The organism is Streptomyces sp. NPDC044061, from assembly GCF_056434305.1.
The window spans coordinates 1-52,722 of the sequence record NZ_JBWKFL010000049.1; the positions used below are offsets into that span (position 1 = coordinate 1).

The 52,722-nt window shown below is 71.4% G+C and carries 49 protein-coding genes and 1 riboswitch; of the genes, 25 read left to right on the top strand and 24 right to left on the bottom strand.

Going from position 1 to position 52,722, the window contains the following annotated elements:
- Positions 1-391: 391 nt before the first annotated feature.
- The 5 genes from AC07CM_RS42430 to AC07CM_RS42450 all read right to left on the bottom strand — a co-directional run bounded on the left by AC07CM_RS42430 (position 392) and on the right by AC07CM_RS42450 (position 4,609).
- A complete protein-coding gene (locus AC07CM_RS42430; RefSeq protein ID WP_478881893.1) occupies positions 392-949 on the bottom strand; it encodes a hypothetical protein in 558 nt (185 codons plus the stop codon).
- A 13-nt stretch (positions 950-962) separates the two neighbouring features.
- Positions 963-1,847, bottom strand: coding sequence for an amidase domain-containing protein (locus AC07CM_RS42435; RefSeq protein WP_478881894.1), 885 nt, complete (start codon positions 1,845-1,847; stop codon positions 963-965).
- Between the two features lie 305 nt (positions 1,848-2,152).
- Positions 2,153-3,781 (bottom strand): alpha/beta hydrolase, encoded by a 1,629-nt coding sequence (locus AC07CM_RS42440; RefSeq protein WP_478881895.1) that lies wholly within the window; start codon positions 3,779-3,781, stop codon positions 2,153-2,155.
- 219 nt (positions 3,782-4,000) lie between these two features.
- Positions 4,001-4,240, bottom strand: a complete 240-nt coding sequence (locus AC07CM_RS42445; RefSeq protein ID WP_478881896.1) for a hypothetical protein — start codon at positions 4,238-4,240, stop codon at positions 4,001-4,003.
- Positions 4,241-4,252: 12 nt separating this feature from the next.
- Positions 4,253-4,609 (bottom strand): ArsR/SmtB family transcription factor, encoded by a 357-nt coding sequence (locus tag AC07CM_RS42450; RefSeq protein WP_478881897.1) that lies wholly within the window; start codon positions 4,607-4,609, stop codon positions 4,253-4,255.
- Between the two features lie 80 nt (positions 4,610-4,689).
- A riboswitch (cobalamin riboswitch) is annotated at positions 4,690-4,877 on the top strand.
- 27 nt (positions 4,878-4,904) lie between these two features.
- On the opposite strand from AC07CM_RS42450, the gene nicT reads away from it, so the two are divergent.
- The 3 genes from nicT (at position 4,905) to AC07CM_RS42465 (ending at position 11,282) form a co-directional block, all read left to right on the top strand.
- Positions 4,905-6,014, top strand: a complete 1,110-nt coding sequence (gene nicT, locus AC07CM_RS42455; protein WP_478881898.1) for a Nickel transporter NicT — start codon at positions 4,905-4,907, stop codon at positions 6,012-6,014.
- 493 nt (positions 6,015-6,507) lie between these two features.
- Positions 6,508-7,401, top strand: coding sequence for a glycosyltransferase family 2 protein (locus AC07CM_RS42460; RefSeq protein WP_478881937.1), 894 nt, complete (start codon positions 6,508-6,510; stop codon positions 7,399-7,401).
- Between the two features lie 404 nt (positions 7,402-7,805).
- Positions 7,806-11,282 carry an AfsR/SARP family transcriptional regulator gene (locus tag AC07CM_RS42465; protein WP_478881899.1) on the top strand — a complete coding sequence of 1,159 codons (3,477 nt, stop codon included), beginning with the start codon at positions 7,806-7,808 and terminating at the stop codon, positions 11,280-11,282.
- Between the two features lie 7 nt (positions 11,283-11,289).
- Here AC07CM_RS42465 and AC07CM_RS42470 read toward each other — a convergent pair whose 3' ends face one another.
- Both AC07CM_RS42470 and AC07CM_RS42475 read right to left on the bottom strand, forming a co-directional pair.
- Positions 11,290-12,972, bottom strand: a complete 1,683-nt coding sequence (locus AC07CM_RS42470) for a bifunctional 3'-5' exonuclease/DNA polymerase (RefSeq protein ID WP_478881900.1) — start codon at positions 12,970-12,972, stop codon at positions 11,290-11,292.
- A gap of 111 nt (positions 12,973-13,083) precedes the next feature.
- Positions 13,084-13,854 (bottom strand): Clp protease N-terminal domain-containing protein, encoded by a 771-nt coding sequence (locus tag AC07CM_RS42475; RefSeq protein WP_478881901.1) that lies wholly within the window; start codon positions 13,852-13,854, stop codon positions 13,084-13,086.
- A gap of 147 nt (positions 13,855-14,001) precedes the next feature.
- On the opposite strand from AC07CM_RS42475, the gene AC07CM_RS42480 reads away from it, so the two are divergent.
- Entirely contained in the window at positions 14,002-15,108 is a 1,107-nt protein-coding gene (locus AC07CM_RS42480; protein WP_478881902.1) for a DUF2786 domain-containing protein, read from the top strand.
- Positions 15,109-15,115: 7 nt separating this feature from the next.
- Here AC07CM_RS42480 and AC07CM_RS42485 read toward each other — a convergent pair whose 3' ends face one another.
- Positions 15,116-15,637, bottom strand: coding sequence for a DUF4232 domain-containing protein (locus AC07CM_RS42485; protein WP_478881903.1), 522 nt, complete (start codon positions 15,635-15,637; stop codon positions 15,116-15,118).
- A gap of 90 nt (positions 15,638-15,727) precedes the next feature.
- Entirely contained in the window at positions 15,728-16,213 is a 486-nt protein-coding gene (locus tag AC07CM_RS42490; protein WP_478881904.1) for a hypothetical protein, read from the bottom strand.
- A 236-nt stretch (positions 16,214-16,449) separates the two neighbouring features.
- On the opposite strand from AC07CM_RS42490, the gene AC07CM_RS42495 reads away from it, so the two are divergent.
- From AC07CM_RS42495 to AC07CM_RS42510, 4 genes are all read left to right on the top strand, one after another.
- Positions 16,450-16,824: a VOC family protein gene (locus AC07CM_RS42495; RefSeq protein ID WP_478881905.1), complete on the top strand. Its 375-nt coding sequence runs from the start codon at positions 16,450-16,452 to the stop codon at positions 16,822-16,824.
- A 7-nt stretch (positions 16,825-16,831) separates the two neighbouring features.
- On the top strand, positions 16,832-17,179 hold the full coding sequence (locus AC07CM_RS42500; RefSeq protein WP_478881906.1) for an ArsR/SmtB family transcription factor: 348 nt from the start codon (positions 16,832-16,834) through the stop codon (positions 17,177-17,179).
- Positions 17,176-17,649, top strand: a complete 474-nt coding sequence (locus tag AC07CM_RS42505) for an SRPBCC family protein (RefSeq protein ID WP_478881907.1) — start codon at positions 17,176-17,178, stop codon at positions 17,647-17,649. The genes AC07CM_RS42500 and AC07CM_RS42505 overlap by 4 nt, the downstream gene beginning before the upstream one ends.
- Before the next feature lie 146 nt (positions 17,650-17,795).
- A complete protein-coding gene (locus tag AC07CM_RS42510) occupies positions 17,796-18,065 on the top strand; it encodes a DUF397 domain-containing protein (protein ID WP_067006203.1) in 270 nt (89 codons plus the stop codon).
- Between the two features lie 93 nt (positions 18,066-18,158).
- Here AC07CM_RS42510 and AC07CM_RS42515 read toward each other — a convergent pair whose 3' ends face one another.
- The gene (locus AC07CM_RS42515; RefSeq protein ID WP_478881908.1) at positions 18,159-18,629 is read right to left on the bottom strand and encodes an ATP-binding protein; all 471 of its coding nucleotides are present in this window, start codon (positions 18,627-18,629) and stop codon (positions 18,159-18,161) included.
- Positions 18,630-18,983: 354 nt separating this feature from the next.
- On the opposite strand from AC07CM_RS42515, the gene AC07CM_RS42520 reads away from it, so the two are divergent.
- The 4 genes from AC07CM_RS42520 to AC07CM_RS42535 all read left to right on the top strand — a co-directional run bounded on the left by AC07CM_RS42520 (position 18,984) and on the right by AC07CM_RS42535 (position 22,681).
- Positions 18,984-19,808 carry a helix-turn-helix domain-containing protein gene (locus tag AC07CM_RS42520; RefSeq protein WP_478881938.1) on the top strand — a complete coding sequence of 275 codons (825 nt, stop codon included), beginning with the start codon at positions 18,984-18,986 and terminating at the stop codon, positions 19,806-19,808.
- Between the two features lie 93 nt (positions 19,809-19,901).
- A complete protein-coding gene (locus tag AC07CM_RS42525) occupies positions 19,902-21,362 on the top strand; it encodes an aldehyde dehydrogenase family protein (RefSeq protein ID WP_478881909.1) in 1,461 nt (486 codons plus the stop codon).
- A gap of 114 nt (positions 21,363-21,476) precedes the next feature.
- On the top strand, positions 21,477-22,016 hold the full coding sequence (locus AC07CM_RS42530) for a DinB family protein (protein ID WP_478881910.1): 540 nt from the start codon (positions 21,477-21,479) through the stop codon (positions 22,014-22,016).
- Positions 22,017-22,039: 23 nt separating this feature from the next.
- Positions 22,040-22,681 (top strand): PadR family transcriptional regulator, encoded by a 642-nt coding sequence (locus AC07CM_RS42535; RefSeq protein ID WP_478881911.1) that lies wholly within the window; start codon positions 22,040-22,042, stop codon positions 22,679-22,681.
- A gap of 59 nt (positions 22,682-22,740) precedes the next feature.
- Here the strand turns inward: AC07CM_RS42535 and gad are convergent, their stop codons facing one another.
- Together gad and AC07CM_RS42545 are read right to left on the bottom strand one after the other, a co-directional pair.
- Positions 22,741-24,147, bottom strand: coding sequence for a glutamate decarboxylase (gad, locus tag AC07CM_RS42540; protein WP_478881912.1), 1,407 nt, complete (start codon positions 24,145-24,147; stop codon positions 22,741-22,743).
- Positions 24,148-24,175: 28 nt separating this feature from the next.
- Positions 24,176-25,462 carry an ion channel protein gene (locus AC07CM_RS42545; RefSeq protein ID WP_478881913.1) on the bottom strand — a complete coding sequence of 429 codons (1,287 nt, stop codon included), beginning with the start codon at positions 25,460-25,462 and terminating at the stop codon, positions 24,176-24,178.
- Between the two features lie 120 nt (positions 25,463-25,582).
- Here AC07CM_RS42545 and AC07CM_RS42550 point away from each other — a divergent pair, with 120 nt between their 5' ends.
- Positions 25,583-26,344, top strand: a complete 762-nt coding sequence (locus AC07CM_RS42550; RefSeq protein ID WP_478881914.1) for a MerR family transcriptional regulator — start codon at positions 25,583-25,585, stop codon at positions 26,342-26,344.
- Between the two features lie 19 nt (positions 26,345-26,363).
- Here the strand turns inward: AC07CM_RS42550 and AC07CM_RS42555 are convergent, their stop codons facing one another.
- Positions 26,364-26,729, bottom strand: a complete 366-nt coding sequence (locus AC07CM_RS42555) for a YbjQ family protein (protein WP_478881915.1) — start codon at positions 26,727-26,729, stop codon at positions 26,364-26,366.
- Positions 26,730-26,870: 141 nt separating this feature from the next.
- Here AC07CM_RS42555 and AC07CM_RS42560 point away from each other — a divergent pair, with 141 nt between their 5' ends.
- Entirely contained in the window at positions 26,871-27,818 is a 948-nt protein-coding gene (locus AC07CM_RS42560) for a DedA family protein (protein WP_478881916.1), read from the top strand.
- 11 nt (positions 27,819-27,829) lie between these two features.
- On the opposite strand, the gene AC07CM_RS42565 is transcribed toward AC07CM_RS42560, so the two are convergent.
- Positions 27,830-29,491, bottom strand: a complete 1,662-nt coding sequence (locus AC07CM_RS42565; RefSeq protein ID WP_478881939.1) for a threonine/serine exporter family protein — start codon at positions 29,489-29,491, stop codon at positions 27,830-27,832.
- 115 nt (positions 29,492-29,606) lie between these two features.
- Positions 29,607-30,098, bottom strand: coding sequence for an inorganic diphosphatase (locus AC07CM_RS42570; protein WP_073901115.1), 492 nt, complete (start codon positions 30,096-30,098; stop codon positions 29,607-29,609).
- A 94-nt stretch (positions 30,099-30,192) separates the two neighbouring features.
- Between AC07CM_RS42570 and dacB the strand changes: the two genes are divergently transcribed.
- The 6 genes from dacB to folE all read left to right on the top strand — a co-directional run bounded on the left by dacB (position 30,193) and on the right by folE (position 38,197).
- The gene (gene dacB, locus AC07CM_RS42575; protein WP_478881917.1) at positions 30,193-31,779 is read left to right on the top strand and encodes a D-alanyl-D-alanine carboxypeptidase/D-alanyl-D-alanine endopeptidase; all 1,587 of its coding nucleotides are present in this window, start codon (positions 30,193-30,195) and stop codon (positions 31,777-31,779) included.
- Positions 31,780-32,171: 392 nt separating this feature from the next.
- Positions 32,172-33,305 (top strand): zinc-dependent metalloprotease, encoded by a 1,134-nt coding sequence (locus AC07CM_RS42580; RefSeq protein ID WP_478881918.1) that lies wholly within the window; start codon positions 32,172-32,174, stop codon positions 33,303-33,305.
- Between the two features lie 191 nt (positions 33,306-33,496).
- The gene (tilS, locus tag AC07CM_RS42585; protein ID WP_478881919.1) at positions 33,497-34,564 is read left to right on the top strand and encodes a tRNA lysidine(34) synthetase TilS; all 1,068 of its coding nucleotides are present in this window, start codon (positions 33,497-33,499) and stop codon (positions 34,562-34,564) included.
- Positions 34,565-34,652: 88 nt separating this feature from the next.
- A complete protein-coding gene (gene hpt / locus AC07CM_RS42590) occupies positions 34,653-35,213 on the top strand; it encodes a hypoxanthine phosphoribosyltransferase (protein WP_478881920.1) in 561 nt (186 codons plus the stop codon).
- A gap of 206 nt (positions 35,214-35,419) precedes the next feature.
- Complete coding sequence (gene ftsH / locus AC07CM_RS42595) at positions 35,420-37,459, top strand: ATP-dependent zinc metalloprotease FtsH (protein WP_478881921.1); 2,040 nt, start codon at positions 35,420-35,422, stop codon at positions 37,457-37,459.
- Positions 37,460-37,591: 132 nt separating this feature from the next.
- A complete protein-coding gene (gene folE, locus AC07CM_RS42600) occupies positions 37,592-38,197 on the top strand; it encodes a GTP cyclohydrolase I FolE (protein WP_478881922.1) in 606 nt (201 codons plus the stop codon).
- 24 nt (positions 38,198-38,221) lie between these two features.
- Here folE and AC07CM_RS42605 read toward each other — a convergent pair whose 3' ends face one another.
- The 6 genes from AC07CM_RS42605 to AC07CM_RS42630 form a co-directional block, all read right to left on the bottom strand.
- Positions 38,222-38,710, bottom strand: coding sequence for a DUF3180 domain-containing protein (locus tag AC07CM_RS42605; RefSeq protein WP_478881923.1), 489 nt, complete (start codon positions 38,708-38,710; stop codon positions 38,222-38,224).
- Between the two features lie 58 nt (positions 38,711-38,768).
- Positions 38,769-39,380: a 2-amino-4-hydroxy-6-hydroxymethyldihydropteridine diphosphokinase gene (folK, locus tag AC07CM_RS42610; protein WP_478881924.1), complete on the bottom strand. Its 612-nt coding sequence runs from the start codon at positions 39,378-39,380 to the stop codon at positions 38,769-38,771.
- Positions 39,377-39,736, bottom strand: coding sequence for a dihydroneopterin aldolase (folB, locus tag AC07CM_RS42615; RefSeq protein ID WP_478881925.1), 360 nt, complete (start codon positions 39,734-39,736; stop codon positions 39,377-39,379). Before folB ends, folK begins: the two co-directional genes overlap by 4 nt.
- A gap of 248 nt (positions 39,737-39,984) precedes the next feature.
- The gene (locus tag AC07CM_RS42620) at positions 39,985-40,524 is read right to left on the bottom strand and encodes a nuclear transport factor 2 family protein (protein ID WP_478881926.1); all 540 of its coding nucleotides are present in this window, start codon (positions 40,522-40,524) and stop codon (positions 39,985-39,987) included.
- Positions 40,521-41,435: a dihydropteroate synthase gene (gene folP / locus AC07CM_RS42625; RefSeq protein WP_478881927.1), complete on the bottom strand. Its 915-nt coding sequence runs from the start codon at positions 41,433-41,435 to the stop codon at positions 40,521-40,523. Before folP ends, AC07CM_RS42620 begins: the two co-directional genes overlap by 4 nt.
- Before the next feature lie 148 nt (positions 41,436-41,583).
- Positions 41,584-43,398: a phosphatidylglycerol lysyltransferase domain-containing protein gene (locus AC07CM_RS42630; RefSeq protein WP_478881928.1), complete on the bottom strand. Its 1,815-nt coding sequence runs from the start codon at positions 43,396-43,398 to the stop codon at positions 41,584-41,586.
- A gap of 227 nt (positions 43,399-43,625) precedes the next feature.
- Between AC07CM_RS42630 and AC07CM_RS42635 the strand changes: the two genes are divergently transcribed.
- Positions 43,626-44,753 carry an alpha/beta hydrolase gene (locus tag AC07CM_RS42635; RefSeq protein ID WP_478881929.1) on the top strand — a complete coding sequence of 376 codons (1,128 nt, stop codon included), beginning with the start codon at positions 43,626-43,628 and terminating at the stop codon, positions 44,751-44,753.
- 97 nt (positions 44,754-44,850) lie between these two features.
- Positions 44,851-46,134, top strand: coding sequence for a hypothetical protein (locus AC07CM_RS42640; protein WP_478881930.1), 1,284 nt, complete (start codon positions 44,851-44,853; stop codon positions 46,132-46,134).
- A gap of 48 nt (positions 46,135-46,182) precedes the next feature.
- Here the strand turns inward: AC07CM_RS42640 and AC07CM_RS42645 are convergent, their stop codons facing one another.
- Positions 46,183-47,508, bottom strand: a complete 1,326-nt coding sequence (locus tag AC07CM_RS42645) for a PH domain-containing protein (protein WP_478881931.1) — start codon at positions 47,506-47,508, stop codon at positions 46,183-46,185.
- On the bottom strand, positions 47,505-48,008 hold the full coding sequence (locus AC07CM_RS42650) for a PH domain-containing protein (protein ID WP_478881932.1): 504 nt from the start codon (positions 48,006-48,008) through the stop codon (positions 47,505-47,507). Before AC07CM_RS42650 ends, AC07CM_RS42645 begins: the two co-directional genes overlap by 4 nt.
- 31 nt (positions 48,009-48,039) lie before the next feature.
- Here AC07CM_RS42650 and AC07CM_RS42655 point away from each other — a divergent pair, with 31 nt between their 5' ends.
- Positions 48,040-49,188, top strand: a complete 1,149-nt coding sequence (locus tag AC07CM_RS42655) for an NADH-quinone oxidoreductase subunit D (RefSeq protein ID WP_478881933.1) — start codon at positions 48,040-48,042, stop codon at positions 49,186-49,188.
- 47 nt (positions 49,189-49,235) lie between these two features.
- On the opposite strand, the gene AC07CM_RS42660 is transcribed toward AC07CM_RS42655, so the two are convergent.
- A complete protein-coding gene (locus tag AC07CM_RS42660; protein ID WP_478881934.1) occupies positions 49,236-50,360 on the bottom strand; it encodes an SAM-dependent methyltransferase in 1,125 nt (374 codons plus the stop codon).
- 118 nt (positions 50,361-50,478) lie between these two features.
- Here AC07CM_RS42660 and AC07CM_RS42665 point away from each other — a divergent pair, with 118 nt between their 5' ends.
- Positions 50,479-51,684 (top strand): sensor histidine kinase, encoded by a 1,206-nt coding sequence (locus AC07CM_RS42665; protein WP_478881935.1) that lies wholly within the window; start codon positions 50,479-50,481, stop codon positions 51,682-51,684.
- Positions 51,685-51,769: 85 nt separating this feature from the next.
- Positions 51,770-52,441: a response regulator gene (locus AC07CM_RS42670; RefSeq protein WP_478881936.1), complete on the top strand. Its 672-nt coding sequence runs from the start codon at positions 51,770-51,772 to the stop codon at positions 52,439-52,441.
- Positions 52,442-52,722 lie beyond the last annotated feature (281 nt).

Genomic DNA, 52,722 nt, shown 5'->3' on the forward strand with positions numbered 1-52,722 from the left:
CCCGTAGACTACCCCCGTGCTCCCGCCCCTCTCAAGCTAACGCCTGCGGGACGGGGGGTGGGACCCTGGCGGCCCCTGGGGCCCCCCCCCCGCCAGTGCGGTCAGGCCGAGTCGGCGCCGACGTACGAGTCCCAGTCGTGTTCCCCGTACGCACCGTAGTGGCGGGTGAAGGACAGCTTGCCGAGCAGCTTGGCGATCATGATGTTCACTCCTCTCGCCTGTCTGAGCTCTCCCCGCTGAGGGTTCGCTGAAGAAGCCCCCATCGGCATCAAGTGCCACGTAGGCCATATTGCCACATATGTCAATTTGGCCTACGTGGACTTTCAGTCGCGCGCATGGATATGACGCGCCTGCTTCCGGGCCGAACCCACAGCCCCGGGTGCTCCTGTGATCAGGTGTTCTTCCTCCTGGAGCCGGTTCCCCCCGGCTCCTTCGGCGCCCAGCCGGGAGCGTGGGTGGCGTCCTTGAAATCGGTCGACTTCATCAGGATCCGCCAGTCCTCCTTGCCCGCGTCGCCATCGAGCCGAACGGTGAACTCTTTGACCTGGTGGGTGTCATGGAAGTACAGGACCACGACTTGGCGCTCCGAGCCGTCGTCATAGAAATCGCCTGTCACTTTGCCGCGGGCGCCGGCACCGAAGCCCTTGATCCAGTTGGCGGCCGTCTTCCGGGCATCCGTCTCGCTGCCGTCGCTGGTCGCCAGCTTGCGGAGTTCGTCCGTCCTGCCGTCGGCGATGTCCCACACGAGCTTCTGCACCACCAGCAGAGAGCCGGTGGACGGGTAGCCGACCACGTGCAGCGCTTCGTGGTCGGCGTACGCCTGCTCGTAGGACGCGCCGGGTCCTCTGGCATCAGCAGAGCTGCTGTCCAGGACGGAGCATCCAGCCGTCAGGACCATTGCTGCTGCCAGCCATCCGGCCGCTGTGTGACTCCGCTTCAACCTCGGCATCTCAACGTCCCTGCTACCCACGGTCCTTGGGCCTGACGATCGTGACCTTCTCGATCGGGTTCGAGGTGTGACTGTACCGTTCGAGCACCTCGTGCAGGGTTGTCTCATTCTTCAGGCCGTGCTGCACGATCCTGGCGTGCCCCTGCACCATGGCCGACACGATCGCCACGTGGTTGTAGACCCGCTCCCTCTTCCACTTGAAGAAGACGAGATCCCCCACCTTGGCGTTGTACTCGTGCGGAATCATCGCGGAGTGCCGCCACCTGGTCACGTGCCGCCGGAGGTAGTCCGCACTCGTCCAGCTCCAGCTCTTGCCGAACCCGTACCTGCCCTGCCACCACGCGTTGTCCGCCTTGCGGCCGCCGGGGCGCATCTGCATCCCGCCCCCGTGGTACAGGGCCTTCGAGACGAAGTTCGCGCAGTCGGTCCTGTACTCCCACCTGGTGTCCAGGTTGTTGTATGCCCAGTTGGCCGTTCCGTTGCCGGAGATCGCCGCAGCTGCCGAGGCCGACTCCGCCGACGTGGGCACCGGATCGGCGGCAGGGCCGTAGATGCCTTCGTCGATGAGCGGCTGCGGTGCCTGCTCCTGGTCGGCGGGGATGTTGCCGTTTGCGTCGGGCAGGTGCGGATCGGCTGAAGGCGCGGGCCAACCATTTGTGGTCCACACCGCGTCGGGAACATCTGCGGAGGCGGTGTCGGAGACCTCTGTGGCGGCGTCGCCGGAAACGTCTGTGGCGGCGTTGTCGGCAGCCTCCGTGGTGGCGTTCGCTGTTCCCGTGATGGTGCCGGTGGCGTCGGGAACGTCCGTGGCGGCGTTCGCTGTTCCCGTGACGGCGCCGGTGGCGGTGAGGGCGAGCACTGCTGCGCACGTGATCGTGCGGCCGAGCTTGTTACGCAAGAGTCGGGTTCCTTCCCCCTGTGAACGGTTCCCGGCCGCCAGTGTTTCGGTCGAGGCGGCTTCGGGATCCATTGAGGTTACCCATGAGTAGCCATGATGGGGGAGCGAATTTTGGACCTTTGGCCGAATCTGTACGGATTGGCCAGTAATGTCTGCAATGGTGGCCGGCAGACGTGGCACACCCTGTGGGAGGACGGAGGAGCGGACGCGCGGGTTCCTGGTTGGCCGGTTTCAAGCGGCCTCCGAGCAAAGCGGCTCGTCCCGGAACCCCGGCTCGGATCTCCTCCGTCCTGGGGTGCTCTCGTTCAGGCGCGTCTCTCGTGGGCCGTCCCGCCACCTCCGGTGGCGATGCCGCCGCTCGGCTTCGGCGGGGCGAAGGGGGGCGTGTCCGGACGGCATGTCGTTCCGGTCGGGGGGAGGGTGCCGTCGATGAGGTAGCGGCTTTCGTGGCCCTTGACGCAGTTGCTGGGGTTTATCAGGGCCGTGTGCCCGTATCCGTCGTTGGTGAGCAGGCGGGCGTCTGCCAGTTCCTGGACCATGGCCCGGGAGCCCGAGTAGGGAGTGGCGGGGTCGTAGACGGTGCCGACCACCAGGACGGGGTGCGCCGTGGGTTTGTTCCACGGGCCGCGGTAACGGTTCGCGGCGACCGCCGGCCAGGTGGCACATCCCTCGGCGTTCCATGTCCAGTAGCGTCCGGCGTCACCCGCACGGCGGGCGCCGGCCTCCTCCAGAGCGTGGTAGGCGCCGGGGTCGCGTGGATTGGGGCTGTCGCCGCAGAACACCGCGGCGGCCTGTTCCTCGCCCAGGTACGGATCCGGATTCGGGACTGGTGGGGCGGGCGGGGGTGGGGACGGCTTCGGGGTGCGGCCCTGCCACAGGTCCTGCAGCCTGCCGGCCAGGTCCGTCCAGCCGGGGTGAACGACGTAGAGGCTGTTCACCACGTCGGCGACCGTGCCGGCATAGGTCGACGTGCCCACGGGACGTTTCCGGAGCCGCCGCATCAGCTGGTCGAACTTGTCCCGGGTCGCTTTCGGGCTGCCGGCGGAGAAGGCGCAGCGGGCGGTGGTGGTGGACCCGCACAGGGCGAGGAACCTGTCCAGGGTCGCTGCCGCGGAGCGGTCCGAGCCCAAGCGCAGCAATGCCGTGAGCCGGGCGTCGTCGGAGGCGTGATTCGTCCAGGCCTGCGGGTCCCAGTTGCTGTCGAGGACCATGGCGCGCACCTTGCCCGGGAAGAGGTTGGCGTAGGTGGCGCCCAGGAACGTGCCGTAGGAGATCCCGAGATAGGTGAGTTGGGACTCGCCCGCCGCCCGGCGGAGCTGGTCGAGGTCGCGAGCGGTGTCGGCGGTCGAGACATGACGCAGGAGCTCGGGGTCTCGCCGCTCACAGCGCCGGGACAGGTCCTTGTACGCGGCGGTCCAGGCCGTCCGCTCCTTTTCGCCCACCGGGAAGCCCGCCGGTTTGCTCGCGCTCCAGGCGGCGGCTGCTTCGCGGCTCGCGAAGCAGTTCACCGCAGTGCTGCTGCCGATGCCGCGGGGGTCCCAACTGACGATGTCGAACCGCTCCCGCACCTCGCGCGGGAAGGACGCGTAGTTCTGCGGCATCTGGACCGTTCCCGGCCCGCCGGGTCCGCCGGGGTTGAAGAACAGGGTGCCGATGCGGCGGCCGGGGTCGGTCGCCCTCCGTTTGACCACGGCCAGGTCGATGGTGCGGCCACCCGGGTTGCCGTAGTCCAGCGGCACCTTCGCGGTCGCGCAGTCGAACGGGCTGCCTTGAACGCACTGTCTCCAGTCCAGCTTCGGGGCCGGCACCGAAGGTGTGGGCGCGCCGCCGACCGCGGCGAGGTCCTGCCCGCTCAGAACGGTCGAGCAGGTCACCAACACGGCGACGAGCGCGGCACGACCCCGACGGCCCGCTGTCGGTCCGGATATGCCCATGCCTTGTCCCTCCACGGCTGAGCGCCGGACGCCCCGCTGTGTCGGGCGTCGGCACGCATTCCGCGTCAACGGCACCGCGGCCCGGCAGCGCACGCGAACCGACGGCGGCCAAATGGCCGAACCACCGTCACCGTGTCGCCTGCGGCGAAACCCGTAGCCCCCGGCCCGCTCCCGGCCTCGGTGACCCGAACACCCCGGACACCTCCGGACCAGGAGGGATCAGCCCGCGGTCATGCCCCGCTCCGGCCACCGGGACCGCTCGTCGTAGACGGCATTGATCTTCCGGGATGCCTTGAGGAAGGTGTGGTCGACGGCGCCGTCGTCCGGCCGGGCCGTGCGCGTGTGCGTGTGCGTGTTCATGGTCAGGAGCCGGGGCATCTCCGCCGGGTCCTCACCGAAGGAGTGGCGGACGACCGACCCGTCCTCGGACTCCTTCTTGAAGTGGACGAGGGAGGCCATCGTGCCGAGCCTTCAGCCGCCGGACACGCAGTGCCGCAGCAGCCCGGAGATCGATGTGTCGACCAGGCGGTAGCGCACGACCCGGCCGTCCTTCTCGCCCTCGACCACGCCCGCGGTCCGCAGCAGGCGCAGCGCCTGCGAGACGGCGGTGTCCCTCATCCCGGTGGCGACGGCGAGGTCGGAGACCGCGATGGGGCCGGCCTCGTGGAGGGCGAGCAGCAGGGACAGCCGTCCGGGATCGGAGAGCAGCGAGAAGCGGTCCGCCCAGGCCCGTACGCGCTCGGGCTCGCCGACCGCGGCGATGGCGTCGCACACCCGATGGCCGTCGATGGTGCGCTGCCCGGCACGTTCCGCGGGGACGAGATGCATGGAGCCATCATCGCAGGGCACCGCCGCAGGCCTCCATACCTGTTCAGATGTGCAGCCTTGCAGCCACGGCCCACGCCCTTCTAGGGTGAACGGGCCGTGGTGTTCGGGAAGACCGGTGACAGCCCTCAGGGGCTCAGTCCGGAGCGGCCCTCGCCACTGTGATCGGGAAGTTCCCGCCCCCTACACGCCACTGGCCGCACGGCCGGGAAGGCAGGGGCGGGCGCGTCGACCCGTCAGCCAGGAGACCGGCCACGGCATCACGAAGCTGATCCACGAGGTGCTGGAGCGTGACCGTATGACCGTGTCCGAAGGCGTGCCCGAAACCACCGCCGCCCCGTCCTTCCGCTGGCGACGCGAGGACACCGTCCGGACCGCCGGCCTCCTGGCCGTGATCGTCGCCCTGCACGTGGTCGCGTTCGGCATCCTGTTCCTGCTCGTGATACCGCGTCACTACGAGGTCGGCACCAAGGCGTTCGGCATCGGCCTGGGCGTCACGGCGTACACGCTCGGCATGCGGCACGCCTTCGACGCGGACCACATCGCGGCGATCGACAACACCACCCGCAAGCTGATGGCCGACGGCAAGCGGCCGGTGTCGGTGGGCTTCTGGTTCGCGCTCGGCCACTCCAGCGTGGTGGTCGTCATGGCCGTGCTGGTCGCCGGCGGCGCGAAGCTCGCCGGCACCCTGATGAACGACGGCTCCCGGACCCACCAGGTCCTCGGCACGGTCGGCACGACGGTCTCCGGCTCCTTCCTGTATCTCATCGCCGCCCTCAACCTCGTGGCGCTGCTGGGGATTCTGCGCGTCTTCAAGGCGATGCGGTCCGGGCGTTACGACGAGGCGGAGCTGGAGGCCCACCTCGACTCGCGCGGCTTCATGAACCGCCTGCTGGGTCGGCTCACCAGGTCCATACGCCGGCCCGGCCAGATGTTCCCTCTCGGCTTCCTCTTCGGCATCGGCTTCGACACCACGACGGAGGTGCTGCTCCTCGCCCTGGCCGGCAACGGCGCCGCCGCCGGACTGCCGTGGTACGCGGTCCTGTGCCTGCCGTTGCTGTTCGCGGCCGGTATGAGCCTGTTCGACACCCTCGACGGCACGTTCATGAACTTCGCGTACCAGTGGGCGTTCTCCAACCCGGTGCGCAAGGTGTTCTACAACCTCACCATCACCGGACTGTCCATCGCGGTGGCCTTCTTCGTCGGCACGATCGAACTGGTCGGCGTCCTGCACGACAAGCTCGGTCTGCGCGACGACGTCACGGGCTGGATCGCGGGACTGGACCTGGACAACGTCGGTTACGTCATCGTCGGCCTGTTCGTGGTCGTCTGGGCCGTGGCCGTAGGGTACTGGCGCCTGGCCAAGGTCGAGGAGCGCTGGACCGCTCGCGCCGCCGACGTGGGCTGACGGCCTCCTCGCCTACGGCGGCTGCCGCCGTCAGATCCGGTGCGGAGCGGCCATCACGGCGGTGACGGCGGTGGGCGCGGCCGCACCCGGACGGACTCGACGCGGTGCCCGAAGTGGAACGTGACATCTCGAGGCCTTTCCTACCGTGGGGGGAGAGGACCGTGGCGTTCCCCGGACGGGGGAGCGGGCCGGGCGGCCGGTCGTGATCCGAGGGGCGCCCACTGCCGCCGCGTCGTGGGGGGCGCTCGGAAGAGAGGGCGGTGTCGAAGCGGTGGCAATGGCTCCTGCCAGGAGTATTGGGCGCTCGTCGACGCGGCAGCCATCTGGGTTGACCCATCCGCGCCGGGAAAGGCGCGGACAAAACCGCAGCAAAGGGGCCGCAAAGTGAATCCACGTCAGGTGAACCGGCGCCTCTGAGGCAACATCTTGGTGAACGGCGAGCGCCGCGCGGTCAGGACGCCGGTGCCGTCGTACGCCGGATGGGGTGAGGGACGTGGTGGAGCCGAGGATCGCCGTCGCCGTGGTGACCATGGGCAACCGGCCCGCCGAAGTCGACGCCCTGCTGGAGTCCGTGGCCAAGCAGGACGTGGCCCCCGCCCGCATCGTCATCGTCGGCAACGGCTGCCGGCTGCCGGAGTTCGCCCGGCGGCTGTCCCTGCCGGGCGAGGTCACCACCATCGACGTCGAGGAGAACCTCGGCTGCCCGGGCGGCCGCAACGTCGCCCTGGCCCGGCTCCGTGAGTACGGCGACGTCGACATCGTGGTCGAACTCGACGACGACGGGCTGCTCGTCGACGCCGACGCGCTGCGCCGGGTGGGCGAGCTGTACGCCGCCGACCCGCGCCTCGGCATCGTCGGCTTCCGGATCGCCGACGAGCACGGCGAGACCCAGCAGCGGCACGTGCCCCGGCTCGGCAAGTCCGACCCCCTGCGCGGGGGTTACGTCACCGGCTTCCTCGGCGGCGGGCACGCCTTCCGCATGGCGATGCTGGCCGAGACCGGGGACTGGCCCGCCGAGTTCTTCTTCGCGCACGAGGAGACCGACCTCGCCTGGCGGGCCGCCGACGAGGGCTGGAGGATCCTCTACGCCCCCGAACTGCTCCTGCGGCACCCCAAGACCTCACCGGCCCGGCACGCCATCTACTACCGCGTCAACGCCCGCAATCGGGTGTGGCTCGTCCGGCGCCGGCTTCCGCTGCCGCTCGTCCCGGTGCACCTGGGGGCTTGGACGCTGCTCACCCTCGCCCGCACCCGTTCCCCGGCCGGGCTGCGGGCCTGGTTCGGCGGGTTCGCGGAGGGGCTGCGGGAGCCGGCCGGCGAGCGGCGGCCGATGCGCTGGCGGACGGTGTGGCGGCTGACCCGGCTGGGGCGCCCGCCCGTCGTCTGAGCGAGGGGCACGGAGGGTACGGGACAGGACCCCGGTCGTTCACCTCCGCCGACCGGGGCCCTTCTACGTCCCCGGACCAGGCCTGCGGCGACACTCCCCCGAGTTACGCGACATGACGCGCGCGCCGTCGGGCCGGATCCGATGGAAAGATCACATCAGGGCTCACCAACGGATCGCTAACATGTGGCCAACGGTTCGTCCGCAGGTCGAGGACCGGTTGGCCAGAAGTCGCCGGACGGCGGCCGCGGTAAGCCGGAACCCTAACGGATTCCGACCCCCACCGGCAGGGGGAAGGTGGCGGGAAACTGTGGCGGACGGGGCGGAATTCCGCCAGGGAACGGTGGGCGCGTGCCCGCCGCGCGGCACGGTCACGGGATCGTGCGGGAAGGCAGTGGGGCGGCGTGATGCGGCGGTGCGAGCTGCGCTTCGGACTGCTGGGGCCGCCCGTCCTGTACGACCGACAGCCGTACGGGATTTCGTACGGCGGCCCCGACGAACCCGGTGACGTCGGCAGCACCCCTGACCACACCCCCGACAACGTCGTCCGCGCCATTGGCAGCCCCAAGGTCCGTGCCCTGCTCACCGCGCTGCTGCTGGAGGCCGGCCGGGTCGTGTCGGTCGAGTCGCTGAAGGACGCCCTGTGGGGCGGCGCGCCTCCCGCCTCCGCTCAGGCGTCGCTGCACAACCACGTCACCCGGCTGCGCCGGCTCCTGGACGACCCCGAGCGGCTCAGGGCCGTCGCGCCGGGCTATGTGCTGCGGGTGGACGAGGGTGAGCTGGACGTGCATGTCTTCGACGCCCGGGTGGCCGAGGCGCGGACGGCGCATGGCCGGCGTGACTGGGCGGGAGTCGTGCGCCCCTGCGCGGCCGCGCTGGCGCTCTGGCGCGGCACGCCGCTCAGCGGGTTCCCCGCCGACTTCGGCGGCTTCGCGTTCGTGCAGCGTCTGGAGGAGGCGCGCCGGCTCCTGGTGGAGTGGCGGTACGACGCCGAACTCGCCCTCGGCGGGGCCAGAGTGGCCGGACTCGTCCCGGAACTGGCGGCCCTGGTAGCCGAGCATCCGCTGCGCGAGGCATACCACCGTCAGCTGATGCTCGCCCTGCACCGCACCGGCCGCCAGGCCGAGGCCCTGGCCGTCCACCGCGACCTGCGCGCCCGCCTGATCGAGGAACTCGGCATCGAGCCCGGCCCCGCGGTCCGCCAGGCCCACGTGGAGGTACTGCGCGACTCCACGCCATCGGGGCCTGCGGATTCCCCCACCATCACCGAGCCGATGTCCACCGACGGCGAGCGTCCCGTCCACAGCGCACCCGCACTCGCCGACGGCGAGCGTCCCGTCCACAGCGCACCCGCACCCGTCGACGGCGAGCGTCCCGTCCACAGCGCACCCGCACTCGCCGACGGCGAGCGTCCCGTCCACAGCGCACCCGCACCCGTCGACGGCGAGTATGCCGCCCCCAGCACACCCGCACCCGCCGACGGCGCTTCCGCCCCACAGGGGCCACCCGCACTCGACGACGAAACCAGCACGGGTGGTGCGGGTGGGAACTCGATCCCGGCCGAAGGCCGGGCACCCACCCACACACCCGCACCCACCCACGAACCCGCAACCACCGACACAGCTGCACCGGCCCACACGCCCGCACCGGCCCACATACCTGCACCGGCCCACACACCTGCACCGGCCCACACACCCGCACCGGCCCACACGCCCGCACCGCACACGCCCGCACCGGCCCAACTACCACCACAACCCGCACACTTCACCGGCCGAGCCACAGAACTCAGCGACCTGCACCACACCCTCGCCAACCGGCGGAGCCAACTCGCCGTGATCAGCGGCATGGCCGGCGTAGGCAAGAGCGCCCTCGCCCTGCACGTGGCCCACGGCCTGCGGGAACGCTTCCCCGGCGGCCAGCTGTACGTCAACCTGCACGGCGCCACACCCGGCATGACCCCGCTCACCTCGGCCCAGGCGCTCGCCGCCCTGCTGCGCGACCTCGGCGCCGAACCCCGCAGCATCCCCGAACACCCCGACGCCGCAGCCGCGTTGCTCCGCTCACTGCTCGCCCCCGCCCGCATCCTGCTGGTGCTGGACGACGCGGCGAGCGCGGCCCAGGTGCGCCCCCTGCTGCCGGCCGGCCCCGGCTGTGCCGTGATCGTCACCAGCCGCTCGCCCCTGACCGCCCTGGACGGCGCCCGGCGCTTCCCGCTGGGCCCGCTGACCGGCGAGGACAGTGCGGCGCTGCTCCGAGCGGTGAGCGGACGCGAGGGGCTCGGCGCAGGACACGCGCTGGTCGAGCTGACCGGCAGGCTTCCGCTCGCGCTGCGGGTCGTGGCGGCCCGGCTGGCCGCCCGCCGGGCCCTGACCCCGGACGTGCTGGCCGGCCAACTCGCCGCCACCGAGGACCGACTGCACCACCTGGAGTACGACGACCTGAGCGTCCGCCGCTCCCTCGCCGTCGCCCACGACGCGCTGGCCGCCGCCGAGCGGGAGGCGGACCGGGACGCGGCCCTCGTTCTGCGCCGCATCGGAGCCCTCGACCTGCCCACCTACGGCGCCCCGCTGGTCGCCCGCCTCACCGGCACCGACGCGCGCCGCGCCGAGGCCGCCCTGGACCGACTGGTCGACGTGGCCCTGCTGGAGGAGACGGAGTACGGCCGCTACGCCCCGCACGACCTGGTGCGTGACTTCGCCCGCGAACTGGCCGGCCAGGCCCCCGCGGCGGCCACCGGCGCCGACCCGGACCTCACCGCGCTGCGCTGGTACGCCGCCGCCGCCGAGCGGGCCCTCACGGCCGTCGTGGAGCCCGGCCTCGACCAGGAGGACCGCCGTCGGCCCACCGCCGCCCAGCCGCCCGAGCACGCGGCGGACGTGGCGGACCTGGACTCCTTCGAGTCCGCCGAGAGGGCGTTCGCCTGGGGCGATGTGGAGCTGGAGAACATCGTCGCGCTGGTCGAGCGCAACGCCGACACGGACGACGAGCGCCGCAGGGCCCATCTCTCGGTTCTCGTACGGCTGTTCTTCCCCTATGTGCAGCGCAGCGGCCGGGTCGCCGAGATGGAGGTACTGGGACGGGCCGGGCTGTGTGCCGCGCGGCGGCTCGGGGACGCGCCGGCCGAGGCGTACGCCCTGGGCGACCTCGCGGGCCTGCACTTCCTGACCGGCCGGCAGAACGACGCCCTGATCCTCACCGACCGGGCCCTCGCGATCTGGCGGCGGCTGGGCGCGCTGTCCAGGATCCGGCGCTGTCTGAACAACCGCGGGCTGCTGCTGGAGGGGCTCGGCCGGTTCAAGGAGTCCGGCGACGCGCTCCGCCAGAGCCTCACGTACTCCCGGCAGCTGAACGACCCCTACGGCGAGGCGGTCACCCACAGCCACCTCGGCAACCTCCACGAGCACACCGATCCGCGTGCCGCCATCGAGCAGCACCGGCGTTCACTGGCGATCGGGGACGCGATCGGAGCGGTCATCGTGCAGCACTCGGCGCACTGCAACATCGGCTACGCCCACCTCACGCTCGGCGAACCGGCGGCTGCCGCACGGCACTTCGAGGAGAGCCTGCGCATCCTCGGCGGCCACGGCGACTGGCACGGCGAGTCGCAGACCCGACTCGGTCTGGTGCGCGCGCTGCGCCGGCTGGACCAGACCGAGCGGGCGGCCGGCGAGTGCGCCGAGCTGCTGCGCCGGGCCGACGCCCGCGCCGACCGCTACATGGGCGCTCTCGCCCGCCACCAGCACGGTCTGCTGCTGCGCGAACAGGGGCGGCGGGCGGAGGCGTACGACACCTGGCGCGCGGCTCTCGCGGCGCTGGACGGCACGGACGAGCAGGCGGTCCTGGAGGAGCTGCGGGAGCTGCTTTCCGACTGCTCCGTCCCGTGACGGGCGCTCACTTGGCGTCGGCGTAGCACTCCACCACCGCCGTCGTGAACGGGAAGCGCACCGGCGTCTCGCCGAAGGTCAGCCGCCCAGCGAGGCCGGAGGCCTCCCGGATGGCCCGCACCACGGTGTCGGCCTCCTCGGCGGGGCAGTGCACGATCACCTCGTCGTGCTGGAAGAAGACCAGCTCTGCCTCGAGGTCCGCGCAGGCCCGGCGGAGCGCGGCGAGCAGCAGCAGGGCCCAGTCGGCGGCGCTGCCCTGCACGACGAAGTTCCGCGCGAAGCGGCCCCGCGCGCGGGAGTTGCTCGAAGAGTGGCCGGGGACCCACGACCCGCCGGAGTCGTCGTCGCCGACGGGGATGCCCGCCTCCTCCTCCGCCTCCTCGCCCGTCCCGGCGGCGGGTGGGCAGGTCCGGCCCAGCCAGGTGCGCACGAGCCGGCCCTCCTCCCCGGCCCGCGCGGCGTCGTCGACGTACGCCATCGCCCTGGGAAAGCGGCGGCGCAGCGCCGCCAGGTTCTTCAGGCCGTCGCCGGAGGTCTGGCCGTAGACCGCGCCGAGCACGGCGAGCTTGGCCTGGTCGCGGTCCCCGGAGAAGGCGCGGTCGGAGACGGACTGGTAGAGGTCGCTCTCCCGGCCTGCCACCTCCATCAGACCGGGGTCGCGGGAGATCGCCGCCAGCACGCGCGGCTCCATCTGGTCGGCGTCGGCCACGACCAGCCGCCAGCCGGGGTCGGCGACCACGGCCCGCCGGATCACCTTGGGGATCTGCAGCGCGCCCCCGCCGTTGGTCACCCAGCGCCCGGTGACCGTGCCGCCGGCGAGGAACTCGGGCTGGAAGCGGCCGTCGCGGACCCAGTCCTGCAGCCAGGACCAGCCGTGCGCCACCCAGATGCGGTACAGCTTCTTGTACTCCAGCAGCGGTTCTACCGCGGGGTGGTCGACCGAGGCGATCTCCCGGCGGCGGGTGGACCTCACCTTGATCCCGGCCTGGGCGAAGGCCTTGACCACGTCGGCCGGCAGGTCGGGCCGGACCCGGCGGCCGAAGGCCGCGGACACCTCGTCGGCCAGCTCGGCCAGGCGGCGCGGCTCGCCCCCGCCCGCGTACCGCTCGCCGAGCAACCGGTGCAGCAGCTCGCGGTGGGTCTCGGCGCTCCAGGGGAGGCCGGAGCGGTTCATCTCGGCGGCCACCAGCATCCCGGCCGACTCGGCGGCGGTCAGCAGCCGCATCCGGTCGGGGTGGGCGGTCTTCTCGTGCCGCCGCTGCTGGTCGGCGTGGACGGCGATGAGGTCCGCGAGCGGCAGGCGGGCACCGGTCGGCTCGAACAGCGGGGACTGGGCGCCCGGTTCGGCCGGGCGCTGCGGCGGGTCGGGCGGTACGGGGCCGCCGCGGAGGCGGGCCAGGGCGGCGGCGGCCGAGCGTGGCTCGCCGTACCGGCCCTCGTGGCCCAGCAGGAGTGTTTCGGCGTCCTCGACGTCGTAGCACCGCTCCACTCGCACCCCCGTGGCGAGCAGACGCGGGTAGACCTCGGCGGTCGACCGCCACACCCAGCGCGTCACCTCCGGACGGCTCCGCACCGCCCCGGCGAGATCGGTCTCCCGCCGGACCGGGCCGGCGGGCAGCCCGTCCGGGCCGAGGGGGGCGACGTCCACGCCACCGTCCTCGGCCGGCGCGAGAGCCCACCGGTCGGTCATGACAGCGAGTGTGGCAGGCGGCACTGACAATGGGCTTGACCTGCGGATCCTTCTACTGGAGCAGGATCTTCGGGATCGCTCCCGGTGGCGTGGTCCGCTCCGCACCCGGGCTCAGTCCGCCGACTTGTCCGTCGCTGCCTGCTCCGCGTCCGCCGCCGCCGTCTTCTGCTCCAGCAGCAGCGCCAGCACCCTGCCGACGTACTCCTCGGTCGCGGCCTTGGTGATGCCGAGCCCGCTGAGGACGCCCTCGCCGTTCTCGTGCTCCAGCAGGGCCAGCAGGAGGTGTTCGGTGCCGATGTAGTTGTGGCCGAGGCGCAGGGCCTCGCGGAAGGTGAGCTCCAGGACCTTCTTGGCCTCGGGGCCGTAGGGGATGAGGTCGGGGACGTTCTCGGCGGCCGGCGGGAGGGCGGCGGTCGCGGCCTGGCGCACGGAGTCCAGCAGGACGTCCTGCTGGGTGATCGCCTTCGCGGCCAGGCCGTCCGGCTCGGCCAGCAGCCCGAGGACCAGGTGCTCGGGCCGGCCCTCGGGGTTGCGGGCCGCCACCGCCTCGTTGTGGGCGGCCATGACCACGTTCCGCGCGCGCGGGGTGTAGCGGCTGAAGCCCTGGCTCGGGTCGAGGTCGGCCGACTCCTTGGGCACGAAGCGCTTCTGTGCCGCCTGGCGGGTGACGCCCATGCTCCTGCCGATGTCCGTCCAGGACGCGCCCGAGCGGCGGGCCTGGTCGACGAAGTGGCCGATCAGATGGTCGGCCACGTCGCCGAGGTGATCGGCGGCGATCACCGCGTCCTGGAGCTGGTCGAGGGGTTCGGGGTGAACCTTCTTGATGGCCTCGATGAGGTCGTCGAGGCGGACGGATGCCGTGATGTTCGGGTTGGTCGCCATGTGTCAACCGTAGGTTGCCACCCCTAGGGTGTCAACCGATGGTTGACAGGTGTCCCGTGATGGCGGCCGGCCCTCCGCGGTCGAGGCTGTCCACAGGATGTGGACGACCTCGGCCCCCTGTCGGTGCCGCGTGGCACGATCGACAGCGTGACCAGCACCGCCAGCACCGTCGAGCGGGCCTTCCGGGCCGCCCTGTACGACGACACCGACACCGGACTCGACACGGGCGCGTCCCTGCTCGCCGCCGACCCGGGCGAGGACGCCGAACTCACGCGCCGCGGCGAGGAGTTCGTCGCGACGGCCTGGCAGCGCGGCTGGCAGCCCGCCGATGTCGTGCGGCTCGTGCGGCGTGACCTGGAGGGGGTCCACATACGCCTGGCCGCGGGACTGATCCGGGCCCAGGCCGGGCGGGACCGCCCGCGCGGGCGCCGCTGGGCCGGCCAACTGGAGGCGCTGCCCGAGGACCCCGCGCGCACCGGCGACCGCTTCTCGCACGCCACCGCCGTCCTCCAGCTGTACCGCCTACTGCTCCGTCTGCCCGCCCTGGAGCCCCTCGAAGAACCCCGGCGCGAGCACGGGCCGGCCGCCTCCCGCATGCTCACCCGGATCCGCGCCCTGCTCGCCAAGGCCGAGGCGACCGGATATCCGGAGGAGGCGGAGGTGCTGAGCGCCAAGGCGCAGGAGCTGATGGCCCGGCACAGCGTCGACGAGGCGCTGCTCGCCGCCGGTGCCCCCGCGCCGGACGCGCCCGGCGCCTGCCGCATCGGCATCGAGCCGCCGTACGAACAGGCCAAGGCGGTGCTGCTGGACGCGGTCGCCACCGCCAACCACTGTCGCGCGGTGTGGAACGAAGCGCTGGGCTTCTCCACGGTCGTCGGCTTCGAGGCGGACCTGGAGGCGGTCGAGCTGCTCCACACCTCGCTGCTGGTGCAGGCCACGCACGCGATGGCCGGGGCCGAGGCCGCCCAGAGAGCCGGCGGCCGCAAGCGGACCAAGACCTTCCGGCAGTCGTTCCTCGCGGCCTACGCCCACCGGGTGGGCGACCGCCTCGCGGCCGCCGCCGAGACCCAGGTGACCGAGGACCTGCTGCCGGTCCTCGCCACCCGCGAGGTCGCCGTCACCGACCGGCTGGAGCGCATGTTCCCGCAGACCACGACGACCCGGCTGCGGGGCGTGAGCGACGCGGCGGGCTGGACGGAGGGCGCGGCCGCGGCGGACCGGGCCCAGGTCAGGGCCCGCCCGCGGCTCGAGTGAGGCGGCCTCAGTCCCCGGCCTGCTGGAAGGCGCTGACAAAGGCGTTCGGGTCGCTCTGGCTGCTCTTGCCGGCGATCGGCCCGTACTTCCAGGGGATGTCCTGGGCGGCGTCGCCGCCAGGCAGGGTGACCTTCATCGACGTGGCCTTCAGGGTCTTCGCGTCGCCGTCCTTGCCGCGCACATAGGTGACCGTGAAGGTCGCCGAGTCGCCTTTCGCGAGCTTCAACTGCTGCGCCTTCGCCCCCTGCTGGGGCTTCAGGGCGACCTTGAGGCCGGGCTGGTACACCTCGACCTTCGGGAAGCCCTCCAGGGTGCAGGGCGCGCTCTGGTTGGTCATGCTGACGACCACCTGGCCGGTGTCCCCGGCCGCCGGTGCCACGCTCGCGGAGCCGGCCTGTACGGAGACCTTGCCGACCGCGCAGCCCGACCCGGACTTGCTCTTGCCGCCGTCGCTCCCGCCGCCGTCGTCGCAGGCGGTCAGGGCAAGGGCGGCGGCGAGAGCGGTGACAGTGAGCGAAATGGCGCGCATGAGCTGGTCCCATCGAGTTCGTGACGGTCTCCACGCATCATGGCGTCTGCGCCCGGGGCGCGTTCACGCGCCCCACCGCAATTCACCGATTCACTGCTTCAGGGCGGTCGGCAGCCCGGAGGGCAGTTTGCCGCCCGCGGCCTTGGTGTAGGTCTCCTGGCCGAGCTTGCCCGACCAGGTCACCCGCATGCCGTCCCCGCTCACCGAGTCGACCATGCCGGTGCCCCGGTCCTTGCTGCCGTCGGTGCAGGTCAGATGGATCATCTGCATGCCTGCCTCGCTGCCCGCCGCACCGCTGCACACGGTCCCGCCGGTGGCGAAGAGCCCGGCCTTCCTGCCGTCGATCACCAGGGCCACGACCGCGCCCTTGCTGGTGGTGATCCAGCTGCCCTGGAGCTTGCCGGAGGCGCCCGTCACCGCGCCGGCGCCGGAACCCGCGGTGGTGGTCGGGGTCGCGCTCGGGGTTGACGAGGAGCCGTCCTCGGAGCCGCCTCCGCTGCACGCGGCCAGCGCGAGCGCTCCCACCAGCCCCGCGGCCGCGGTCGCGGTCCGCACCCTTGCAGTCGCCGTAGTCACGTCAAGCTCCCAAGCTGTAGCGGGCCGGCCGCCCCGCGGGCCGTTCGACCCGTACCGGACGACAACCCCCCGGACCGGAGGGACCGCAGCAAGTTACCAGCCGTTACGAGGGGCACTTCCGGACACCGGGAAGGAATCCACTGCGCGTCCGCTCGCGCGGGACCACCGCGACCGGTCATCAGGTAGGGGATTTCCTACGCTTGACTCGTAGGATTTCCCCTACCTATTCTCCTGGCATGACCATCACGCACGCCTCGTTCGTCACCCTTCCCGTCTCCGACCAGGACCGCGCCCTGCGCTTCTACACCGACGTCCTCGGCCTGGAGGTCACAGCGGACCGGGATCTGCCCCAGGGCCGCTGGCTGCAGGTCGCCCCCCGGGGCGCGCAGACCGTCTTCACGCTTTCGGGTCCGGGGATGGGCGGTTTCGAGCCCGGCTCCGCGCGGGGGATCATGTTGGTCACGACCGACGTCGACGCGGACTGCGTCCGCCTCGCCGCGGCGGGGACTCCCGTGCAGGGGCCGGACGAACTCCCCTGGGGGCGGATGGCCTCCTTCACGGACCCCGACGGCAACGGTCTGATGCTGCTGACGGAGAAGGAAGGCTTCTGACCGCTCCATGAACGGGACGGGTACCGCCGCCGAGGACCGCGTCTTCGCCGCGCTCGCCAACGCCACCCGCCGCGAGGTGCTCCGGCTGCTGCGCGAACGCGGGCCGCAGCCCGTGCAGGCGCTGGCCGACCACTTCGACATGCGCCGCCCGAGCCTCTCGGAACACCTCAAGGTGCTCCGGGAGGCCGGCCTCGTCTCCGAGCAGCGCTCCGGCCGGCAGCGCATCTACCGCCTCGAGGCGGCCCCGCTCGCCGACGTGCAGGACTGGCTCCATCCGTACGAGCGGTTCTGGCGCGAGAGGCTGAAGGGCCTCGGCGATCTGCTCGACCGCATGCCCGACGATGACCAGCCATGAGCACAGCACCCGACGGTGACGCCGACGACCTCACCACGATCCGCGTCGCCCAGTTCTTCCCCCACCCGCCCGCCAAGGTCTGGCGGGCCCTGACCGACCCCGTCCTGCTGGCCCGCTGGCAGATGCCGGGCGCCGAGGACTTCCGGCTCGAGGTCGGTCACCGGTACCGGATGACCTCGGTCCCGCGTCCCAACGCCCGCTTCTCCGGTGTCGTAGAGGTCCAGGTCCTCGCCTACGACACCGAGCGGATGCTGTCCCTCCGGTGGGCGGATGCCGATCCCGCCAATCCCACGGACTGGACCATTACCTGGACCCTGGAACAGGAAGGGCGCGGTACGCGTCTCTTCCTAGTGCACGAGGGATTCGATCCGGACGACCCGGCGCAGATGATGGCGCGGAAGATCATGGGCGGAGGCTGGAGGGGGCATGTGCTGCCTTCCCTTGGGCAGACGCTGGAACAGCTTCGGTAAAGCACACGTCAAAGCTGTAATCGCGGGACCACCCCGCGTGCACGTGCATCTGCTCATGCATCTGCACATGAACAGGGCTATGATCCGGGTCAGTTGACCACAGCACCTATGGCCACATCAGCCAGTGCACCACCGGGGAGCGACCTGTGGACCGCGACGTTGACGGCGTGTACGGGGGGTACGACGTGTACAACGGCATGGCTGCCACGCAGCTGGACGGAGTGGCCTGGCAGAAGAGCAGGCACAGCAACTCGCAGGGTTCCTGCGTGGAGTTCGCGCGGCTGCCCGGCGGCGAGGTCGCCGTACGCAACTCGCGCTTCCCGGACGGGCCCGCGCTCGTCTACACGCGTGCCGAGATCGAGGCCATGCTCCTGGGCGTCAAGGACGGGGAGTTCGATCACCTGGTGGCCGGCTGAAACGACTCACCCGGCCGCCACGGCTGGGTGACCGCCGGGCGAAGTCCGGGTGTACGCGCGTAGAAACGTGGCGTCGCTCGGCTCCGCGGCACGTCAGCCGGCCGACACGAGCCGGAACATCGCCCAGACCACCTTGCCGTTGAGGGTGCCGGCGAGCGGGTGCCAGCCCCAGCTGTCGGCGAAGGAGTCGACCAGGAACAGCCCGCGCCCCGACTCGGCCGAGAAGTCGTCGGTGTCGCGCGGGACGGGGGTGTCGTGGCTGGGGTCGCGCACCGCGCACACCAGCCGCTCGGTCCAGCGCATCAGGTGCAGCCGCACCGCGGCCTGTTCGGAGCATCCCGCGTCGGTCGGCAGCGCGTGCCGCAGGGCGTTGGTCACGAGTTCGGAGACGACCAGACATATGTCGTCGAAGCGGTCGCCCACGTCCCACTGGTCCAGGGTGCCGCGTGTGAAGCGCCGGGCCTCGCGCACCGCTTCGTAGCGGGCGGGCAGGGCACAGGAGGCGGCGGCGGACACGGTCGCGGGGTCCAACGGCGGAAGGCCCTGCCGTAACGGCTTGAGCATGGTCGATCCATTCGTCCCCATGCGAGGCACTCCCGGGAGTCGCGGTCGTTGCGATGCAGCGGTGGCGCGGCACCATGGTTTCGGATGCGTAGGGCAGATGCAAGGGCAGATGCACGTGCACGCGACCGAATTGAACCTGCCCGTACCGCTTCTTGGCCATTTTTTCCGCCAACATGGACCTCGTATTTGTCAGAGGTCCTGACCTCTTGCTGCGTAAAACGGCTGACCTCTTTCCGTTTCCGTAACCGGACGAGTACTGCTCGAAGTGTTTTAGTGGCAGACTTCGGCCCCTGAAGACGGTTGGGGAGGCTGGCGAACGTGAGCGCGGGAGAGCCCGGATCGGTGGTGCGGCGCATGCTGCTCGGCTCGCAACTCAGGCGACTGCGTGAAGCACGGGGGATCACGCGCGAGGCGGCGGGGTACTCGATCCGCGCTTCCGAGTCGAAGATCAGCCGGATGGAGCTCGGCCGGGTGAGCTTCAAGACCAGGGACGTCGAGGACCTGCTGACGCTGTACGGCATCACGGACGAGGCGGAGCGCGAGTCGCTGCTCTCCCTGGCCCGAGAGGCCAACGTCGCGGGCTGGTGGCACAGTTACACCGACGTGCTGCCCAGCTGGTTCCCCACCTATGTGGGCCTGGAGGGCGCCGCCTCGCTGATCCGGGTGTACGAGGTGCAGTTCGTGCACGGCCTGCTCCAGACGCAGGCGTACGCCCGCGCGGTGGTCCGGCGCGGTATGAAGGGCGCGAGCGCGGCCGACGTGGAGCGGCGCGTGGCGCTGCGCCTGGAGCGGCAGAAGCACCTGCTCGCCGACAACGCGCCCGAGTTCCACATCGTCCTGGACGAGGCCGCCCTGCGCCGTCCCTACGGCGACCGCGACGTGATGCGCGGCCAGCTCCAGCACCTGATCGACATCTCCGAGCGCCCCAACGTCCGGCTCCAGGTCATGCCGTTCGGCTTCGGCGGCCACTCCGGCGAGAGCGGCGCCTTCACCATTCTCAGCTTCCCCGAGTCGGACCTGTCCGACGTGGTGTACGTGGAACAGCTGACCAGCGCCCTCTACCTCGACAAGCGCGAGGACGTCGCCCAGTACGAGCAGGCGCTGAAGGAGTTGCAGCAGGACAGCCCCGGCCCGGACGAGAGCCGGGACCTGCTGCGCGGTCTTCTTCAACTGTCTTGAGATGACACCTTCAACTCGCTTGCGACGCAAGTACGATGACGAGCGATCAGACCGTGACCGGGATCTGGCGTCTGCTAGTGATTGAGGGATCACATGTCGTCCTACTTCAGCGACCTGGCCCAGCAGTACATCGACGGTGAATGGCGTCCGGGCACGGGTTCCTGGGACGTCATCGACTTCAACCCCTACGACGACGAGAAGCTGGCCTCGATCACCGTGGCCACGGTCGACGAGGTCGACCAGGCCTACCGGGCCGCCGCCCGCGCCCAGAAACAGTGGGCGGCGACCAACCCGTACACCCGCCGTGCGGTGTTCGAGCGCGCGCTCAGACTCATAGAGGACCGCGAGCAGGAGATAGCCGACCTGATCATCGCGGAGCTGGGCGGCACGCGCGTGAAGGCGGGCTTCGAACTGCACCTCGCCAAGGAGTTCCTGCGCGAGGCGGTCCACCTGGCACTGCGTCCCGAGGGCAAGATCCTGCCCTCGCCGGCCGACGGCAAGGAGAACCGCGTCTACCGGGTGCCGGTGGGCGTGGTGGGCGTGATCAGCCCGTTCAACTTCCCGTTCCTGCTGTCGATCAAGTCGGTGGCCCCGGCCCTGGCCCTGGGCAACGGCGTGGTGCTCAAGCCCCACCAGAACACCCCGATCGCCGGCGGCACCCTGGTCGCGAAGATCTTCGAGGAGGCGGGCCTGCCCGGCGGCCTGCTCAACGTGGTCGTCACCGACATAGCCGAGATCGGCGACGCCTTCATCGAGCACCCCGTGCCCAAGGTCATCTCCTTCACCGGCTCGGACAAGGTCGGCCGGCACGTCGCCACCGTCTGCGCGGCCAACTTCAAGCGCTCGGTGCTCGAACTGGGCGGCAACAGCGCGCTGGTGGTCCTGGACGACGCCGACGTCGACTACGCGGTGGACGCGGCTGTCTTCAGCAGGTACGTCCACCAGGGCCAGGTCTGCATGGCCGCGAACCGGGTGCTCGTCGACCGCTCGGTCGCGGACGAGTTCACCGAGAAGTTCGTCGCCAAGGTCAGGACCCTCAAGGTCGGCGACCCGCGCGACCCGCAGACCGTCATCGGCCCGGTGATCAACTCCGCCCAGGCCAACGCCGTTTCGGCGACGGTCGAGCAGGCGCTCGCCGAAGGCGCCACGGCCCTGGTGCACGGCACCACCACCGGCAACCTGGTCGAGCCCAGCGTGCTCACCGACCTGCCCGCCGACTCCGCCCTGCTCCAGCAGGAGGTCTTCGGGCCGGTCGTCTTCCTCGTGCCCTTCGACGGTGAGGAGGAGGCGGTCCGGATCGTCAACGACACCCCGTACGGCCTCAGCGGCGCCGTCCACACGGGCGACATCGAGCGCGGCGTGGCGTTCGCCAAGCAGATCGACACCGGCATGTTCCACGTGAACGACGGCACGGTGCACGACGAGCCGCTCGTCCCGTTCGGCGGTGAGAAGCACTCCGGCCTCGGGCGCCTGAACGGCGAGACCACCCTGGAGGCCTTCACCACGATCAAGTGGATCTCGGTGCAGCACGGCCGCAGCGGCTTCCCGTTCTGATTCCCCTTCGGGATTTCCCCTTCGCGTGCCGGGCCCTTGCGGACAGAAACTGACCGCAAGGGCCCGTAGCGTCATCGGTGTCAGGGAAACGGACCCGATGAAAGGCGGCCGGTCATGGTCACTCACGTGGGAGCGGAGACGCGGGGCGACGAACGAGGGGCGCTGCTCGCGTTCCTGGAGGAGCAGCGCGGCGGGATCCGCCGGGCGCTGCTGGGCCTGACGGAGGAGCAGGCCCGCTCCCGCCCCAGCGCCAGCGAGCTGTCCCTGGGCGGCCTGCTCAAGCACGTCGCCGAAGTCGAGCAGGGCTGGGTGGCCCGTGCCAAGCAGGAGCCGCCGGCAATCCGGCGCGACGAGTCGAACTGGCACGAGACCTTCCAGCTGGTTGGCGACGAGACGGTCGCCTCCCAGCTCGCGTACTGGGAGGAGGTCGCCGCCGAGACGGAGAAGTTCATCCGCTCCGCGCCGAGCCTGGACGACAGCTTCCCGCTGCCGCCCGACCCCTGGTTCCCGCCGGAGGGCCGCGTCTCCCTGCGCTGGCTGTGTCTGCACCTGATCCGCGAGACCGCCCGGCACGCCGGCCACGCCGACATCGTCCGCGAGTCGCTGGACGGAAAGACCGCGTTCGAACTGGTGGCCCTGGAGCAGGAGGGGTAACGGCCGGCCATAACCTGGAGCGCATGTCAGCGATCCGTCTTCTCGTGCTGGGCGCGGTCCGCCAGCACGGGCGGGCCCACGGCTACCAGGTCCGCAACGACCTGGAGTACTGGGGCGCGCACGAGTGGTCCAACGCCAAGCCGGGCTCGATCTACCACGCCCTGAGGCAGATGGCGAAGCAGGGACTGCTGCACGAGCACGAGATCGCCCCCTCCACCGCCGGCGGCCCCCCGCGCACCGAGTACGAGATCACGGACCGCGGCCAGGAGGAGTTCTTCCGGCTGCTCCGCGGGTCCCTGGTCTCCTACGACCAGAAGACGGACATCCAGTCGGCGGCCATCGGCTTCCTGGTCGAGCTGCCGCGGGCCGAGGCGCTGGCCCTGCTCGGGGAGCGTATCCGGCGGATCGAGGAGTGGCGGGCCGCCGTCACCGAGCACTACCTCCCCGACGACGGCCCCGAACGGCTGGGCCACATCGGCGAGATCATGAACCTCTGGCTCCACACGGCCGACTCCGACGCGGCGTGGACCCAGGGGCTGATCGACCGCCTGGCGGCCGGCGCCTACACCTTCGCCGGCGAGGGCGAACCCTTCGTCGGCGTACTCACCGAGGGCCAGGAGAACCCGTACGCGACGGGGGAGCGGCATCCGGGAGACGACCGCTGACCGGTCGACCGGCGGGGCTCCCCCGCCGGTCGCGGGGCCGTGGGCAGGGCTTCGGGCCGTCAGTGGTGGAAGCTCGTGGCCGCGTCCTGGTCCCTGGTCATCGGATGCGGCTGCCGGCGCAGCGTCGGCAGCAGGCGGGTCAGGTCGTCGATGAAGAGGTCGGCGAGGTCGTGGGAGAAGCCGTTGCGGCACACGACCCGCAGCACGGACAGGTCCTCGCGGTTCGCCGGGAAGGTGTACGCGGGCACCAGCCAGCCGCACTCGCGCAGCCGCTGGGAGACGTCGAAGACGTCGTACGCCTGGACGTCCGGCGCGGTCGTGAAGGCGAACACCGGTAGTTCGTCGCCCCGGGTCAGCAGCCGGAAGTCGCCGAGCGCCTCGATCTTGGACGCCAGCGAGGTCGCCACGTCCCGCGTCGTCTGCTGCACCGCCCGGTAGCCCTCCCGGCCCAGCCGCAGGAACGTGTAGTACTGCGCCACCACCTGGGCGCCGGGCCGGGAGAAGTTGAGCGCGAAGGTGGGCATGTCACCGCCCAGGTAGTTGACCCGGAAGACCAGCTCCTCGGGCAGTGCCTCGTTGTCCCGCCACAGCGCCCAGCCGACGCCCGGGTAGACCAGGCCGTACTTGTGCCCCGAGGTGTTGATCGAGGCCACGCGCGGAAGGCGGAAGTCCCACACCAGGTCCTCGTCGACGAAGGGCGCCACCATCGCGCCGGACGCGCCGTCCACGTGCACCGGGACGTCGAGGCCGGTGCGTTCCTGGAGCGCGTCCAGGGCCGCGCACAGGTCCGCGATCGGCTCGTACGACCCGTCGAAGGTCGACCCGAGGATGCCGACGACCCCGATGGTGTTCTCGTCGCACAGGTTCGCCGCCGCCTGCGGATCCAGGTGGTACCGGTCGCCCTCCATCGGGACCAGCCGGGCCTCCACCTCCCAGAAGTTGCAGAACTTCTCCCAGCAGACCTGGACGTTGACCCCCATGACGAGGTTCGGGCGCGCTCCCGGGTAGCGGTCGGCGTTGCGCTTGGCCCAGCGCCGCTTCAGCGCCATCCCGGCGAGCATGCAGGCCTCGCTCGACCCGGTGGTCGAACAGCCCACGGCGGCCGACGGGTCCGGCGCGTTCCACAGGTCGGCGAGCATCGCCACACAGCGCCGCTCCAGTTCGGCGGTGCGCGGGTACTCGTCCTTGTCGATCATGTTCTTGTCCTGACACTGCTCCATCAGCACCCCGGCCTGCGGTTCCATCCAGGTGGTGACGAAGGTGGCCAGGTTGAGCCGGGAGTTGCCGTCCAGCATCAGCTCGTCGTGCACGATCTGCGCCGCCGTGGTGGGCGGCAGGGGCCGGTCGGGGAGCCGGTGCTTGGGCGGGGCCTCCATCATCTCTACGACCGGGTTCGCCTCCCCGAAGAACGGATTGACCGACATCGGCCGCTCGTCGTGCTTCTCGGGGCCTTTGTGCAGGGCCATGGATGTGCCTCCAACCGGAGAGTGAGGGTCAGCGGACAGAGCTGCCGTCCTGCCGCAGCTGCATCTGTGGCCGCCCGGTCACCAGCAGCCAGGCCGGCAGAGAGGCGATGCACAGCAGGGCGATGATCACGGGCGAGGCGACCAGGACGGCGGCGGTGAACAGGCTCACCCAGCCCTGCCGGGTGATCGCCAGGAGGATTCCCAGCACGCTCGTCGCCACACCCAGGGCGGGCGGTACGGCCGGAACGAGCGCGTGGGCGCACAGACCCAGGGCGGTGCCGATGAACACGGCGGGGAAGATACGGCCGCCCCGGAACCCGCAGGAGGCCGCGACCGTCAGCGCGGCCAGCTTCACCACGGCCATCGTGGCGAACTGCCCGGCCGACCATCCCTCGGGGTCGTGCGCCAGCACCCCGATCTCGGCCAGCCCCTTGAACAGCGTCAGATGGCCGCCCACGGCCGCCAGGGCCCCGAGGACGGCCCCGCCGGCCGGCAGCATCAGCATCGGGTGCCGCAGCCGCTGGAAGGCGGAGTGGACGTACGGGAAGGCCAGCACGGCACACATGCCGAGCAGCGCGGCCGCCGAGGCGATCACGAGCGCCGCCAGCACGTCCTCCCATCCGGGGTGGCCGATGGGCGGCAGGCCCAGGTCGAAGGCCGGACGGAAGAGCAGGGTGGTCGTCATGGCTCCGACCGCGGCCGCGGTCAGCGGCGCGAACAGGTTGTCCCACAACTGCCCGCGCATCGGCCGCCCCGCCAGCGCCTCGGAGATGACCAGCGCCGCCGCCACCGGTGTGCCGAACAGCGCCCCGATCGTCGCCGCCTCGGCCAGCATCGGCCACAGGGCGCCCGGCGCGCGGCGCAGGAACCGGCCGCCGAGCCAGACCGCCAGGCTCACGTTCACGGCGATGATCGGGTTCTCCGGGCCGAGGCTCGGCCCGCCGGCCAGCATCAGCCCGGTCGCCACCACCAGGCCCGGCAGCGCGACCGGGGGCAGGGCGGGCGCGTCCAGACCGGTGGTGGCCGGGTCGGGCCCGGCGTGCCCGGGGGCCTTCCAGACCACCAGCCCGACGGCGATCCCGGTCGCCACGAGCATGACGAACATCCACAGCACCGAGTAGGGGCCCACGCCCAGCGCGTCCGGCAGGGGTCCCCACAGCACATGCTGGAGCTGCTCCGCCGCCGAGCTCACCCCGATGTACACCAGACTCGCGGCCACCCCCACGAGGGCCGCGGGCAGGATCAGCGGCAGCAGGGCCCGCGCCGGGGTCGCCGGACGGGGCGTGCGAGCCTGCTGGTCGGTGTCCTGGGCCACGGGCTCACCATAAGCGGACAAATCGTGCCGAACATCCGGAGCGGGTCCGGCTTGCACCTCACGTGGCGTGAGGCCTCAGCGTGGAGGCGTACCGACGACGCCGACGACAAGGAGCGGAAAGTGAGCTACTCCGTAGGACAGGTCGCGGGGTTCGCCGGAGTCACGGTGCGCACCCTGCACCACTACGACGAGATCGGCCTGCTCGTACCCAGCGAGCGGACGTACGCCGGCCACCGGCGCTACGGCGACGCCGACCTCGACCGGCTCCAGCAGATCCTGTTCTACCGGGAGCTCGGCTTCCCGCTCGACGAGGTCGCGGCCCTGCTCGACGATCCGGAGGCCGACCCGCGCGCGCACCTGCGCCGCCAGCACGAACTGCTGACCGCCCGGATCGAGCAGCTGCAGAAGATGGCCGCGGCCGTGGAGCACGCCATGGAGGCACGCACGATGGGTATCAACCTCACCCCCGAGGAGCGGTTCGAGGTCTTCGGGGACAAGGACCCCGAGAAGTACGCCGAGGAGGCCGAGCGGCGCTGGGGCGGCACCGAGCCCTACGCCGAGTCGCAGCGCCGGGCCGCCCGCTACACCAAGGAGGACTGGAAGCGACTGCAGGCCGAGGTCGACGACTGGACCGAGCGCTACGTCGCCCTGATGACGGCCGGCGAGCAGGCGACCGGCGAGGCGGCCATGGACCTGGCCGAGGAACACCGCCTGCACATCAGCAAGTGGTTCTACGAGTGCCCGCACGCCATGCACCGCTGTCTGGGCTCGATGTACGTCGCCGACGAGCGCTTCAAGGCGTTCTACGACTCCATGCGGCCCGGGCTCGCCGACCACCTGAGCGAGGCGATCGCCGCGAACGCCGACCGGCACACGGTCTGATCCCGGCCCGGGAGGAGACCTACTCCCGGGCCAGGACCACCGCGGTCCCGTACGCGCACACCTCCGTGCCCACGTCCGCGGCCTCCGTGACGTCGAAGCGGAACATCAGCACCCCGTTGCCCCCGCGCGCGCGTGCCTGCTCCACCAGCCGCTCCATGGCCTGGTTGCGGGTCTGTACGAGCGTCTTGGTGAGCCCCTTCAGCTCGCCGCCGATCATCGACTTGAGCCCGGCGCCGATCTGGCTGCCGAGGTGCCGGGAGCGCACGGTCAGTCCGAAGACCTCGCCCAGCACCTGCTGCACCCGGTAGCCGGGCACGTCGTTCGTCGTCACGACCAGCACGTCCGGCTGGGGGCCCTGCCCGCCGCCGTAGTCATCGAGTCCCATGGCTCACAGCTTTGTGCCAGTCGCCGCACAGTGCATCCTGGAGGCACCGGTGGAACCTGGGGCGGTCACATCCCGTTGATAGCTTTGTGCGACCGCGCAAGGACGCCGTAGCCGCCTTCATCCCCTCAGGAGCCCGGACCCGTGATGACACTCGCCCTCGGCCCGAGCTGGCTGGATCCCAACTACCTGCTCGACACCTACAGCATCTGGGGCCTGCTGCTCATCGTCTTCGCCGAGTCCGGCCTGCTCATCGGTTTCTTCCTGCCGGGCGACTCGCTGCTGTTCACCTGTGGTCTGCTGATCACGTCCGGGGACCTGGACTTCCCGCTGTGGGGCGCCATCGCGCTGATCTGCCTCGCCGCGGTCCTCGGCGACCAGGCGGGCTACATGTTCGGCAAGAAGGTCGGGCCGTCCCTGTTCAACCGCCCGGACTCGCGCCTGTTCAAGCAGGAGAACGTCACCAAGGCGCACGAGTTCTTCGAGAAGTACGGCCCGAAGTCCCTGATCCTGGCCCGCTTCGTGCCCATCGTGCGCACGTTCACGCCGATCATCGCCGGCGTCAGCGGCATGCGGTACCGCTCGTTCCTGGTCTTCAACGTCATCGGCGGTGTCCTGTGGGGTGCCGGCGTCACCCTGCTCGGCTCCTGGCTCGGCAACATCGGCTTCGTCAAGAACAACATCGAGGCGATCCTCATCCTGATCGTCCTCGTGTCGGTGGTCCCGATCGCGATCGAGTTCCTCCGCGCGCGCGGCAAGAGCAAGAAGGCGGCCGAACAGCCCGAGCCGCAGCAGTTCCAGCCTCCGTACCAGCAGCAGCCGGTCATGGACGACGCCACTACCCGCCTGCGCCGTATCGAGCCGGAGCAGCAGTACGAGCAGCAGTACGAGCAGCCGCACCCGCAGCAACAGCAGCAGCCGCAGCAGTACTGGAACCAGGGCGGCTACGACGACCAGTACTACGACCAGCAGCAGTACGGGCAGCAGCAGTATCCGCAGCAGCAGTACCCGGATCGGCAGTATCCGGAGCAGCAGTACGGGCAGCAGCAGTACGACCAGCAGCCGTACCCGTACGACCACCGCAACCGCTGAGGGCCGAGCGGTCAGAAACCCCGAGTCCGCTTCGCGGCCCGGCGCTTGCCGGCGGAGCCGACCCGCAGCGTCAACCGGGAGATCTCCGACCCCAGGTTGACCCCGATGGCGATGGCCATGGCCAGGGAGGCCGCGTTCGCCAGCGACACGAGCCCCTTGTCCACCTGGTTCTGCGCGATGTTCAACAGCCCGAAGTACGTGGCCGAACCCGGCAGCAGGGGCCCGATCGCCGCCGTCGTGTACGGCAGGGCGGAGGCGAACCGGTACCGGGACAGCAACTGCCCGAACAGCCCGACCAGCCCCGCCGCCACAGCCGTCGACGCCACCGGCGAGATGCCCCCCGGGTAGTGCATCGCGCCGTACACCGACCACGCGACACCGCCGTTGAGCGTCACCCACAGCACGGTGGACCGCTCCTGCTGGAGCAGCACCGCGAACGTCAGCGACAGCAGCATGGAGGCCGCGATCTGCAGCAGCGGCCGATGGGAGATGCTCAGCGCCACGTCCGGGTTCAGCTTGCCGCCCACCTTCACACCGAAGTACAGGACGACCAGCACGCCGGCGACGATGCCGACGAAGAAGTACATGACCTCCAGCAGGCGTGCGGACGCGGTGATGTAAAACCCCGTCAGCCCGTCCTGCACGCCCGCCACGAGCGCCCGCCCGGGCAGCAGCGCGAACAGCCCACCGGTGATGACGGCGGACGCTTTCACGTCGACGTGCGCCAGCGCGAACGCCACACCGATCGCCGCGGGCGGCATCGCCGCCACCGTGAACTGGTAGAACTCCGGCAGCCCCCGTCCCGCGCACAGCCACGCCAGCCGGTCGCCGAGCATCGCGCCCAGCGCGGCCGCGATGAACACGATCAGGTCACCGCCGACCAGCACCGAGGCCGCACCCGCGAGCAGCCCGCTCGCCAGGGTCAGCGCCCAGCCGGGGTAGGGGTGCCGGTTGCGGCGGATCTCCGCCAGCCGCCGGTAGGCCTCCTCCAGGGAGACATGGGTCTCCGGGTCGGTCAGGTCGTCCACCAGCTGGAACACGGCCGCGAGCCGCGTGTAGTCCGTACCCCGCCGCCGCACCGTCCGGGACGCGGTCACCGGGTCGTCCACGAGGGACGGCTGGTGGGAGATCGACAGCAGCGTGAAGGTGACGTTCGGCTCGCAGCGGTCCAGGCCGTAGGACCGGCACACCGCGAACATCGCGGCCTCCACGTCCTCCGCGCCCTCACCGCCCGCCAGCAGCAACTCCCCGATACGCAGGGTCAGGTCGAGCACGCGCGGGACCGCCGGCCCGCCCTCGTCGGCCCGCTGCACGAGCTCGGGCGCCGGGCGCTCGGCCACCGGCATCCGCAGCATCGTGCGCATCCGGTCCTGCCAGGGCGCGTCCTTGATCAGGCTGACCGTCGGCATGCCGGTCGCCGGAGTGAACGCGGGCGGGGCGTCCTGGACGCTGTACGTGTTCGGCAGGCTGAACGCCGACCCCTCCGGCTCCGCGCCGGGCGGCTGCGGCGTCTGCAGGCCCTCCGGCACGGCGAACTCGGACGTGGTCTCCGGCTCACCGCCGCCTCTGGGCACGTCGAGGCCCTTGGGAATGGCGAACTCGGACGTGGTCTCCGGGTCGTACGTGGCCCGTGCCTCGTCCGACCGCGGCTTCCGGTCCTCCGCCTGTGTCACCTCGTACAGCTCCCTGAACGACACCTTCCGTAGGCCTCAGTATGCGCACGCACGCAAACGGGCCACGGCCACCCCTGTCAGGGTGCCGCGGCCCGCGGTGGGCAAAACCGGCCGGTCAGTGGCCGCCCTGCTCCTTGAAGCGCTTGTACGACCGCTCGATCTCCACCTCGGCGTCCGTACGGCCCACCCAGTTGGCGCCCTCGACGGACTTGCCGGGCTCCAGGTCCTTGTACACCTCGAAGAAGTGCTGGATCTCCAGGCGGTCGAACTCCGACACGTGGTGGATGTCGCGCAGGTGCTCCACCCGCGGGTCGGTCGAGGGGACGCACAGCAGCTTGTCGTCGCCGCCCGCCTCGTCCGTCATCCGGAACATGCCGATCGCACGGCACTTGATGAGGCAGCCCGGGAAGGTCGGCTCATCCAGGATGACCAGCGCGTCCAGCGGGTCGCCGTCCTCGCCGAGGGTGTTCTCGACGAAGCCGTAGTCGGCCGGGTAGGCGGTCGAGGTGAAGAGACGGCGGTCCAGGCGGATCCGACCGGTCTCGTGGTCCACCTCGTACTTGTTCCGCGAACCCTTCGGGATCTCGATCGTGACGTCGAACTCCACCGGTGGCTCCTCCATGATCAACACATAGTTCTGGTGATTAAGTGTCCCTCACGCAGGTGTGTGATCGCGAAAGGGGCTGGTGGTCGTGCCGGAGATGAGGCCTTGGCGAGCCGCGAAACCGCACGTGGTGCGGATCGCGAACGCCGTACGACCGCGTCTGGCACGCGCCGCGACGGCCGCGAAACCGGGGGTCGCGCGGCTGGCGAGGGCGGTGCGACCCGGGCCTGCCCACCTCCCCCGTCCACGGAACGCCAGGACCTGGCAGTACAGCGCGGGCGCCGCCACCGCCGGGCTGGCGCTGGCCGCCGGTGTGGTGACAGCCGCCGGCCCCTGGGACGCCAACGGTCAGCGTACGGCCGAGCGGGACCGGGCCGCCGCTCTGGAGCGGCCAGGTGGCGCAGATCACGGCGCCTCCGGCGCGACCGCGGCGGCACCCCGGCCGGCACCGAGCGCCCCGGTCGTCCTCGCGGGGCTTGGCGGCACCACGGGCACCGTCAGCACCAAGAAGGCCCCGCCCGGCCGCAAGGCTCTCACCGACGTCCTCGGGCCACTCCTGGACGCCCCCGCGCTCAGCGCCGGCCACACGGCGGCCGTCGTCGACGTCACCACCGGCAAGCGGCTCTACGACGTCGACGCGGACAAGGCGCTCACCCCCGCCTCCACCACCAAGATCGCCACCGCCGTCGCCGCCCTGTCCGCCCTCGGCCCCGACCACCGCCTCACCACCCGCACCGCCCTCGAGGCCGACACCGGCGAACTGGTCCTGGTCGGCGGCGGCGACCCCACTCTCACCGCCCACCGGAAGGCCGACGGTTGGGCGAGCCTGCGCACGCTCGCCACCGACACCGCCGAGAAGCTGGGCCGGCGCGGCATCCACAAGATCACGCTGTCCTACGACACCACGCTCTACTCCGGCCCCGCACTGCACCCCGTCGGCGTCAACGACAACCTCGCGCCCGTCAGCGCTCTGGCCGCCGACGAGGGCCGCACCAACGACTCCACGAGCGGTCCGGCGACCCGCGTGGCCGACCCGGCGGCGGACGCGGCGAAGAAGTTCGCCGGTTTCCTGGGCGACGCCGGCATCAAGACCACCGCGCCCGGCCCCTCCAAGGCCACCAGTCGTGCCGAGACCCTCGCCACCGTCTCCTCACCCCCGCTGTCCGCCCTGGTCGAACGCATGCTGACCAACAGCGACAACGACATCGCCGAGGCCCTGGCCCGCCAGACCGCCCTGGCGAGCGGCCAGCAGGCCGACTTCGCCGGCGGCGCGAAGGCCATCGCCGCCCGGCTGAGGAAGTTCGGCCTGCCCATGTCCGGCGCCGCCTTCCACGACGGCAGCGGCCTCAACCGCGACGACAGACTCACGGCGGACCTCCTCACCGCCCTCCTGGTCACCGCGGGCGACCCGGCCCGCCCCGGCCTCCGTCCGGTGCTCACCGGCCTCCCCGTCGCCGGCTTCACCGGCACCCTGGCCGGCCGCTACACCGACGGCGCGGCAGGCGTCGTACGGGCGAAGACAGGCACCCTGACCGGCGTGAACACCCTGGCCGGCACGGTCGTCGACAACGACGGCCACCTCCTGGCCTTCGCCTTCCTCGCCTCCAACACAACAGACCCCCTTCAGGCCCAGGCGGCCCTGGACAAGACAGCCACGGCACTGGCGGGGTGCGGCTGCGGCTAGGGCAGCCGCCCGGCGCGAGGCCGCTACCGCCACCGGCGTCTCGGCGCGGAGGGCGAGCCGCCCGGCATCCGTCGCCCCCGGCACTGAGGTCCGCTGTCCGTGCCGCCCGGCGGTCGCGGGCTGCTGGGCGGCAGCCGCTGTGTGGGCCGCTCGTCGGCGCGAGTCTCCCCGCCGACCGGCCGCCGCTCGGTCCCGGGCATGTGCCGTCCGCGTCTGCAGTTGGCCGTCGGCCCACGGGGAGTTGAGTGTCCGCGCTGGGTTCGGCCCGGGGCGCCGGGCGGTGGACGGCCGGCTGCAAGGGCCCGGCGGCGTACGGGGCTCCCCGGCACCACGCGCGTCCCTCCCCGCCCCACGGCCTGCCCCAAGAGGGAGCGCTCACGTACGGTTGACACATGACGAGCTTCGGTGGCACCGCATCTCCCGGGATGGTCGACTGGAACCTCGCGGTGGCAACCGCGACACGGCTCGTACGTCCGGGACCCGAGGTCAGCCGCGACGAGGCCAGGGCCGTCGTCGCGGAGCTGCGCCGGCACGCCAAAGCCTCGGAGGAACACGTCCGGGGCTTCACTCGTATGGGCACCGACGAGGCGCACGACACCCCGGTCCTCGTGGTCGACCGGCCTGGATGGGTCCGGGCCAACGTCGCCGGGTTCCGGGAGATCCTCAGGCCCCTCCTGGAGAAGATGCAGGAACGGCGCGGCAGCAGCCCCGGCAACGCCGTCCTCGGCGCCGTCGGCGGCAAGGTCACCGGCGTCGAACTCGGCATGCTGCTGTCCTTCCTCTCCTCCCGCGTCCTCGGCCAGTACGAGACGTTCGCCCCCGCCGGCCGCGACCTCCCGGCCGGTGAGAACGGCGGCGGCCGACTCCTCCTCGTCGCCCCCAACATCGTCCACGTGGAACGCGAACTCGACGTCGAGCCGCACGACTTCCGCCTGTGGGTGTGCCTGCACGAGGAGACCCACCGCACGCAGTTCACCGCCGTGCCCTGGCTCCGCGACCACCTCGAGGGCGAAATCCAGTCTTTCTTGGCGGAGACCGACGTCGACCCCATGACCGTCCTCGAACGCGTCAGGGAAGCCGCCCAGACCCTCGCCGGCGGCCGCCCCGAGGGCGAGGAGGACGACGGCGGACGCTCCTTCGTGGAACTCGTCCAGACCCCGGCCCAGCGCGAGATCCTCAGCCGCCTCACCGCCGTCATGTCGCTGCTCGAGGGCCACGCCGACTTCGTCATGGACGGCGTGGGACCCCAGGTCGTACCGACCGTCGCCGAGATCCGCGAGAAGTTCCAGCAACGCCGGGCCAAGGGCGCCTCCCGCCTCGACCTCGCCCTGCGCAAACTGCTCGGCCTCGACGCCAAACTCAGGCAGTACCGCGACGGCGAACGCTTCGTACGAGCCGTCGTCGACCAGGTCGGCATGGACGGCTTCAACCGCGTGTGGACATCCCCCAACACCCTGCCCACCAAGGCCGAGATCGCCAAACCGGCGGACTGGGTCGCACGGGTGCACCGCAAGGCCGAGTCGTGAACCGGTGAGGGAGTCGTGAAACGAATCCGGCCGACGGCAGGCGAACGCCTCTCCAATCACCCGTCCGAGGGACCGTGAGCCATGGGTAGGCGTGCAATGCTCGGGGAACGGCCCGCTTCTGTCACCATCTACACACTCTGAGTGACCGACGTCGGGCTCACCCCCCGAAAACTTCATGAAGGGAACCGGACATGGGTCCCCATCCTGCGGTCGCGGCGATACGCCTGGCGGTCCGCCGCGTCCTCCACGACATCCTCATCGACCACAACCGCACACCCGCAGCAGCAGCGACAGCCGCCGCGGCGGCCACCGAAGAAGCCCGCGAACCGAGCCGGACCGAGCGCCCGTACCCGCTCGTGCTCGTCGCCTGCTCCGGCGGCGCCGACTCCATGGCGCTCGCCTCCGCCCTCGCCTTCGAGGCCCCCAAACTCGGCATCCGCGCCGGCGGCGTCACCGTCGACCACGGCCTCCAGCCCGGCTCCGGCCTCCGCGCCGAGGAGGTCGTCCTCAGGCTGTGCGAACTCGGCCTGGACCCCGTCGAGTCCATCGCCGTGACCGTCGGCCGCGAGGGAGGCCCCGAAGCGGCCGCCCGCGACGCCCGCTACGCCGCCCTCGACGCAGCCGCCGAACGCCACGGCGCCACCGCCGTCCTGCTCGGCCACACCCGGGACGACCAAGCCGAAACCGTCCTGCTCGGCCTCGCCCGCGGCTCCGGCATCCGCTCCCTGTCCGGCATGGCCGCGGTCTCGGGGGCCGACGGCCGTTACCGGCGCCCCTTCCTGCACCTCGACCGGCAGACCGCCCGCAAGGCCTGCATGGCCCAGTCCCTGCCCGTCTGGGACGACCCGCACAACGCCGACCCCGCCTACACCCGCTCCCGGCTGCGGCACGAGGGCCTGCCCGCCCTCGAGAAGGCCCTCGGCAAAGGCGTCGTGGAGGCCCTCGCCCGTACCGCCCAGCTCTCGCGCGACGACGCCGACGCCCTCGACACCTGGGCCAGCCAGGCCGAAGCCTCCGTACGCGACGCCACGGGCCTGCTGGAGTGCGCCAAGCTCTACGCCCTCCCGCCCGCCGTACGCCGCCGCATCCTGCGCCGGGCCGCCATCGAGGCCGGCGCACCCGCCGGTTCCCTCTTCGCCCGCCACATCGAGGAAGTCGACCGGCTGATCACCGGCTGGCGAGGCCAGGGAGCCATCAATCTCCCGGGCAAAGTCGTCGCCCAGCGACAGGGTGGCAGACTGGTGATTCGGCAAGGCTGAAATCCCGGCCCCCCGGAGCAACCCCTCCGACGGGCTCGGGCAGCCGGCGGCCGTGACTGCGGCCATAAGTGCGGGACGACCGAAAGTGATGCGGGTGGACGCGAAAGACATGGGTGCCGACCTCCAGCAGGTGCTCATCACCAAGGAAGAGATCGACGTGAAGCTGGCCGAGCTGGCCGCGAAGATCGACGCGGAGTACGCGGGCAAGGACCTGCTCATCGTCGGCGTCCTCAAGGGCGCCGTGATGGTCATGGCGGACCTCGCCCGGGCGCTGTCCACCCCCGTCACCATGGACTGGATGGCCGTGTCCTCCTACGGCGCGGGCACCCAGTCCTCCGGTGTCGTCCGCATCCTCAAGGACCTCGACACCGACATCAAGGGCAGGCACGTCCTGATCGTCGAGGACATCATCGACTCCGGCCTGACCCTGTCCTGGCTGATCAACAACCTCGGCTCGCGCGAGCCCGCCTCCCTCAAGGTGTGCACGCTGCTGCGCAAGCCCGACGCCGCCAAGGTCGCCATCGACGTCGAGTGGGTCGGCTTCGACATCCCGAACGAATTCGTCGTCGGCTACGGCCTCGACTACGCCGAGAAGTACCGCAACCTGCCGTTCGTCGGTACGCTCGCGCCCCACGTCTACGGCGGCTGAGCCCAGGCTGAGCCAACAGGGCCAGCCCATGTAAGACGATCGGGAACCCCAGCGGGTTTCGGGCCGTTGGAGCATGCAGAGACGGGATTGCCGGCCGTCGAAGCCGCTCCGTGCGGCTTCGGGCAACAATGCTGGGGTACCGTCAGAAGAACTGTCTTATCAAACTCACTATGGCAGGAGGGACGGGGCGACACCGCTCCGTATGGATGGACGTGAAGCGATACTTCCGTGGGCCGGTCATGTGGATCGTGCTGGCCGTCCTTGCCGTGGTCGTGTTGATGCAGGTCGTCGGCTCGTCCGGCGGCTACAAGACGGTGGACACCGGCCAGGTCGTGGCGGCGATCAACGACAACAGGGTCCAGTCGGCCAAACTCACCACCGGTGACGAGCAGACCGTCAAGGTCACGCTCAAGGACGGTCAGAAGGTCGACGGCAGCTCGAAGATCCAGGCGAGCTACATCGGCGACCAGGGCGTGACCATCGCCGGCACGCTGCAGACCAAGTACCAGGACAAGCAGATTCCGGACGGCTACACGGTCTCGCCGTCCAAGCAGAACCCCTTCGTCGGCGTGCTGCTCTCCCTGCTGCCCTTCGTCCTGATCGTCGTCGTCTTCCTGTTCCTGATGAACCAGATGCAGGGCGGCGGCTCCCGGGTCATGAACTTCGGCAAGTCCAAGGCCAAGCTCATCACCAAGGACACCCCGAAGACGACCTTCTCCGACGTGGCCGGCTGCGACGAGGCCGTCGAGGAACTCCACGAGATCAAGGAGTTCCTGCAGGAACCCGCCAAGTTCCAGGCCGTCGGCGCCAAGATCCCCAAGGGCGTGCTCCTCTACGGCCGCCCCGGTACCGGCAAGACGCTCCTCGCGCGCGCCGTGGCCGGCGAGGCCGGGGTCCCCTTCTACTCGATCTCCGGTTCCGACTTCGTCGAGATGTTCGTCGGTGTCGGTGCCTCCCGGGTCCGTGACCTGTTCGAGCAGGCCAAGGCGAACGCCCCGGCGATCGTCTTCGTCGACGAGATCGACGCGGTCGGCCGCCACCGCGGCGCCGGCCTCGGCGGCGGTCACGACGAGCGCGAGCAGACCCTGAACCAGCTGCTCGTCGAGATGGACGGCTTCGACGTCAAGGGCGGCGTGATCCTCATCGCCGCGACGAACCGGCCCGACATCCTCGACCCGGCGCTGCTCCGTCCCGGCCGCTTCGACCGCCAGATCGCGGTCGACCCGCCGGACCTGCAGGGCCGCATGGAGATCCTCAAGGTCCACCAGAAGGGCAAGCCGGTCGCGCCCGACGTCGACCTGGCCGCCGTCGCCCGCCGCACCCCCGGCATGACCGGCGCCGACCTCGCCAACGTGCTGAACGAGGCCGCGCTGCTCACCGCCCGCAGCGACCAGAAGCTGATCGACAACAAGGCGCTGGACGAGGCGATCGACCGCGTGGTCGCGGGCCCGCAGAAGCGGACCCGGATCATGTCGGACAAGGAGAAGAAGATCACCGCGTACCACGAGGGCGGTCACGCCCTGGTCGCGGCGGCCTCCCCGAACTCCGACCCGGTCCACAAGATCACGATCCTGTCCCGCGGCCGCGCCCTCGGCTACACGATGGTGCTCCCGGACGAGGACAAGTACTCGACCACCCGCAACGAGATGCTCGACCAGCTGGCGTACATGCTGGGCGGCCGCGCGGCCGAGGAACTGGTCTTCCACGACCCGACCACCGGCGCCGCCAACGACATCGAGAAGGCCACCAGCCTGGCCCGCGCGATGGTCACGCAGTACGGCATGACCGAGCGGCTCGGCGCGATCAAGTTCGGTGGCGACAACAGCGAGCCCTTCCTCGGACGTGAGATGGCTCACCAGCGCGACTACTCGGAAGAGGTCGCCGCGCTGGTCGACGAAGAGGTCAAGAAGCTCATCGAGACCGCGCACAACGAGGCCTGGGAGATCCTGGTCGAGAACCGCGACGTGCTCGACCAGCTCGTCCTTCACCTGCTGGAGAAGGAGACCCTGGGCAAGGAGGAGATCGCCGAGATCTTCGCCCCGATCCACAAGCGCCCGCCGCGGCCCGCGTGGACCGGCTCCTCCCGCCGCACCCCCTCCACCCGCCCGCCGGTGCTCTCCCCGAAGGAGCTCGCACTGACCAACGGGGCCAACGGAGCGACGGCGGCGATCAGCACGGCCAAGTCGACGGCGTCGGAGTCCGCCCCGGTGACGGAGCAGACCCCGGACGACCGCCCCGACAACTGACCGCGTCCCGGCCGACAGGGCCGGAATGAATGCCGCGCCCCCCAGGTTTTAGCCTGGGGGGCGCGGCATTTCGCATGTCCGCGGACAGAGCGCGTGGACGCACGCGTGACAGGCACAGGAACGAGGAACCAGATGACCGACCCCGTGACCCTGGACGGCGAGGGCTCCATCGGCGAGTTCGACGAGAAGCGCGCCGAGAACGCCGTACGGGAGCTGCTGATCGCGGTCGGCGAGGACCCGGACCGCGAGGGTCTCAGGGAGACGCCGGGCCGGGTGGCGCGGGCGTACAAGGAGATCTTCGCGGGCTTGTGGCAGAAGCCCGAGGACGTCCTGACGACGACGTTCGACCTGGGGCACGACGAGATGGTCCTGGTGAAGGACATCGAGGTCTACAGCACCTGTGAGCACCATTTGGTGCCGTTCAGGGGTGTTGCCCATGTTGGTTACATTCCGTCCGTTTCAGGCAAGATCACCGGCCTGTCCAAGCTCGCTCGCCTGGTGGACGTCTATGCCCGGCGCCCGCAGGTGCAGGAACGTCTCACGACGCAGATCGCGGACTCCCTGATGGAGATACTCGAACCGCGGGGCGTGATCGTGGTCGTCGAGTGCGAGCACATGTGCATGTCGATGCGCGGCATCCGTAAGCCGGGCGCGAAGACCATCACCTCGGCGGTGCGCGGTCAGCTGCGGGACGCGGCGACGCGCAACGAGGCGATGAGCCTCATCATGGCGCGCTGACCGACCTCTGCCGGGAGCCGGTGGTCAGGCCACCGGCTCCGCCCCCGTGTGGTTCTGGTCGTCGTCCTCGGGGAGTTTGCAGACTCGCTCCAGGAACAGGGCCGCCGCTATGACTCCGATGCCCGCCAGGACCGAGAAGCCGGCGTAGAAGGCCTGGTCGCGGCGGGCGGGGATGTCGAGGAGTTCCAGGAGGAAGACGCCCGTGCCGCCGTACATGCCGGCGACCAGGGCGGCCACCAGGGCGCTGGCCTGGCCGAAGACGACCGCCCGGGCGGCCATGAGGGGGTCGACGCCCTTCGCGCCGGGGCGGCGCTCGCGCTGGGCCTTGAAGCGGGCCCGCAGCGAGAGTGCCGTGGAGAGCAGGACCACCGCGATCAGGGCGAGGACGATGGGGGCGGCCAGGGGGACGCTGGGGAGTGTCCCGATCGAGTTCCAGAGGCGGGCGCCCGCCCAGGACAGGACTCCGGCGACGACGAACACGCCGGCCAGCACCCTGATGCGCAGCTCTCTCACGGTGTCCCTTCAGCTCCCCCGGACCGATCCCGGACTGTGGTCGTCTTGACCTTAACGACTACTCGGGCAGTCGGAGTTCCAGGTCCTGGCGCGCCGCGACGCCTTCGTGGGTGACGAGCGACAGCAGGTCGGCCACCGTGCCGCGGCCGGGCAGCTGTGCCTCGGGGTCGATGTCGTGCCAGGGCGCGAGCACGAAGGCGCGTTCGTGGGCGCGGGGGTGGGGGAGGGTGAGCTGCGGGTCGTCGGAGGTGACGCCCGCGTACGCGACGATGTCGACGTCCAGGGTGCGCGGCCCCCAGCGCTCGTCGCGGACGCGGTTGAAGGCCTCCTCGACGGCGTGGGCCCGCTCCAGCAGGGAGGACGGGGGCAGGGTGGTCTTGAGGAGTACGACCGCGTTGAAGTAGGAGGGCTGGGAGCCCGGCTCGACGCCCCAGGGATCCGTCTCGTAGACGGGGGAGACCGCCTTCACGCGGACGCCGGGGGTGTCCTCGAGGGCGTCGACGGCTCCCTGGAGGGTCTCCAGGCGGTTGCCGAGGTTGGAGCCGATGGAGATCACGGCCCATTTGGGGTTGCTCAGCGTCGTGTCGGCGGCGTCGACTCGCTCGACGACCGAGGCGGGCACCGGCTGGACGGTCGGGTCGCTGTGACCCTGGGCGAAAGGTCGGGTCATACTCGGCTCCGGGTGATGGTGACGGTCACGTCGTCGAAGGGGACGGTGATCGGGGCGTCCGGCTTGTGGACGCTGACCTCGACCTCCTGGACCTCTTGGTGCTTCAGGCAGGTCTGGGCGATCCGCTCGGCGAGTGTCTCGATGAGGTTCACCGGCTCGCCCTCGACCACGGCCACGACCTCCTCGGCCACGATGCCGTAGTGCACGGTCTTCGTCAGGTCGTCGTCGGCGGCGGCCGGCCGGGTGTCCAGGCCGAGGACGAGGTCCACGATGAAGGTCTGGCCCTCCTCGCGCTCCCTGGGGAACACCCCGTGATGCCCGCGGGCCTTCAGGCCGCGCAGCGCGACACGATCCACGCGAATCACTCCTGCAATCGTCGGGAACGGCCGGTCGATGTCGCGTGCGGGCGGCACACCGGCCTCAGACGAATCTACCTGCGGGCACTGACACGACCGGGTCATGGGGGCGTGGGCCGGGACGGGTGTCCGGAGGCTTCACCGTGTGTTTCCCCTGGGGAACCCGGTCGCGTCATGGGTTGGTAGCCGCACCTACCCGCGGGTTCGTGATTCCAACCACTTCTTGGTCCCTGCGGGGCGCGCACCCCTCAGGCGAGTGGGTTGTCGTCCGGGTCGACGCCGTTCACCCCGTTCTGGCCGTTTTCGTCTTCCTCGTCGGTTTCGGTCAGTACGGGGGAGGCGTGGTGGGACCAGAGTTTCCAGCCGGTGGGTGTGCGCCGGAAGACGTTCGTGGCGACGACGAGCTGGCCGACCAGGGGGCCGAGTTCCGCGCCGTCCTCGGGGGCGGGGCCGCCGCTGAGGATGTTCTCGGTGCAGTTCACGAGGGCGGTGTCGCCGGTGACGGAGACGTGCACGTCGGTGAGGAAGAACTGGATGTAGTCGGTGTTCGCCATGATCAGCGCGTACGACCTGAGGACCTCGGAGCGGCCGGTGAGCACGGGCCAGCCGGGGTGGACGCAGGAGATCACGCCGGTGTCGGCAGGGTCGTGGTACTCCTCGTCGACGCCCAGGTCGGAGGGCGTGAGCCAGAGCGAGGACAGTTCCTCGAAGTCTCCGCGTTCCATCGCCTCGTAGAAGGCGGTGTTGGCGGCCTCCACCTGTTCGACGTCGGTGTGGGGGGCGCTCACCGGGCTCCTTCCGCCCCGCGCCCGACCTCTGCCGCCGGAGCGTCCGGTGCCGTACGCGCTCCTTCCACGGCGCGTGCGACGCGTACGGCGTCAGCCGTGGCGCGTACCTCGTGCACGCGCACGGCCCATGCGCCGGCGTGGGCCGCGAGGGCGGAGACGGCGGCCGTGGCGGCGTCGCGTTCGCGGGCGGGCGGGGGCGCGCCCTGCGGGCCGGCGAGGACGCGGCCGAGGAAGCGCTTGCGGGAGGCGGCGACGAGCAGGGGGTGGCCGAGGACGCGCAGACGGTCGAGGTGGGCGAGGAGGGTGAGGTCGTGGTCGGCCTCCTTGGAGAAGCCGAGGCCGGGGTCGACGACGATGCGGTCGGGGGCGATCCCGCCCGCGAGAACGGCCTCCACGCGCGCGTGCAGTTCGTCCACGACTTCGGCGACGACGTTCTCGTACACGCCCTTGACGTTGCCGCCCTCCAGGAAGCCGCGCCAGTGCATGACGACGAAGGGGGCGCCGGTCGCGGCGACCACGGGGATCATCGCGGGGTCGGCGAGGCCGCCGCTGACGTCGTTGACGAGGGCGGCCCCGGCCGCGAGGGACTGTTCGGCGACGGAGGCGCGCATGGTGTCGACGGAGACGACCACACCTTCGGAGGCGAGGCCGCGGACGACGGGGATGACGCGTCGGAGTTCCTCGGCCTCGTCGACGCGGGTGGCGCCGGGGCGGGTGGACTCACCGCCGACGTCGACCAGGTCGGCGCCCTCGGCGACCAGGTCCAGGCCGTGTTTGACGGCGGCGGTCGTGTCGAACCAGCGGCCGCCGTCGGAGAAGGAGTCGGGGGTCACGTTGACGACGCCCATGACCGCGCACCGGTCCCACTCCGGAAGGCCCACCACCTGGCCGCGCCCGCTGAGGTTGTTCATATGTTCAGCGTAGGCCCAGGGGCGGGGCCGTGAACGCGCCGCGGCCCGGGCGGAGGCCCCTGTGCTGGAGGGGGTGGGGCTTCCGTCCGGGCCAGTCGGGGGGGCGGGCCGGGGGTTGATCGGGGGGTGTCGCGGGGTCGGGCCGGGGTCAGGCGGCACGGACGTCGCGTTCCGCGACGGCGTGCGCGCAGGGGCGCTGGGCGGCCGCTCCGCGCCGGCGCAGGAAGCGCGGCAGCGGCAGGGCGAGGTTGACGAAGCCCTCGGCCTGCATGGCGGCGAAGCCGATGCGGGGCAGGTCGGCGGAGGCGCGGTAGACGACGAAGCGCGGCTCCCAGCGGGGCTGGAACTTGGCGTTGAACTTGTACAGCGACTCGATCTGGAACCAGCGGGAGAGGAACACCAGAAGACCGCGCCAGGCGCGCAGTACCGGGCCCGCGCCGATCTTCTCGCCGCGCGCGAGGGCGGAGCGGAACATCGCGAAGTTCAGCGAGACCCGGGTGATTCCGAACCGGGGGGCGGCCTGCAGGGCGGCGACGATCAGCAGTTCGTTCATGCCGGGGTCGGCGCTGCGGTCGCGGCGCATGAGGTCGAGGGAGGCGCCGTCCTCGCCCCAGGGCACGAAGTGCAGGATCGCCTTCAGGTCTCCGTACTCGCCGGGCTGGTCCTCGGCCTTGTGGGCGGTGGCGATCAGGCAGTCGCCGTCGGCGGAGTCGCCGATGCGGCCGAGCGCCATGGAGAAGCCGCGCTCGGTGTCCGTGCCGCGCCAGTCCTCGGCCGCCCGGCGGATGCGCTCCAGTTCGGCCTCGCCGAGGTCACGGATGCGCCGTACCCGGGTTTCGTAGCCGGCCCGCTCGATGCGCTTGACCATCTGGCGCACGTTGCGCATCGCGCGTCCGGCGAGCGAGAAATCCGCCACGTCGACCACCGCCTCGTCACCCAGTTCCAGGGCGTCCAGGCCGGTCTCGCGGGTCCACACCTCGCCGCCGGTCTCGGAGCAGCCCATGACCGCGGGGGTCCAGGAGTGGGCCTTGGCCTCGTCCATGAAGCGTTCGATGGCGCCGGGCCAGGCCTCGACGTCGCCGATCGGGTCGCCGCTGGCGAGCATCACGCCGGAGACGACGCGGTAGGTGACCGCCGCCTTGCCGCTGGGGGAGAAGACGACCGCCTTGTCGCGGCGCAGCGCGAAGTGGCCGAGGGAGTCGCGGCGGCCGTGCTTCTCCAGCAGGTCGCGCAGGCGGGTCTCGTCCTCCTCGGTGAGCCGGGCGGCCGGGTGTTCGGGGCGGAAGGCCAGGTAGATGGTGGTGACGGCGGTCAGCCAGCCGAGGGCGCCGAGGGAGAAGGCCACAGTCCAGGAGGTGTTGCCGGCGTAGTCCACGGGCCCCTCGAAGCCGAACAGGCCGTAGACGACGTGCGTCAGGCGGTCGGCCAGGCTCGGGTCGCCGACCATGCGGTTGGGGTGAACGCTGACGATGACCAGTCCGAGGGCGAGGGAACCGGCGCTCATGAGGACGAAGTTGGCGAGCGCGCGCCAGCGGCTGCGCGGGTCGGGCAGGGCCGCGAACTCGTCGCGGTGGCGCAGCAGCGGCACGAGGAGCACCACCGAGATGAGCATGCCGATGAGCGAGTGCCGGTAGACGAACTGGGCTACGGCGCCGGCCGGCAGGAGTGCGACCGCGGCGCGCCACGCCCGGCGTTTGCGTCGTTTGAGCCCGTGCGCGAGCAGCAGCAGCAGCACGCCGGCGCTGAGTGAGAGCGCGGCGGCGAAGGGCCCGAAGGAGCCGGGCAGCACCTCCGCCAGGGCGTGCATACGGCTGTGACGGAAGCGCGGGAACACGCCCGCCGCAATGTCCACCACGCCCACGAGGGCACACGCCCTTGCGACCAGAGCGGGGGCGGCCTCGGGGCGCGGGCCGCGCAGTATGCGCCGCGCCCGGCTTGATCGGCCCGGAACCCCGCCCGACATTTCCCCATCTATCCTGACAGACATCGCATCCCGTAGTTCTGCGAGAGACCTTGAACCCGGTGCCGATCGGGGCATCCGGCGACATTGCGCCCTCTAGGACGGTGTCTCGGGGAGACAGGTTCACTCCCCACCGGAAAGTCGGGTCAAAGGCCAAGGAAAGCCCCGGGCAAGTCCTCGCAACGGTGCGTGGGCGGCCACGGGCGGAAAGCGCAGGCAGGAAGCAGCCCATGGGTCTCACGAGCAATAAAGTGCTGGTGCTGGCGGTCGTCTTCGCCGTGATGCTGTTCGTCGCCACGGTGTGGCTGTGGCCGGGGCTCGCCCGGCGCAACTGGCGGGCCGTCAGTGGGCGCGTCGGTCTGCTCCTCGCCACCCAGCTTGCTCTGTTCACCTCCCTGGGGATCGCCGCCAACCAGGCTTTCGGCTTCTACGCCAGCTGGGCGGACCTGTTCGGCCGGGAGACCGACCAGGGCGTCGTCATCGACCACTCGGCCAACGGCGGCACGGGCGGCCCGCTGCAGGTGCTCTCCACCGCCGCCGTGCAGGGCGCCGCCGGCTCGCGGCCGCAGGCGGCCGGGCAGATCCAGCGGGTCGACATCGTGGGCCGCAAGAGCCACATCGCCACACCGGCGTACGTGTATCTGCCGCCGGAGTACTTCCAGCCGCAGTACCGCACGCGTACGTTCCCGGCGGCCGTCGTGCTGACCGGCTACCCCGGTACGGCCCAGGCGCTGGTGGACAAACTGCACTACCCGCGCACCGCGCAGGAGCTGGCCAAGAACGGGCGGATGCAGCCGATGATCCTGGTGATGCTGCGGCCGACCGTGGCGCCGCCGCGCGACACGGAGTGCGTGGACGTCCCGGGCGGCCCGCAGGCGGAGACGTTCTTTGCGAAGGATCTTCCGGAGGCGGTGCTGGCTCACTACCGGGTGGGCAGGCGGCCCGGCAGCTGGGGCGTCATCGGCGACTCCACCGGCGGCTACTGCGCGCTGAAGCTCGCCATGCACCACCCGAACGTCTACGCGGCCGGCGCGGGCCTGTCGCCGTACTACAAGGCGCCGATCGACCCCACGACCGGTGACCTCTTCCGCGGCGACGGAAATCTGCGGAATCGTGCCGACCTGTGGTGGATGCTCACGCACGAGCCCGCGCCCGACACCTCGCTGCTCGTCACCAGCAGCAGGATCGGCGAACACAACTACAAGGACACGCTCAGATTCATAGAGCGGGTGCGGGCCACGAACCTGACCCGGATCTCGTCGATCATCCTGGACAGCGGCGGCCACAACTTCAACACCTGGCGGCGGGAGATCCCGGCGACGCTGCAGTGGATCAGCGGGCGGCTGAGCGACCGCTGAGCCCGTCGGATGCCTGATGCCCCGTGAAGCCTTTGGTATGGCTGCTTTTTGCGGGGCGGGGGTCCGCGATTCGCCTACGCGCGGTAAGTTTCTGGCCATGCCACGTGGACGCCACCGCCATTCACCGCCTCTGCACCGGCTGCTGCCTTCGTCGGCGATCGCCGGCGTCTCCGTCGTCTGCGCGCTGGGTCCCTGGGTGTTCTCCGAGGTCACCGTGTTGCGCACGCTGGCCGCCGCCGCCGCGGCGACGGCTGTCGTGGGCGCGGTCGTGATGCGCCGGTGGGACGCCCAGGCGGGCAAGCAGGTCGCCGACCTCACGCGCGCGCGTGCCAGCGACGAGTGGCGCTACGAGGAGCGGGTCGCCGAACTGGAGACCGACCTCGAGGAGTCGCGCGAGCTGCGCACCAAGTTGGAGCAGCGGCTGCGCGCCAAGCGCGCGGAGCTGGCCGGCCTGCGCAACGAGCACGCGGCCCTGCTGCGCCGCTACGCCACCGCGGAGACCGAGCGCGCGACCGCCCTGGAGGGGCGCCGGTTGCTGGAGATCGAGGCGGCCGTGCCGTCCGGTGCGCCCGCGCTGCCGCCCGCGCGCAGCGCCGAGCCCGAGGCCGTCGGGACGGCCGAGGCCGACGAGGAGAAGCCGAAGACCGGCACCGCGTTCTCCGCGGAGGGCGCCCAGCTGTTCCTGAAGGCCGCGGTGGCGCTGTCCCGGCTCGACCGTGACAGGACGTCGGCCGAGGCCGGGGACGGGACGACCGAGCCGGAGCCCCCGGAGGACGGGCCCGCCAAGCCCGAGGCCGCCAAGCCCGAGGCCGCGAAGGCCGAGTCGGCCAAGTCCGAGCCCGCGAAGGCCGAGTCCGCCAAGGCCGAGCCCGCCAAGTCCGAGCCCGCGGCCGAGCCTGCCGGGGCCGAGGCCGGGGCAGCCGAGGCCCGGGGTGACGGTTCGGAAAGCCGGCCCGTTCAGGAGGGCGAGGCGCAGGGGAAGCCCGAGGCGGTCGACGGGCACGCCCGCGCGGCCGCCTCCACGACCGCGCCGGACCGAGCCGGCAAGTCCGCCGGGCAGCAGCCCACCGGTCACTTCACGGTGCCGACCGCGGTGGCCGTCGTACCGGCCGCACCCGTGCGGCGCCCGGCGGTCGAGGGCGGGTTCGACTTCTTCGGCACGCAGAAGGAGACGTCGTCCGCCGCGCTGGAGTCCGTGCAGAACGAGGACCTCGCCGACGTCGTCGGCCAGGAGGCCCTCGCGCTGCACAAGGCGGAGACCGAGGCGCAGTTCAAGCCGGCCGACGCGGAGTCGCGCGGCGTCGGCCAGGTGATCGACCTGACCGCGCACGACGAGACGGAGCAGATCGACGTCCAGGGGCTGCGCACCGCGGCTTCCTGAGACCCCACCAGCACCGGGCCCGGCTCACCCGCGAGGGGTGGGCCGGGCTCATGCCATCCAGCGGTCCGGGCGGGCGTCCCTGCGGCCGGTGCGGGACCGCTCCGCCTGGGCGCCCAGCAGCCGCGCCGCGTCCTGCGAGTCCCGCAGACGGGCCGTGACGGTCTTGCCGGCTCCCGTGTCCACATGGACGTCGGCGAGCCCCCACAGACGCTCCCAGGGGCCCTGGGTGAGCCGTACGCTCTGCACCTTGGCGTGCGGGACCAGTGACAGGCGGCGGCGCAGCAGGCCGTGCCGGGCGGTGAACACCGTCTCGGTGACCGCGAGGCCGTACCCGCGCCACCGCACCGGCACGCACCACCGGGCCCGTCGCGGCGGCCGGGACGGCGACGCCGGCACGGTCACGCCGGGCAGCACGCGCGCTATGACCGACTCGGCGACCACGCGCGGGGCGACCGGCACCAGCACGGAGTTGGCGGACCCGGCCACGTCCAGCTCCACCCGCACCCAGCCGAGTGGCCGCCACAGCAGCGGCTCCACGATCCGCACGGTCTGCACGCGCCCCGGTGGCACCGTCTCGTGCGCGCGGTCGAGCAGCCCGTGGTCGATGCGCAGCCCGTCCGGGGACTCTGCCACCGTCCAGTCGTACTCGGCGACGAACCGGCCCGCGCTGCTCGCGCCCGCCGCGCCGAGCAGCGGCAGGCCCGCGGCGAGCACCGTCCACACGCTGTGGGTGGCGAGCCAGAGCACCGGCGGTACGACGAGGGCGGCGATCAGGGAGCCCCAGGTCGCCCCCGTCAGCACCAGGGAGAGCGCCAGTTCGCGCGGGGGCACGCGCAGCAGGTCGTGCGCCGGCGCCTCGCCGACCTCGCGTGCCGTCTCGGGCGCGAAACCCGCCGCGCGCGCGAGCAGCTCCGCGCGCAGGGCACGCGCCTCCTGCTCGCCCAGAAAGGCCAGTTCGTCCTTCTTGTCGGCCCCGACGACGTCGATCCGCAGCTTGGCCACACCCGCCACGCGCGCGAGGAGCGGACGCGTGACGTCGACCGCCTGGATGCGCTCCAGCCGGATGTGCGCGCTGCGCCGGAACAACAGGCCGGTGCGTATGCGCAGTTCGCTGTCGGTGACCGCGAAGTGCGTGAACCACCAGGACAGGAAGCCGTAGAGGCCGGCCGCCGGGACCAGCACGGCCACTCCGACGAGGAGCATGGTGGAGGTCAGTCTCTGCAACTGCTCCTGTGCGCTGTTCGGGTCGTGCGCGGCCCAGCCGGCGAGCACGGCAACCGGCGCCCAGGCCCGCCGGAAGGGCGTGACGGGGTGCAGCCGCCGCTCGGCGACGGGCGGGCGCGCCGGTACGCCGTCGAGGTCCGGGGTGGTCACAGGCCCGCCGATCGGGCCTCGCCCAGCTCGGTGAGCCGGTCGCGCAGCCGCTCCGCCTCGGCCGGCTCCAGGCCCGGGATGGTCGCGTCGGTCGCCGCTGCCGCGGTGTGCAGCTGCACGCTGGCCAGCCCGAAGTATCGCTCCACGGGCCCCGAGGTGACCTCCACCAGCTGCATGCGCCCGTACGGCACCACGGTCTGCTCGCGCCACAGGACGCCCCGGCTGATCAGCAGGTCGTCGGCGCGCTCGGCGTACCGCCAGGAGCGCCAGTTGCGGCCCAGCAGCCGCCAGCCCCACGCGGCCAGGGCCAGTGGCAGCAGCGCGAAGGCGGCCCAGGCCGGTCCCGCGAGCAGGCCGGGCAGCAGCCCCGCCGCGAGGGCGAGCACCCCCGTCCACACCCCCAGCAGCAGCCGCCGCATCCGCAGCAGGCCGGGCGGCAGCCCCCGCCACTCCTGCCCGTCCCCCGCCACCCCGGTCTCCGCCGGGATCCCCGTCTCCATGGGCCCAGCGTACGTAGGGGAGACTGGGTCCATGACTGCGACGGAGACCACGGTCGGCATCGGCGGTGCCGCCGAGAGCACCGACATGGTGCTCAACATCGGCCCCCAGCATCCGTCCACGCACGGCGTGCTGCGGCTCAAGCTGGTGCTGGACGGCGAGCGCATCCTGCACGCGGAGCCGGTGATCGGCTACATGCACCGGGGCGCCGAGAAGCTCTTCGAGGCGCGCGACTACCGGCAGATCATCATGCTCGCCAACCGCCACGACTGGCTGTCGGCGTTCTCCAACGAGCTGGGCGTGGTCCTCGCCGTGGAGCGGATGCTCGGCATGGAGGTCCCCGAGCGCGCGGTGTGGACCCGTACGCTCCTCGCCGAGCTGAACCGGGTCCTGAACCACCTGATGTTCCTCGGGTCGTACCCGCTCGAGCTGGGCGGGATCACGCCGGTCTTCTACGCGTTCCGGGAGCGCGAGGTGCTCCAGAACGTCATGGAGGAGGTCTCCGGCGGGCGCATGCACTACATGTTCAACCGGGTCGGCGGCCTCAAGGAGGACCTGCCGGCGGGGTGGACGGCACGCGCGCGTGCCGCCGTCGCCGCCGTGCGCTCCCGCATGGACGTCTTCGACGACCTGGTGCTCGGCAACGAGATCTTCCGGGGGCGTACGCGGGGCGTGGGGACGCTCGCGCCCGAGACGGTGCACGCCTACGGTGTGAGCGGGCCCGTCGCGCGCGCCTCGGGCGTCGACTTCGACCTGCGCCGTGACGAGCCGTACCTGGCGTACGGCGAGCTCCAGGACACGCTGAAGGTCGTCACCCACGGCGAGGGCGACTGCCTCGCCCGTTTCGAGTGCCTCCTGGAGCAGACCCACAACGCGCTGGACCTCGCCGACGCCTGCCTGGACCGGATGGCCGAGCTGCCGCCCGGGCCGATCAACCAGCGGCTGCCGAAGGTGCTGAAGGCGCCCGAGGGGCACACGTACGCGTGGACCGAGAACCCGCTCGGGATCAACGGCTACTACCTGGTCAGCAAGGGGGACAAGACCCCGTACCGGCTGAAGCTGCGCTCGGCCTCGTACAACAACATCCAGGCGCTGACCGAACTGCTGCCGGGGACGCTGGTGGCGGACATGGTGGCGATCCTGGGTTCGATGTTCTTCGTGGTCGGAGACATCGACAAGTGACCGACAAGTGATCGACAAGTGACGGTCGCTTGATCGTCAGGTGACCGTCAACTGGCCGCGCCTCGGGCGAGCGGGTCGGGGATTCCGACCGGCTGGAGCAGCCAGCCGAAGTCGCCGAGGCCGTCCGGCGCGGTGAGTTCCGCGGCCTCGCCGGCGCTCGCGAGGGCGCGTACGTAGGCCGAGGGGTCCGTGGAGGCCAGTGCCAGTGGGGGGCGTGCGCCGGTGATGCCCAGGGCGCGCAGGGCGGCGCGTTGCGTGAGCAGGCGCGCGGTCGGGATTGTGTGCGCCTCCGCGGAGGGTGCGTGCGCCGTGTCAGAGGACGTGTGCGCGATGCCGGAGGACGTGGGCGCGGTGCGAGGAGCCGCCCATGCCGTCGCGCATGCCGCCGCGCACGCGTCCAGCGCGACGTGCGCCGTGATGTCGCACGACCCGTCCGGCACAGGAGCCGTCTCGCGTCCCTCCCGGAAGCCGGTGAGGGTCCCGAACGGGGGGCGCGCGTCCACGGTGTGCGCGTAGTCCACGGCCACCGCCAGCCCCCGGCTCACCCGGCCCGCCGCCGCCGCCCACGCCCGGTCCCTGGGCAGCCCGATCTCGGCGCGCAGACCCTCCTCGCCCGGCAGCGGCCACCACCGCGCCAGCCACTGCGCGTCCGCGCCCGACACCGGCGCCCCCAGCCGCTCGGCGCCGTCGTCCGCGACCAGCACCAGCCGGGGCACGCCCGCAGCGTCCACCTCGGCGACGTCCACGGGCACGTTGTCCAGCCATTCGTTGGCGAACAGCAGCCCGCTCACCGCCTCCGGGGGTTCGGACAGCCAGGTGATCCGCTCGTCCAGGCCCGCCGGGCGCCCGGCGATCTCGACGGCGTACCCGCGCGCGCGGGCGGCCACGTCGGACGGCAGGGCGGCGAGCACGCCGGTGACCAGCTCGCCGCGCCCCGCGCCCATGTCGACGAAGTCCAGCGTCCGCGGCCGCCCGAGGGCCTCGTCGACCCGGCACAGCAGCCCGGCCACGGCCCGCGCGAACAACGCGGACGCGTGCACGGACGTACGGAAGTGCCCGGCGGGGCCCTCGGGTCGCCGGTAGAAGCCGCCGGGCCCGTAGAGCGCCTCCTCGGTCGCCTCCCGCCAGCCGCGTCGCTCGCGGGTGCTCTCCGCCGTCGCCTCATCCGTCACCGGGACAGACTAGGCGTACAGGTGATCACGGCCTCCACCTTGCGGAGTACACGTCCCGCGCGCGGATCGGCCCTCCGGTTGACCCCTGCACGCATCCGGTTTCCCTACTCTGGGTTACGTGCAGCGCCTCTATGACTTCCTCCGCAGGCACCCGACATGGGTCGACACCTTCTGGGCCGTCGTCCTGTTCGGGCTCTCCGGCGTGAGCGTGGTGAGTCAGAGCGGCGTGCGTGACCACCACATGTCGATCGCCGGCGGCCTGGCGGTGTCCGCCGTGCTGTGCGTCGTCGTGGCGCTGCGCCGGCGCTTCCCGGAGCCGATGCTGCTGCTGGCCCTCGCGACCGGGCTGGTCCAGCTGGTGCTGGACATCGAGACGACCGTGGCCGACTTCGCCATGCTGGTGATCACCTACACGGTCGCCACGGTCGGCGCGCGCTGGGCCTCCCGGCTCGCGCTCGTCGTCAGTCTCTCGGCGGCGGCGCTCGCGCAGATCCGCTGGCCCGCCCAGCAGAGCAGCACGCTGGGCCAGCTGGCGATCGCGGTGTTCCAGACGGTGCCGTTCGCCCTCGCCTGGGTGCTCGGCGACTCCATGCGCACTCGTCGCGCCTACTTCGCCCAGCTGGAGGAGCGCGCCGCCCGGCTGGAGAAGGAGCGCGAGGCGCAGGCCAAGGTGGCGGTCGCCGCCGAGCGCGCCCGGATCGCGCGCGAGCTGCACGACGTCGTCGCGCACAACGTGTCGGTGATGGTGGTCCAGGCCGACGGCGCCGCCTACGTCCTCGACGCCGCCCCCGACCAGGCGAAGAAGGCCCTGGAGACGATCTCCTCCACCGGCCGCCAGGCCCTCGCCGAGATGCGCCGCCTGCTGGGCGTGCTGCGCACCGGCGAACACCAGGAGAGCGGGGAGTACGTCCCGCAGCCGGACGTCGAGCAGATCGACGACCTCATCGAGCAGTGCCGCACCTCCGGCCTGCCCGTCGACTTCAAGGTCGAGGGCACCCCCCGCCCGCTGCCCAGCGGCGTGGAGCTGACCGCGTACCGCATCGTCCAGGAGGCGCTCACCAACACCCGCAAGCACGGCGGGCCCAACGCGGGCGCGAGCGTGCGGCTGGTCTACTTCGACGACGGGCTCGGCCTGCTCGTCGAGGACGACGGCAAGGGCGCCCCGCACGAGCTGTACGAGGAGGGCGGCGCCGACGGCCGGGGCCATGGCCTGATCGGCATGCGCGAGCGGGTCGGCATGGTCGGCGGCACCCTGGACGCCGGCCCGCGCCCGGGCGGAGGATTCCGGATCAGCGCGCTGCTCCCGCTCAAGCCGGCGCACTGACGCCCTCGCACGCCCCCGGTTGACACCTGCCACCCCCCTGCCGACGCTCCCGAAGCCTCGCAACGAAGACACGGAAGAGGACCCGATGACGATCCGCGTGATGCTCGTCGACGACCAGGTGCTGCTGCGCACCGGGTTCCGGATGGTGCTCGCCGCCCAGCCGGACATGGAGGTCGTCGCGGAGGCGGGCGACGGCGTGGAGGCCCTTCAGGTGGTGCGGTCCACCGCCGTCGACGTCGTGCTGATGGACGTGCGCATGCCCAAGCTGGACGGCGTGGAGGCCACCCGGCGGATCTGCGTGGAGCCCGATCCGCCGAAGGTGCTGATCCTGACCACCTTCGACCTGGACGAGTACGCCTTCTCCGGGCTGAAGGCGGGCGCCTCCGGCTTCATGCTCAAGGACGTGCCGCCCGGTGATCTGCTGGCGGCCATCCGCGCCGTGCACAGCGGCGACGCGGTGGTGGCGCCGTCCACCACCCGGCGCCTGTTGGACCGGTTCGCGCCGATGCTGCCCTCCGCCGGCAAGGAGCCCCAGCACAAGGAGCTGGAGCGGCTCACCGACCGGGAGCGCGAGGTCATGGTGCTGGTCGCGCAGGGCCTGTCGAACGGCGAGATCGCGGCCCGGCTGGTGCTGTCCGAGGCGACGGTGAAGACCCATGTGGGCCGGATCCTGACCAAGCTCGGCCTGCGCGACCGGGTACAGGTCGTGGTGCTGGCCTACGAGACCGGCCTGGTCCGGGCGGGCGGCCACGGCTGACGCCCCCTCGGCGAGGTCCGCTGCGGTTCGGCAGCGCCTTGTGTCCGACCCGAGCGGGGTCTGGTGCGTGCAGCTGCAAGGCGGAGGAGGGCGTCAACGCGGAGCGTTGGCAACCGACGACAACGCGGCAGATGTGCGTGCCAGGCCCCGCGATCCCGGCAAGATCCGAAAGAGAGGCCCTAGTGCGATGCGCCAGAATTTCTGAGGGTTAGTTGGTACCTTTATTTTCATGGCGCATCGGGGTCCTGCTGCTGTTGAGATCGTTCTTTCCGAGGACGAGC

Bases quoted from the DNA above. Each gene is read 5' to 3' on its own strand.
- AC07CM_RS42430 (WP_478881893.1), bottom strand. From the start codon at position 949: ATGCCGAGGTTGAAGCGGAGTCACACAGCGGCCGGATGGCTGGCAGCA.
- AC07CM_RS42440 (WP_478881895.1), bottom strand. From the start codon at position 3,781: ATGGGCATATCCGGACCGACAGCGGGCCGTCGGGGTCGTGCCGCGCTC.
- AC07CM_RS42445 (WP_478881896.1), bottom strand. From the start codon at position 4,240: ATGGCCTCCCTCGTCCACTTCAAGAAGGAGTCCGAGGACGGGTCGGTC.
- AC07CM_RS42450 (WP_478881897.1), bottom strand. From the start codon at position 4,609: ATGCATCTCGTCCCCGCGGAACGTGCCGGGCAGCGCACCATCGACGGC.
- nicT (WP_478881898.1), top strand. From the start codon at position 4,905: ATGACCGTGTCCGAAGGCGTGCCCGAAACCACCGCCGCCCCGTCCTTC.
- AC07CM_RS42465 (WP_478881899.1), top strand. From the start codon at position 7,806: ATGCGGCGGTGCGAGCTGCGCTTCGGACTGCTGGGGCCGCCCGTCCTG.
- AC07CM_RS42470 (WP_478881900.1), bottom strand. From the start codon at position 12,972: ATGACCGACCGGTGGGCTCTCGCGCCGGCCGAGGACGGTGGCGTGGAC.
- AC07CM_RS42475 (WP_478881901.1), bottom strand. From the start codon at position 13,854: ATGGCGACCAACCCGAACATCACGGCATCCGTCCGCCTCGACGACCTC.
- AC07CM_RS42485 (WP_478881903.1), bottom strand. From the start codon at position 15,637: ATGCGCGCCATTTCGCTCACTGTCACCGCTCTCGCCGCCGCCCTTGCC.
- AC07CM_RS42495 (WP_478881905.1), top strand. From the start codon at position 16,450: ATGACCATCACGCACGCCTCGTTCGTCACCCTTCCCGTCTCCGACCAG.
- AC07CM_RS42500 (WP_478881906.1), top strand. From the start codon at position 16,832: ATGAACGGGACGGGTACCGCCGCCGAGGACCGCGTCTTCGCCGCGCTC.
- AC07CM_RS42505 (WP_478881907.1), top strand. From the start codon at position 17,176: ATGAGCACAGCACCCGACGGTGACGCCGACGACCTCACCACGATCCGC.
- AC07CM_RS42515 (WP_478881908.1), bottom strand. From the start codon at position 18,629: ATGCTCAAGCCGTTACGGCAGGGCCTTCCGCCGTTGGACCCCGCGACC.
- AC07CM_RS42520 (WP_478881938.1), top strand. From the start codon at position 18,984: ATGCTGCTCGGCTCGCAACTCAGGCGACTGCGTGAAGCACGGGGGATC.
- AC07CM_RS42525 (WP_478881909.1), top strand. From the start codon at position 19,902: ATGTCGTCCTACTTCAGCGACCTGGCCCAGCAGTACATCGACGGTGAA.
- AC07CM_RS42530 (WP_478881910.1), top strand. From the start codon at position 21,477: ATGGTCACTCACGTGGGAGCGGAGACGCGGGGCGACGAACGAGGGGCG.
- AC07CM_RS42535 (WP_478881911.1), top strand. From the start codon at position 22,040: ATGTCAGCGATCCGTCTTCTCGTGCTGGGCGCGGTCCGCCAGCACGGG.
- gad (WP_478881912.1), bottom strand. From the start codon at position 24,147: ATGGCCCTGCACAAAGGCCCCGAGAAGCACGACGAGCGGCCGATGTCG.
- AC07CM_RS42555 (WP_478881915.1), bottom strand. From the start codon at position 26,729: ATGGGACTCGATGACTACGGCGGCGGGCAGGGCCCCCAGCCGGACGTG.
- dacB (WP_478881917.1), top strand. From the start codon at position 30,193: ATGAGGCCTTGGCGAGCCGCGAAACCGCACGTGGTGCGGATCGCGAAC.
- AC07CM_RS42580 (WP_478881918.1), top strand. From the start codon at position 32,172: ATGACGAGCTTCGGTGGCACCGCATCTCCCGGGATGGTCGACTGGAAC.
- tilS (WP_478881919.1), top strand. From the start codon at position 33,497: ATGGGTCCCCATCCTGCGGTCGCGGCGATACGCCTGGCGGTCCGCCGC.
- hpt (WP_478881920.1), top strand. From the start codon at position 34,653: ATGCGGGTGGACGCGAAAGACATGGGTGCCGACCTCCAGCAGGTGCTC.
- ftsH (WP_478881921.1), top strand. From the start codon at position 35,420: ATGGACGTGAAGCGATACTTCCGTGGGCCGGTCATGTGGATCGTGCTG.
- folE (WP_478881922.1), top strand. From the start codon at position 37,592: ATGACCGACCCCGTGACCCTGGACGGCGAGGGCTCCATCGGCGAGTTC.
- folK (WP_478881924.1), bottom strand. From the start codon at position 39,380: ATGACCCGACCTTTCGCCCAGGGTCACAGCGACCCGACCGTCCAGCCG.
- folP (WP_478881927.1), bottom strand. From the start codon at position 41,435: ATGAACAACCTCAGCGGGCGCGGCCAGGTGGTGGGCCTTCCGGAGTGG.
- AC07CM_RS42630 (WP_478881928.1), bottom strand. From the start codon at position 43,398: ATGTCGGGCGGGGTTCCGGGCCGATCAAGCCGGGCGCGGCGCATACTG.
- AC07CM_RS42635 (WP_478881929.1), top strand. From the start codon at position 43,626: ATGGGTCTCACGAGCAATAAAGTGCTGGTGCTGGCGGTCGTCTTCGCC.
- AC07CM_RS42640 (WP_478881930.1), top strand. From the start codon at position 44,851: ATGCCACGTGGACGCCACCGCCATTCACCGCCTCTGCACCGGCTGCTG.
- AC07CM_RS42650 (WP_478881932.1), bottom strand. From the start codon at position 48,008: ATGGAGACGGGGATCCCGGCGGAGACCGGGGTGGCGGGGGACGGGCAG.
- AC07CM_RS42655 (WP_478881933.1), top strand. From the start codon at position 48,040: ATGACTGCGACGGAGACCACGGTCGGCATCGGCGGTGCCGCCGAGAGC.
- AC07CM_RS42670 (WP_478881936.1), top strand. From the start codon at position 51,770: ATGACGATCCGCGTGATGCTCGTCGACGACCAGGTGCTGCTGCGCACC.